General features: G+C 63.1%; 35 protein-coding genes, 3 tRNA genes, 1 pseudogene and 1 riboswitch (1 of these 40 cut by a window edge). Of the genes and pseudogenes, 11 read left to right on the top strand and 28 right to left on the bottom strand.

Going from position 1 to position 46,440, the window contains the following annotated elements; translation table 11 throughout:
• Window positions 1–85: 85 nt before the first annotated feature.
• From V3C40_RS19550 to V3C40_RS19520, 7 genes are all read right to left on the bottom strand, one after another.
• Window positions 86–160, bottom strand: a tRNA-Thr gene (locus V3C40_RS19550).
• Between the two features lie 43 nt (window positions 161–203).
• A tRNA-Gly gene (locus V3C40_RS19545) sits at window positions 204–277 on the bottom strand.
• A 62-nt stretch (window positions 278–339) separates the two neighbouring features.
• Window positions 340–424: transfer RNA gene (locus V3C40_RS19540), tRNA-Tyr, on the bottom strand.
• A 232-nt stretch (window positions 425–656) separates the two neighbouring features.
• Window positions 657–2,303: a tetratricopeptide repeat-containing response regulator gene (locus tag V3C40_RS19535; protein WP_034753121.1), complete on the bottom strand. Its 1,647-nt coding sequence runs from the start codon at window positions 2,301–2,303 to the stop codon at window positions 657–659.
• A 133-nt stretch (window positions 2,304–2,436) separates the two neighbouring features.
• Window positions 2,437–4,032 carry a DUF3369 domain-containing protein gene (locus tag V3C40_RS19530; protein ID WP_070304557.1) on the bottom strand — a complete coding sequence of 532 codons (1,596 nt, stop codon included), beginning with the start codon at window positions 4,030–4,032 and terminating at the stop codon, window positions 2,437–2,439.
• Window positions 4,033–4,095: 63 nt separating this feature from the next.
• Window positions 4,096–5,187, bottom strand: a complete 1,092-nt coding sequence (locus tag V3C40_RS19525) for a J domain-containing protein (protein ID WP_319992113.1) — start codon at window positions 5,185–5,187, stop codon at window positions 4,096–4,098.
• A 149-nt stretch (window positions 5,188–5,336) separates the two neighbouring features.
• Window positions 5,337–6,488 carry a class I SAM-dependent methyltransferase gene (locus V3C40_RS19520; RefSeq protein WP_070304553.1) on the bottom strand — a complete coding sequence of 384 codons (1,152 nt, stop codon included), beginning with the start codon at window positions 6,486–6,488 and terminating at the stop codon, window positions 5,337–5,339.
• 74 nt (window positions 6,489–6,562) lie between these two features.
• Between V3C40_RS19520 and V3C40_RS19515 the strand changes: the two genes are divergently transcribed.
• The 3 genes from V3C40_RS19515 to ttcA are packed head-to-tail and all read left to right on the top strand — an operon-like array spanning window position 6,563 to window position 8,762.
• Window positions 6,563–7,351 (top strand): SDR family oxidoreductase, encoded by a 789-nt coding sequence (locus tag V3C40_RS19515; protein ID WP_219328474.1) that lies wholly within the window; start codon window positions 6,563–6,565, stop codon window positions 7,349–7,351.
• 53 nt (window positions 7,352–7,404) lie between these two features.
• Window positions 7,405–7,803 (top strand): dihydroneopterin aldolase, encoded by a 399-nt coding sequence (locus V3C40_RS19510; RefSeq protein ID WP_070304550.1) that lies wholly within the window; start codon window positions 7,405–7,407, stop codon window positions 7,801–7,803.
• Window positions 7,804–7,808: 5 nt separating this feature from the next.
• The gene (gene ttcA, locus V3C40_RS19505) at window positions 7,809–8,762 is read left to right on the top strand and encodes a tRNA 2-thiocytidine(32) synthetase TtcA (RefSeq protein ID WP_413774559.1); all 954 of its coding nucleotides are present in this window, start codon (window positions 7,809–7,811) and stop codon (window positions 8,760–8,762) included.
• A 53-nt stretch (window positions 8,763–8,815) separates the two neighbouring features.
• Here the strand turns inward: ttcA and V3C40_RS19500 are convergent, their stop codons facing one another.
• Window positions 8,816–10,513 (bottom strand): methyl-accepting chemotaxis protein, encoded by a 1,698-nt coding sequence (locus V3C40_RS19500; protein WP_331778292.1) that lies wholly within the window; start codon window positions 10,511–10,513, stop codon window positions 8,816–8,818.
• A gap of 196 nt (window positions 10,514–10,709) precedes the next feature.
• Here V3C40_RS19500 and V3C40_RS19495 point away from each other — a divergent pair, with 196 nt between their 5' ends.
• On the top strand, window positions 10,710–12,038 hold the full coding sequence (locus tag V3C40_RS19495; RefSeq protein ID WP_331778291.1) for an amidohydrolase: 1,329 nt from the start codon (window positions 10,710–10,712) through the stop codon (window positions 12,036–12,038).
• Window positions 12,039–12,185: 147 nt separating this feature from the next.
• Window positions 12,186–14,066 carry an oligoendopeptidase F gene (pepF, locus tag V3C40_RS19490; protein ID WP_331778290.1) on the top strand — a complete coding sequence of 627 codons (1,881 nt, stop codon included), beginning with the start codon at window positions 12,186–12,188 and terminating at the stop codon, window positions 14,064–14,066.
• A gap of 56 nt (window positions 14,067–14,122) precedes the next feature.
• Here pepF and kefC read toward each other — a convergent pair whose 3' ends face one another.
• The 11 genes and pseudogenes from kefC to hppD all read right to left on the bottom strand — a co-directional run bounded on the left by kefC (window position 14,123) and on the right by hppD (window position 31,620).
• Window positions 14,123–15,949 (bottom strand): glutathione-regulated potassium-efflux system protein KefC, encoded by a 1,827-nt coding sequence (gene kefC, locus V3C40_RS19485; RefSeq protein ID WP_331778289.1) that lies wholly within the window; start codon window positions 15,947–15,949, stop codon window positions 14,123–14,125.
• Between the two features lie 84 nt (window positions 15,950–16,033).
• On the bottom strand, window positions 16,034–16,618 hold the full coding sequence (locus V3C40_RS19480; protein WP_331778288.1) for an SRPBCC family protein: 585 nt from the start codon (window positions 16,616–16,618) through the stop codon (window positions 16,034–16,036).
• Window positions 16,615–17,190 carry a dual specificity protein phosphatase family protein gene (locus V3C40_RS19475; protein WP_034753105.1) on the bottom strand — a complete coding sequence of 192 codons (576 nt, stop codon included), beginning with the start codon at window positions 17,188–17,190 and terminating at the stop codon, window positions 16,615–16,617. Before V3C40_RS19475 ends, V3C40_RS19480 begins: the two co-directional genes overlap by 4 nt.
• Window positions 17,187–17,657 carry a hypothetical protein gene (locus tag V3C40_RS19470; protein ID WP_230540300.1) on the bottom strand — a complete coding sequence of 157 codons (471 nt, stop codon included), beginning with the start codon at window positions 17,655–17,657 and terminating at the stop codon, window positions 17,187–17,189. Before V3C40_RS19470 ends, V3C40_RS19475 begins: the two co-directional genes overlap by 4 nt.
• Before the next feature lie 8 nt (window positions 17,658–17,665).
• Window positions 17,666–18,793, bottom strand: coding sequence for an MGDG synthase family glycosyltransferase (locus V3C40_RS19465; protein ID WP_331778287.1), 1,128 nt, complete (start codon window positions 18,791–18,793; stop codon window positions 17,666–17,668).
• Window positions 18,794–18,912: 119 nt separating this feature from the next.
• On the bottom strand, window positions 18,913–20,064 hold the full coding sequence (locus V3C40_RS19460) for an ankyrin repeat domain-containing protein (protein WP_331778286.1): 1,152 nt from the start codon (window positions 20,062–20,064) through the stop codon (window positions 18,913–18,915).
• Between the two features lie 61 nt (window positions 20,065–20,125).
• A pseudogene (locus tag V3C40_RS19455) lies at window positions 20,126–21,945 on the bottom strand (M14 family metallopeptidase).
• Window positions 21,946–22,072: 127 nt separating this feature from the next.
• Window positions 22,073–24,796, bottom strand: a complete 2,724-nt coding sequence (locus V3C40_RS19450; RefSeq protein ID WP_070304539.1) for a TonB-dependent receptor plug domain-containing protein — start codon at window positions 24,794–24,796, stop codon at window positions 22,073–22,075.
• Between the two features lie 162 nt (window positions 24,797–24,958).
• Window positions 24,959–26,473 carry a S41 family peptidase gene (locus V3C40_RS19445; protein ID WP_331778285.1) on the bottom strand — a complete coding sequence of 505 codons (1,515 nt, stop codon included), beginning with the start codon at window positions 26,471–26,473 and terminating at the stop codon, window positions 24,959–24,961.
• A 123-nt stretch (window positions 26,474–26,596) separates the two neighbouring features.
• On the bottom strand, window positions 26,597–30,193 hold the full coding sequence (locus V3C40_RS19440; protein WP_331778284.1) for an indolepyruvate ferredoxin oxidoreductase family protein: 3,597 nt from the start codon (window positions 30,191–30,193) through the stop codon (window positions 26,597–26,599).
• 299 nt (window positions 30,194–30,492) lie between these two features.
• A complete protein-coding gene (hppD, locus tag V3C40_RS19435) occupies window positions 30,493–31,620 on the bottom strand; it encodes a 4-hydroxyphenylpyruvate dioxygenase (protein ID WP_331778283.1) in 1,128 nt (375 codons plus the stop codon).
• Window positions 31,621–31,745: 125 nt separating this feature from the next.
• Between hppD and V3C40_RS19430 the strand changes: the two genes are divergently transcribed.
• Entirely contained in the window at window positions 31,746–32,270 is a 525-nt protein-coding gene (locus V3C40_RS19430) for an Lrp/AsnC family transcriptional regulator (protein ID WP_034753092.1), read from the top strand.
• Here the strand turns inward: V3C40_RS19430 and V3C40_RS19425 are convergent.
• The 4 genes from V3C40_RS19425 to V3C40_RS19410 are packed head-to-tail and all read right to left on the bottom strand — an operon-like array spanning window position 32,262 to window position 36,814.
• On the bottom strand, window positions 32,262–32,975 hold the full coding sequence (locus V3C40_RS19425) for a GNAT family N-acetyltransferase (protein WP_331778282.1): 714 nt from the start codon (window positions 32,973–32,975) through the stop codon (window positions 32,262–32,264). The genes V3C40_RS19430 and V3C40_RS19425 overlap by 9 nt on opposite strands.
• Complete coding sequence (locus V3C40_RS19420; RefSeq protein WP_331778281.1) at window positions 32,972–34,084, bottom strand: multifunctional CCA tRNA nucleotidyl transferase/2'3'-cyclic phosphodiesterase/2'nucleotidase/phosphatase; 1,113 nt, start codon at window positions 34,082–34,084, stop codon at window positions 32,972–32,974. Before V3C40_RS19420 ends, V3C40_RS19425 begins: the two co-directional genes overlap by 4 nt.
• Window positions 34,085–34,096: 12 nt before the next feature.
• On the bottom strand, window positions 34,097–34,813 hold the full coding sequence (locus V3C40_RS19415) for a glutathione S-transferase family protein (RefSeq protein ID WP_331778280.1): 717 nt from the start codon (window positions 34,811–34,813) through the stop codon (window positions 34,097–34,099).
• A 12-nt stretch (window positions 34,814–34,825) separates the two neighbouring features.
• Window positions 34,826–36,814: a lytic transglycosylase domain-containing protein gene (locus V3C40_RS19410; RefSeq protein WP_331778279.1), complete on the bottom strand. Its 1,989-nt coding sequence runs from the start codon at window positions 36,812–36,814 to the stop codon at window positions 34,826–34,828.
• A 104-nt stretch (window positions 36,815–36,918) separates the two neighbouring features.
• Here V3C40_RS19410 and V3C40_RS19405 point away from each other — a divergent pair, with 104 nt between their 5' ends.
• A complete protein-coding gene (locus tag V3C40_RS19405; RefSeq protein WP_331778278.1) occupies window positions 36,919–37,446 on the top strand; it encodes a 5-formyltetrahydrofolate cyclo-ligase in 528 nt (175 codons plus the stop codon).
• A gap of 14 nt (window positions 37,447–37,460) precedes the next feature.
• On the opposite strand, the gene metF is transcribed toward V3C40_RS19405, so the two are convergent.
• The 4 genes from metF to metK all read right to left on the bottom strand — a co-directional run bounded on the left by metF (window position 37,461) and on the right by metK (window position 41,630).
• Window positions 37,461–38,291, bottom strand: a complete 831-nt coding sequence (metF, locus tag V3C40_RS19400; RefSeq protein WP_034753084.1) for a methylenetetrahydrofolate reductase [NAD(P)H] — start codon at window positions 38,289–38,291, stop codon at window positions 37,461–37,463.
• Window positions 38,278–38,634: a phage holin family protein gene (locus V3C40_RS19395; RefSeq protein ID WP_034753082.1), complete on the bottom strand. Its 357-nt coding sequence runs from the start codon at window positions 38,632–38,634 to the stop codon at window positions 38,278–38,280. The genes metF and V3C40_RS19395 overlap by 14 nt, the downstream gene beginning before the upstream one ends.
• A gap of 188 nt (window positions 38,635–38,822) precedes the next feature.
• Window positions 38,823–40,247 carry an adenosylhomocysteinase gene (ahcY, locus tag V3C40_RS19390; RefSeq protein WP_092713571.1) on the bottom strand — a complete coding sequence of 475 codons (1,425 nt, stop codon included), beginning with the start codon at window positions 40,245–40,247 and terminating at the stop codon, window positions 38,823–38,825.
• A 24-nt stretch (window positions 40,248–40,271) separates the two neighbouring features.
• Window positions 40,272–40,340: riboswitch (S-adenosyl-L-homocysteine riboswitch) on the bottom strand.
• 123 nt (window positions 40,341–40,463) lie between these two features.
• A complete protein-coding gene (gene metK / locus V3C40_RS19385; protein ID WP_034783537.1) occupies window positions 40,464–41,630 on the bottom strand; it encodes a methionine adenosyltransferase in 1,167 nt (388 codons plus the stop codon).
• Between the two features lie 188 nt (window positions 41,631–41,818).
• Here metK and V3C40_RS19380 point away from each other — a divergent pair, with 188 nt between their 5' ends.
• From V3C40_RS19380 to dapF, 3 genes are read left to right on the top strand one after another with little or no spacing between them, the layout of a single operon-like run.
• Entirely contained in the window at window positions 41,819–42,688 is an 870-nt protein-coding gene (locus V3C40_RS19380; RefSeq protein ID WP_034753077.1) for a lysophospholipid acyltransferase family protein, read from the top strand.
• Window positions 42,685–43,560 carry an LpxL/LpxP family acyltransferase gene (locus tag V3C40_RS19375; protein ID WP_034753075.1) on the top strand — a complete coding sequence of 292 codons (876 nt, stop codon included), beginning with the start codon at window positions 42,685–42,687 and terminating at the stop codon, window positions 43,558–43,560. The genes V3C40_RS19380 and V3C40_RS19375 overlap by 4 nt, the downstream gene beginning before the upstream one ends.
• A gap of 11 nt (window positions 43,561–43,571) precedes the next feature.
• On the top strand, window positions 43,572–44,435 hold the full coding sequence (dapF, locus tag V3C40_RS19370; protein WP_331778277.1) for a diaminopimelate epimerase: 864 nt from the start codon (window positions 43,572–43,574) through the stop codon (window positions 44,433–44,435).
• A gap of 11 nt (window positions 44,436–44,446) precedes the next feature.
• On the opposite strand, the gene V3C40_RS19365 is transcribed toward dapF, so the two are convergent.
• Entirely contained in the window at window positions 44,447–45,949 is a 1,503-nt protein-coding gene (locus V3C40_RS19365; RefSeq protein WP_331778276.1) for a tetratricopeptide repeat protein, read from the bottom strand.
• 415 nt (window positions 45,950–46,364) lie between these two features.
• Here V3C40_RS19365 and V3C40_RS19360 point away from each other — a divergent pair, with 415 nt between their 5' ends.
• Window positions 46,365–46,440: the 5' end (the start) of a porin gene (locus V3C40_RS19360; protein WP_331778275.1), read on the top strand. The gene runs 995 nt beyond the window's last position; 76 of the gene's 1,071 nt are visible here — the first part of the coding sequence; its start codon is at window positions 46,365–46,367; its stop codon lies off the right edge, out of view.

The raw sequence follows: 46,440 nt of genomic DNA, 5'->3' as shown, positions 1-46,440 counted from the left end.
GAACTCCTAATGATTTGATTAGATTGCTCAGGCACACGCCCGACGGTCTGGTTTGAATTGCTTCTGTGCTGCCTGCTGCGAATTCTGGTGCCCTTGACGTGGATCGAACACGTGGCCTCTCCCTTACCAAGGGAGTGCTCTACCACTGAGCTACAAGGGCTGTAATTTGTTGCATGCGATGCATCAAGCACCTGAACGGAAACTGGAGCGGGTGAAGGGAATCGAACCCTCGTCGTAAGCTTGGAAGGCTTCTGCTCTACCATTGAGCTACACCCGCGAGGTATCGTTCACTTTTCTTCACTTGCTTTTTGCTACTACCCAGTTTTCCTTGCAAAAACTTGGTGGAGGGGGCTGGATTCGAACCAGCGTACTCATAGAGAACAGATTTACAGTCTGTCGCCTTTAACCACTCGGCCACCCCTCCGCGGGAACCGCAGAGTATGAAGCATCTACTCACAACTGTCAACCTTATTTACTGATGCCTGACTGCTGCATTTGCGTATAAAGAAGAAGTTGGCTGCTTCGGGGCGTGATTATAAGCTCCCGATTTGAGAATGTGCAAGGGTTGGCGCGAAAAAGTCGACTTTTTTCGCATTTTTTTTATCCATCCTACCTGTAAGCCGCATTTTCCCGTCATTCGCCCCGCATTTTCCTGTTTATCTGGCGTCAGGCGGATGCATCCAGGAGTTGCCTAGCGGCTTATATTTACGCAACAACTGCTGATGCAGCCCCGACAGCACGGGCAATTTGGGGTTGCGCGGGTCCAAACGGCGCACGCCGGCGATAAATGTCAGCGCCTGCTGCCCCATGCGCTCATCCCAGCCCTCGTGCTCCAGGCATTTCAGCACGGCCACGGCCGCATTGAAGACTACTTGCGGATTATCGGGCAGGCGCGTGACGGCCTCGCCCATCAGGTCGACGGCGCCGCGGAAATCGCCCTCTCCCGCCCGGGCGGCGCCGGCCGCCACCATGTCGGCCACTTCCTGGCGGCTTTGCCGCGCCAGCGCCTTGGCCAGCTCTTCGCGTCCCGCCTGTTCGAACACGGCCATGGCGCGCGTCATGGCGGCGCTGTCGGGCGCGTTGCGCATGACTTCGCGCATCACCTCGGCCGCGCCATCCTCGCGCCCATGCGCCAGGCAGTGGCGCGCCAGTTCGGTTTTCAGCATGTTCGAGCCGCCCACGCTGTGACGGTTGGCGGCCAGCGCCGCGTCCAGCGATTGCTGCAGGCGCTCTTCGTTGCCCGTATGCGCATGCAGCATGGCGCTGCACAGGGCGCTGCACAGTTCCGCATTCTTTTGCCCGCCCATTGACTTGTCGAGGTCGCGGATCACGGCGCCCGCCTGCAGCGGGTCGCCCTTGCGCACCAGGGTCTGCACCAGGCGCACATGGTCTTCCGGATCGCGGAATTCCGAATACTTGGCCTTGCTGACCACTAACTTGAGGGATTTTTCCGCCATCTCGATATCGTCGGCCGCCAGGGCCGCCTCGCCCAGGCGGCGCAAGCGACGCACGGCGTGCGGCGACAGGGCCACCGCTTCGCTCAGGGCCGCCTGCGCCAGTTCCGGCTTGCCTTGCGCCAGGTGCGTGCGCGCCAGCCAGTCATAGGCGTCGAGAAAACGCTTGTTGTTTTCCAGCAGTCCCTCCAGGGTGCCCTGCGCCGCTTCGTATTCGCCCAACAGAAACTGCGTCTTGGCCTGTCCCAGGCGCGCCCAGCCGATGGACTTGCTCTCGTACAAGGCTGCGTAGATCGGTTCGGCGTCGGCCGCCTCGCCCAGCAGCAAATGCAATTCCGCGCGCAGGCGCAGGAAATCCGTGGCGTAGCGCGGATACAGGCTGGCGCCCTCGGCGCAGGCGGCGATCGCCGCGCGCTCGTTGCCCACGTCGATCAGTTCATACACGGGCACGAAGGCATTGCGTTTGTCCAGCGCGCGGCCGATGCGCTCGAGCATGTTGTCAGCGGTGAATGGCTTGAGGATGTAATCGGTGGGCAACAGCTCGACGGCACTGACCACCTTGGCAAAGCTGCCTTCGCCCGTGACCATGAAGAACATGGTCGATGCGTGCATCAACTTGTGGTGGCGCAAGTCTTCCAGCATCTGCTGGCCATCCTGCCCGCCATCGAGGTCGTATTCGCACAGGATCAGATCATACGATTTGCTGCCCAGCATGCGGATCGCCTGACCCGAGCTGGCCGCGTCGTCGATCTTCGCCAGGCCGCACAGGTTGAGCATATTGTGCAGGCTGGCGCGCATGCCCGGATGCGGTTCGATAATCAGTGCGCTGAGGCCCTTGAGTTCTTTCATGTCGTGATGTCCGAAAACTCCGCGGCGCGCCACACTGGTGCGTGGCGCCGGCCAGCATGAGGCTGCCGAGTATATGACGGCGTTGCGCGCAAGGGAATGGCGGCGGGCCGAAAAGCGCCAACGAAGTTGCTGCTCAAGCCGTGGCGTGCTCCGGATGCCACAGTTGCGGCTCGTTGTCGATCAGGTCCAGCAGTGCCGCCACTACTTCCGGATCGAACTGGCTGCCGCTGCGCTGTTCGATGTATTCGCGCACCTGCGGATACGGCCACGGCTCCTTGTAGGGCCGCTCATGCAGCAAGGCATCGAAGACGTCGACCACGGCAACGATGCGCGCGGCCACGGGGATGTCGCGCCCTTTCAGGCCATTCGGGTAGCCGGCGCCATCGAAGTGTTCGTGGTGGCCGCCAGCGATCTGCGCGCCATAGGTCAGGTAGCTGACGCCGTCGACCATGTTGGCGGCCCGCTCGAGGATGGTGCGCCCGACGCTGGCATGCAGCTGCATCTGCGTGCGCTCCTCGTCCGTATGCTTGCCTGGTTTCAATAGCACGGCGTCCGGCGTGGCCACCTTGCCCACGTCGTGCAGGATGCTGGCCAGGCCGATCATGTCGAGCAGCTGCGGGCTGAGCTCGTCGGCATACGCGCCGCGCTGCTGCATGCGCTGGGCGATGGCGTCGGACAAGAGCTGCACGCGCCGCACGTGGCCGCCCGTGTCGCTGTCGCGGAACTCGGCCAGGTCGGCCAGCGCCACGACGGTCGCTTCCTGCGCCTTGCGCAGCTGGCCGAACATGTACAGGTTGTCGAAGGCGGCGGCGATGCGCTGGCAAAACACTTCCAGCAGATCGCGCTGGATCTGCGCCAGCGGCCACGGCGGCGTAACGGAGATGGCCAGTTCGCGGTTGCCTTCCGTGTGAATGAACAGCACATTGGCCGGATGCTCGAACTGGCTGCGCTTTTCCGCGAACGCCTTGTCGATGGTGGGCGTGAGCGCGTGATCCGCCGGCATCGCTTCGGACTCGGCCAGCACCGCATACGTGCCCGTGGCTGCCACCACCTCGGGCCGTCCGGCGCCTCCCTGCATCAGGCACAGCACGCCATCGGCGCCCACGTCGAGGATGGCGCTGACCTGGTTGAGCACGCCGGACGCGAATTCGCGCAGCGAATGGATCTGGTACAGATTGGTGGCGCCGGCGAGGATCTTGCCCAGGCCGATGCGGCTGCGCTCGAGCATCATCAGGCTCTCGTAGGCGCGCAGGGCCGAAATGACGGTGGTAAACAGCTTTTGCGTCGTCAGTTCCGTCTTCGCCTTGTAATCGTTGATATCGTATTCGATGATGACGCGCTGCTCGGGCGCCTGGCCCGGCTGGCCCGTGCGCAGCACGACGCGCACGATGGAGTTGTTCAGGTCGGCGCGGATGCGCTTGGCAAGGATCAGGCCCGCGTCATCCGTTTCCATCACCACGTCGAGCAGTACCAGCGCGATATCGGGCGTGTCGCGCAGGATCTCGTATCCTTCGCGGCCGCTGTAGGCGGAAAACAGTTCCAGTTCGCGGCCCTTGAAACTGACATTGCGCAGCGCCAGCCGCGTGACCGCATGCACATCGACGTCGTCATCGACGATCAGCACACGCCACAGGCGCTGGTCGGGCGCGGCCAGCCCGGAGGGACTGGCCACCGGCTCATCTTCGTCGAGCAGCCAGTTATCATCTGCATCGGCTTTGAGGTCGGTCATGAATACTCCTAAGGGATAAGTTCGATGTGGACGCTGCGTTGACGCATATCAAGCATAATCAGATTAGATGCTGCTTACAACAGGATTCTGCGTACCGCCCTCTCCCGCGGCAGGCGCTGGCGCCGGTATCGAAGCGCCGCTGCGCGGGGCGCCGCCGCAGTTGTCCTGGCCTGGCCCGACGGCCTGGTAGCGCACTTCGTACTTGCCCGCGCTGAGCTGCTCCACCGTCAGCTTGTCATTGCCCAGGATGTACAGGTAGCGCACATTCGAGCGCCGCTCCTGGTCATACAGCTTGACGAAGACGGGCGCCGTGTTGCCGCTGTTATCGATGGTCAAACTCAGTTCGTCGCCCTTGTTACCGATCGGGAAGCCATCGACATAGCCGGACCGCGCCGGCCAAGGCTCGCCATTCGGCGCCACCAGTGTTGCCGACTCGGCCTGGCTGGCACCATCGCAGACGGGCCGGCTGGCTTTCAGGCTCAGCTGCGCCACGGCCAGCACGCGGATCTCGGGCGCCTTCGCTTGCGCGGGCTCGGCCGCATACGGCTTGCCTACCGCCCAGCTATCGATGGCCACGGCTTCGTTTTTTGCCGGCGGCGTGGCAACGCTATCCGCCGTTGCCGTGTCCGGGTGCGCCTTGCCGCCATCGCGGGCCAGGCCGCTCCAGGCCGAGGCCAGCGCGGCAGGCACGGGCTGCGAGGTATCGAGCATCAGCAAGGCGCCCAGCCAGCCCAGCAGCAGGCAAACAAGCAAACTCAGCCACCAGCGCCAGTTGCGCCAGATGGGCTGCAGGCCGCGCTGCGCCTTGCCCTTTGGCGGCGGCACATCCTGCGCCCAGGCGTGCTCATGCGATTGCGCATGGCCTTTCGCGCGGCCATCGCGGGTCTTGCCTTCTTCGTGGTGGGTGCTTTCCAGCCATTCGATTTCCCACTCCTCGGCGGCGATCCACTCGTCGTGTTCCTTGCGGCGTTGTGGATCGGACAAGGTGCCATAGGCGCTGTTGAGGATCGCCATGATGCGGGCGGCCTTCTCGTCGCCGGGATTCTTGTCTGGATGGTATTTCTGGCTGAGGGCTTTGTACGCGGCACGTATGACTTCCTGCGGCGCCAGGCGCGCCACTTTCAGGTTGTCATAGTGTGTATGTATCTTTCCCATCGTTCTATCTTGAAATCGGTGCGCGGCGACGGGTTCTTGCAGGATGGAACCGTGCTGTGTCGGTCATCATATACGATATGACAAGATAATAATCATCGGCGGACAGGAAATTGCAGGGCGGTACGGCCCTGCCTTGATATTGCCGGCGCTTACAGGCGGTGACTGCGGTCACTGGACAACAGCGCTTCCGGCAACTCCACGCGATGCCCCACCACCAGCACCTTGAACAATTCTCCCATCTCGGCCGGCGACACCAGCTTTTGTACGGCGCTGGCCTGCGGCAAGTACGTCTTGACCTGCTCGGGATCGGTGCGCAGCAGCAAGTCGCCGATACCAGAGCCCAGCAGGAAGGATGCCTGGTTCATGTAGGCGAGCACGTCGAGGCCCGCATCCTGCGCCGCCACCGCCATGGCCGTAAAATCCACGTGGGCCGTGATGTCCTGCAAGCCGGGCAGATAAAACGGTTCAGCATGGGCGTGATGGCGGTAATGGCACATCAAGGTGCCCGTGGCGCGCAAGTCCAGGTAATACTCGTGTGCAGGAAAACCGTAATCGAACAGCACGGCCGCGCCGCCCTGGCCATTCGTCAGCATCTGCGCCAGCGAGCGCATGAAGCCGCAGGCGACGCCATGAATCTCGCTGACATAGCCAACGGGCAAATCATCGGCGCCGGGTACCTGGGCGGCGATCTGCGCGGCCACGTCGGCGCCGGCCGGGCGCTCGACAAACACGAACTGGCCATCGGCAATGCTGACGTCGAGTTCGCACCAGCCGGCCGGTGTCTTGCTGATCAGGTTGACGGGCATGGCGTCGAGCACTTCATTGCCGAACACGGCGCCGTCGAAACTTTCGGGAAAGCCGTCGAGCCACACCACTTGCGGGAAGGCGGCCAGCGCCAACTCCTGGCGCGCGCGCAATTCGCCGGACAATTCGACGATCGCATACTGTTCGATCGCGATGCCGGCCTGCGCCGCTTCCGTCAGGATATCGAAGGCCAGCTTGCCCGTGCCGGCGCCGAATTCGAGGATGCGCGGGGCCGTTTGCGCCATAATAGCGGCTGCCACATGGGCCAGGGTGGCGCCGAACAGGGGCGAAATCTCCGGTGCGGTTGTAAAATCGCCATCTTTACCCAGCTTGGCGGCGCCGCCGCTGTAATAGCCGAGGTCAGGCGCATACAGCGCCAGCTCCATGAAGCGGACAAAGGGAATGGCGCCGTCATTGCGCGCGATTTCGGCGGCAATCTGGTGCTGCAAGGCATGGGACGCGGCCAGCGCGTCGCTATCGGGTGCGGGAAGAGACATTCCCGCATTGTAGCGAATCGGCGGCGCATGCCGCCAGTGTGGCGTCCACCGAATATCTCAACCATAGCAAAGACATGACAGAAGCAACGACAACGCCCTTCGACAGCACTCCCCGCGTCGCCCTCGTCACGGGCGCGGCGCGCCGCATCGGCCGCGCCATCGCGCTGGGCCTGGCGCGCGACGGCTGGGATATCGCCGTCCATTACCGCGACTCGCGCGAGGAAGCGCAGAGCCTGGTGGCGGAAATCACGGCGCTGGGCCGCCGCGCGCAAGCGTTCCCCTGCGACCTGGCGCAGGAAGAGGCCGTGCGCCAGCTGTTGCCGCAGGCACAGGCGGCGCTGGGGCCAGTGACTTGCGTGGTCAACAACGCATCGTTGTTTGAATACGACAATGCGGGCGATTTTTCCTTCACCGCGCTCGACGCCCACATGCACGCCAACCTGGCCGCTCCCATCCTGCTGGCGCAAGCGCTGTACCAGGCCACCCCGGCAGGCGGGCAAGCCGTGGTCATCAACTTGCTGGATCAAAAACTGTACAATCTCAATCCTGATTTTTTGTCGTACACCCTGTCCAAGGCGGCGCTGCTGTCGGCGACCACCATGCTGGCCCAGGCGCTGGCGCCGAAAGTGCGCGTGGTGGGCATCGCCCCCGGCATCACCATGGTCTCCGGCGAGCAGACGGAAGCGAACTTTGCCAAGGCGCATGAAAACACGCCGCTGGGCCGCTCCAGCACGCCCGAGGATGTGGCCGACTGCGTCTGTTACGTGGCCGGCGCGCGCGCGCTGACGGGCACGACCCTGCTGGTCGATGGCGGCCAGCATCTGATCGGTTTGCCGCGCGACGTCATGTTTTTGACCAAATAATCAGCAGCCCTGCCAAACAACCAGCATTCCAGCATCCCCAAAAAGGTAAAACTATGTCGTCCGCCCTGTACCACCCTCGCCTGGCCGATTGCCGCCGGCTGTTCCTGCGCAATTACGAAGTCCTCATCAACATCGGCGTCTACGACTTCGAAAAAAAGGGCGAGCAGCGCGTCCTCATCAACGTCGACCTGTACATTCCCCTGGCCCTGTCGACGCCCAAGGATGACCAACTGGAAGAGGTGGTCGATTACGACTTCATGCGCGAAACCATCGCCAAGCGCATGGCGCAAGGCCACGTGCAGCTGCAGGAAAGCCTGGTCGACGACGTGCTCGCCGCCATGCTGGCGCACCCGCGCGTGCGCGCCGCGCGCGTGTCGAGCATGAAACCGGACGTGTATCCCGACTGCGAAGGCGTGGGCGTGGAAGTATTCAAAATCAAGGATGAAGTATGAGCAACATGAACGACACCGCAGTCATGGAAACCGCCGTGGAAATTCCGGCCAACGTGGAAGCGCAGAAACTGGCGCGCAAGAAGGCGGAAAAGATCGCCCTGGAAAACAACAAGCTGCACAAGCGCCTGTGCCGCCTGGTGGGGCAAGCCATCGGCGACTTCAACATGATCGAAGACGGCGACAAGGTGATGGTCTGCCTGTCGGGCGGCAAGGATAGCTATGCGCTGCTGGACATTTTGATGACCTTGCGCGAACGCGCGCCGATCCACTTCGATATCGTCGCCGTCAACCTGGATCAAAAGCAGCCGAACTTCCCGCCGGAAATCCTGCCCGCCTACCTGACGGAACTGGGCGTGGCTTTCCATATCGAAAACCAGGATACCTACAGCATCGTCAAGCGTTTGATCCCGGAAGGCAAGACGACGTGTTCGCTGTGCTCGCGCCTGCGCCGCGGCATCCTGTACCGTGTGGCCGACGAGCTGGGCGCCAACAAGATCGCCCTGGGCCACCACCGCGACGACATCCTGGAAACGTTCTTCCTGAATATGTTCTTCGGCGGCAAACTGAAAGGCATGCCGGCCAAGCTGCAATCGGACGACGGCAAGCACATCGTCATCCGCCCGATGGCGTATGTGAAGGAAGAAGACACGCAGCGCTATGCGGAAGTCAAGGGTTTCCCCATCATTCCGTGCGACCTGTGCGGTTCGCAGGAAAACCTGCAGCGCAAGCAGATCAAGGGCTTGATGCGCGAATGGGACAAGAAGTTCCCCGGCCGCGTGGAAAGCATCTTCTCGGCCCTGTCGAACGTGGCGCCATCGCATTTGATGGACCCGAAACTGTTCGGCTTCAAGGACTTGAAGGCGGACGGCGTGGCCAACCCGATGGGCGACATCGCGTTTGACGAAGAGCCGTGCTCGACGCCGACGACGTTCGGCACGATCCCGCTGCAGCAAGGCTGACCCTGACGCACGGCGCCATCATGACGATGGCGCCGTTTCTGTATTAACCTGCCTTAAAACTCTTCCCAGTCGTCGCCGGCCAGCGCTTTCGCGGGAGCCGGCGGCTTCGCCTTGACGGCAATACTGCGCGCGGCAACACGCGGCGCCGGCGCAGGACGCGCGGCTGCCGGCTGTGGCGCCGGGCGGCGCAGCAAGCCTGGCTGCTCGCGCAACTTGAACACGCTGACCACTTGCGCCAGGCCATGCGCCTGCTCCTGCAGCGAACCGGCCGCCGCCGCCGCCTCTTCCACCAGCGCCGCATTTTGCTGCGTCACCTGGTCCATCTGGGTAATCGCCTGGTTGACTTGCCCGATGCCGTGCGTCTGCTCCTGGCTGGCGCTGGAAATCTCGCCGATGATGTCGGTCACGCGCTTGACGCTGGACACCACTTCATCCATCGTCGCGCCGGCCTGGTCGACCAGTTTGGCGCCCACGCCCACCTTGCTGACGGAATCGTCGATCAATCCCTTGATTTCCTTGGCCGCCGCCGCCGAGCGCTGCGCCAGGTTGCGTACCTCGCCGGCCACGACGGCGAAACCGCGGCCCTGCTCGCCGGCCCGCGCCGCTTCCACGGCCGCGTTGAGCGCCAGGATATTCGTCTGGAAGGCGATGCCGTCGATCACGCTGATGATGTCGACGATCTTGCGCGACGATTCGTTGATCGAACCCATCGTCTCTACCACTTCGGCCACCACCGCGCCGCCGCGGCTGGCGATACCGGCCGCCGCGATGGCCAGCTGGTTGGCCTGGCGCGCATTGTCCGCGTTCTGCCTGACGGTGCTGGTCAGTTCTTCCATCGAGGAGGCGGTTTCTTCCAGCGAACCGGCCTGCTGTTCCGTGCGCGACGACAGGTCCAGGTTGCCGGCGGCGATTTCCGACGACGCCGTGGCGATGCTGTCCGTGCCGCTGCGCACCTGGCTGACGATGCCGACCAGATTGTTGTTCATATTGCCCAGGGCCGTCAGCAGCGCCCCCGTTTCATCCTTCGCCGTCGTGGCGACGGTCTGCGTCAGGTCGCCGGCGGCCACCGTTTCGGCCAGCGCCAGCGCCTGGCGCAGGGGACGCGTGATGCCCGTCGTCAGCAGCCACGAGCACAACACGCCGAACGCCACGGCAAACAGGGTCAGCAGGCTGATGACGGTGGTGTCATGCACGGCGGAAGCGTCGATCTGCTTGGCCGTCGCATCGATGCTTTCGCGCTGCATGGTCACCAGTTCCTGCAGCAAATCCTGGTAGACCTTGGCGGCCGGGGTGAACGCGGTGTCGAGGATGTGCGCCGCGCCTTCCACGTCGCCATCGGCCTTGGCCTTGACGGCGCCATCGCGCGAGGCGCTGTACACCTTGCGCTGTTCGAGGATCTTGGCGAACAAGGCTTTTTCTTTCTCGCCCGCGACCAGCGGCTCGATCTGCTTGAGCAATTCGGCCGCCTTCTTCACGGACGCGGCCGAGTCTTCCTTGAAATACGGTCCCAGCGCCGGGTCGCTGCTCTTGACGATGGCGGCCGTGCGGCGGATCGAGGCAAAGTTCAAGCCATACCAGTCGGTAATCAGGCGTTCCTTGGTCAGCGGTTCGGCCATCATGGCGCGCGTGGACGTCGCCACTTCATTGAGGCGCCACACGCCTACGGTAGCAATCAGAACGGTCATTGCCAGGATCAGGACAAAGCCGATGCTCAGGCGCTTGCCGATCTTGATATTTGCGATAAAGCCCATGGTGTCTTTTCTCTCAATAAGTGCATCGAAGATATATTTAATTCCATATGGAATTTTTTATCTTGCAGATTATACATTGTTGAAATATATGTAGCTGATTTATTGATTTTGAGAAATGTTTCTGTTAAGTTAAAAGTCTCCTCAGCAATCACAGGCGCGCAGTGCGTGTCCGCCCGTCTGTCTCTCAAAGAAACCTATGAAATTTTCCGCATTCCCCCTGAAACAAATCACCTTCGCCGCCGCCCTCGCCTGTGCCGCCAGCGCTCACGGCGCGGCCTTGCCGCCCGCCATCGCGGCCCAGCTGGCAGCCAACTACCCGGCCGTCGAAAGCCTGTACCTGGACTTGCACCGCCACCCGGAACTGGCGTTCCAGGAAGTCGAGACGGCAAAGAAGCTGGCCGAGAAGGTCAAGGCGCTCGGTTTTGACGTGACCACGGGCGTCGGCGGCACGGGTGTCGTCGCCATCCTGCGCAACGGTCCCGGCCCCGTCGTCATGCTGCGCACGGAGATCGACGCCCTGCCCGTGCTGGAAAAAACCGGCTTGCCGTTTGCCAGCAGCGCAGTGGCCAAGAACGCGGCCGGCGAAACCGTGCCGGTGATGCATGCCTGCGGCCACGACGTGCACATGTCGGCCTGGTATGGCAGCGCCAAGCTGATGGCCGACAACCGCCAGCACTGGAGCGGCACCCTGATGCTGGTGGGCCAGCCGGCCGAAGAGCCGCTGCTGGGCGCGGCCGCCATGCTCAAGGACGGCTTGTTTACGCGCTTCCCGAAACCGGACTACGCGCTGTCCTTCCACGATGAAGCGACGCTGCCATCGGGCACGGTGGGCTACCACGCCGGCTACTTCCGCGCCGCCGCCGACACCATCAGCATCACCGTGTACGGCCAGGGCGGCCACGGCGCGGCGCCGCACGACACGCGCGACCCCGTCGTCATGGCCGCGCGCATCGTGCTGGCATTGCAAACCCTGGTCTCGCGCGAAAACAATCCGATGGATCCCGTCGTCATCACGGTGGGCAGCATCCATGGCGGCACGCAAGCCAACATCGTGCCCGACCAGGTCACCATGCAGCTGACGGTGCGCACCTTCAAGGACGCCGTGCGCAAGCGCGTGCTGGCCAGCATCGCGCGTGAAGTCAAGGGTGAAGCGTTTGCCACCGGCGCGCCGAAAGAGCCGCTGGTGGAGATTCGCCCCGGCACGGACGCCGTCTACAACGATCCGGATCTGACCCTGCGCATGGTGTCTACCCTGCAAAAATCGCTGGGCGCGGCCAACGTGACGGAAATGCCGGCCAAGATGACGTCGGAAGACTTCGCCAACTACGGCCAGGCCGGCGTAAAAGCCGTACTGCTGCATATCGGCGCAGTGGAGCCGTCCAAGCTGGCCGCGGCCAAGGCCAGCGGCAAACCGCTGGCCGGCCCGCACTCGCCGCAATGGGCGCCCGAGTACCAGCCGACCATCAAGGCGGCGATCACGGCGGAAACGTCGATCCTGCTCGATTTGCTGGGCAAGAAGCAGTAAGCATTGAGTACGCGGGGAAGCCAGCCTTCCCCGCCTGCCTCACCTTGTCCGAAATGCTTTCCTTCATCCTCCTGCTGCAGTAAGCTCGTTGTCTGCCGCCACGCCCGTGCCGGCATCCCTTGCAACCAGACCATGAATGGATACTGTATGCCGACAACCGCGCTCAAACGCCCCGTACTGACCCTGCTGGCCCTCGGCTTTGCCCTCTCCACCGCCTTTGCCGCTCCTGCGCCCATCGACCGCCAGGCCGACCGCTGGGATTTGACGGCGCTGTATCAAAACGACGCCGCGTTCGACGCCGACGCGAAAAAACTGTCGGCCCAGCTGCAGCAGCTGGGCGCCTGCAAGGGGCAGTTGAGCACCTCGCCGGCCGGCCTGAAAAGCTGCCTGGACTTGTACGCCGAGGCGCGCAAGCGCGTCAACACGCTCACCACCTATGCGGCGCAGTATTACGACCAGGATACGGGCGACAGCAAAGGCAACCAGCTGAACCAGCGCGCCGCCCTGCTCGGTAACGACTTCAGCCAGGCGACGACCTTTTTGCAGCCGGAGATCCTCGCCCTGGGCAGCAAGCGCATCGACGCCATGCTGGCGAAGGACAAGGGCTTGCAGCTGTACCGCTTTCAATTGAGTAACATGCTGCGCAGCGCGCCGCATACGCTGGACGCGGCCGGCGAACAGCTGGTGGCGCAGTTCGGCCTGGCAACTGGCTCGGCCGCCAGCGTCTACCGCACCCTGGCCAATGCGGAAATCCCGTGGCCCACCGTGAAACTGTCGGACGGCAAGGAAGTGCGCCTCGACCAGGCGGCCTACACGAAATACCGGGGCGACGACCAGCGCGCCGACCGCAAGCTGGTGTTCGACGCCTTCTTCGGCAAATGGAAGGAATATGAACGCACGTTCGGCGAGACCCTGTACGGCCAGCTGAAGACGGACGCCGCGTATGCAAAAGTGCGCCGCTATCCCGACTCGCAAAGCGCGGCGCTCGACGCCGACAATTTGCCGCCGGCCGTCTACCAGACCCTGATCGCGCAAACCAACGCCAACCTGCCCACCTTGCACCGCTACTTCAAGCTGCGCGCGCGTATGCTGGGCGTCAAGGACCTGGCCTACTACGACATCTATGCACCGCTGCTGAAAAGCGACCGCACGTTCCCGCTGGCCGAAGGCAAGCAGATGATGCTCGACTCGGCCGCGCCGCTGGGCCCCGACTACGTCAAGGCATTGAGCGCCGCGGTGGAGGCGCGCTGGATGGATGTGTATCCGCGCCCGCGCAAGGTGGCGGGCGCCTACATGAATGGCGACGCGTACGACGTGCATCCGTTCGTGCTGCTCAATTACACGGACAACTACGAAGCCGTCAGCACCCTGACACACGAATGGGGCCACGCCATGCACTCGGTGCTGGCCAACAAGGCGCAGCCATCGATCTATGCGCCGTACAGCATCTTTGTCGCGGAAATCGCCTCGACAACGAACGAGGCACTGCTGCTCGACGCGCGCCTGAAGCAGGCCAAGGATGATGACGAGCGCCTGCTGTACCTGGGCGCGGCGCTGGAAAACCTGCGCGGCACCTTCTTCCGCCAGGCCATGTTCGCCGAATTCGAAGCGGCCATCCACGGCAAGGTAGACAAAGGCGAATCGCTGACGGGCGAAGAGATCACGGCCATCTACGCCGGCATCCTCAAGCGCTACCACGGCGAAGCGCAGGGCGTCATGACCATCGATCCCGCCTACGCGCTCGAATGGGCTTACGTGCCGCATTTTTATCACGGCTTTTATGTGTTCCAGTACGCCACCTCGATCGCGGCGGCGCAGGATTTCGCGCAGCGCATCCTCGACAAGGAACCGGGCGCCTTGGCCGCCTACCTGAAGATGCTCAGTGCGGGCGGCTCGGCCTACCCGTACGAGCTGGTGAAGGCAGCCGGCGTCGACCTGGCCTCGCCGAAACCGTACCAGGCGCTGGTGGCGCGCATGAACGGCATCATGGATCAGATCGAGGCGATTGAAGCGAAGCGGGGGAAGTAACCCGAAAAGCAAAGGCTGGGGTCAGACCCCCACGCGCGTTAGCGCAAGCCTCTGCGTTAGCGGTGTTGAGGGTCTGACCCCGGAATTTCAGCTTCCGCCGCCGCAAACGCCGCCGCATCGCTCTCGAACATGTCTTCCAGCTCCTCGCGCGCCTGGCGCGTGAGGGACATGACTTTTTGCTGGTCCTGGAAGTGCGGCGCCACTTCCAGCAAGGTCTTCAGGTTATGCCGGCCAAAGATGCCGGCCGCGCGCTGCGCCCGCTCCTCGCTGAAGCCCACCTGGCGCAAGGTCTGCTCGCCCAGCAGCAGGGCCGCGGCAAACGTCTCGCGCTCGATCAGGGTCACGCCCCGCTTCATCAATTCATAGTAATGCGTGACGTTGCGCGCGCGCGCCAGTATCGTCAGTTCGGGCAGGCGCAGGCGCACGGCGTCGACCAGGGCCAGACTGTCGTCCACATTGTCGATGGCGATCACCAGCGCCCTGGCCTTCTCGATGCCGGCCGCCACCAATAAATCCACACGCGTTGCGTCGCCATAAAACACCTTGAAGCCGAATTTGCGCAGCAGCTCGATCTGGTCCGGGTCGTGATCGAGCACCGTCACGCCGATCTTGTTCGCCGCCAGCAGGCGGCCGATGATCTGGCCGAAGCGGCCGAAGCCGGCGATGACGATGGGGTTGTCCTGCGCCTCGATATGGTCGTCGGGACGGCGCTTCTTGTCGCCCTGCAGGCGCGGCGCGACGAATTTGTCATGCGCCAGCAGCAACAAGGGCGTGGCCACCATCGACAGGGTCACCACCACGACCAGCAGCGCGGCCGTCTCCGGCGCAAACACGTGCGCGGCCTCGGCGGCGGCAAACACGACGAAGGCGAATTCGCCGCCCTGCGACAGCAGCAGCGCAAAGAACAGCTGCTGGCCGCGGGGAATATCGACAAACTTCGACAGCAGGTACAGCAAGGCGATCTTCACCACCAGCAGCCCCGCCACCAGGGCCAGGATCAGCAAGGGCTGGGCGCGCAGCACGCCGAAATCGACGGACATGCCCACGGCGATGAAGAACAGGCCCAGCAGCAGTCCCTTGAACGGTTCCAGGTCGCTGATCAGCTCATGCCGGTATTCGGAATCGGCCAGCAGCACGCCCGCCATGAAGGTGCCCAGTGCCATCGACAGGCCCACCGATTCCATCAGCACGCAGATGGCGATCACCAGCAGCAGGGAGAAGGCCGTGAAGATTTCGCGCAAATCCGTCCGGGCGATGAAGCGCAGGATGGGGTTCACGAGGAAGCGCCCGCCGATCACCAGCGCCGCCAGCACGGCGGCCAGCTTGGCCACGCGCAGCCAGCCCGGTTCGCCGCTATGCGTGACGAGGCCGCCCAGCAGCGGCACCAGCGCGATCATGGGAATGGCGGCGATATCCTGGAACAGCAGAATCGAAAAGCCGGCGGAACCGGCCGGCGTGCTCATTAATTTACGCTCACCCAGGGTGGCCAGCACGATGGCCGTCGACGACAGCGACAGCCCCAGCGCGCCGACCAGCGCCGTGCGCCAATCCACGCCAAACGCCATGGCCACGGCGCACAGCCCCGCGCTGACGACGCCCACCTGCGCCCCGCCCCAGCCGAAAATCGGCCGGCGCAGCAGCCACAATCGCTTCGGCTCGAGCTCCAGGCCGATCAGGAACAGCAGCAGCACCACGCCGAATTCGGAAAAGCTGAGGATCACCTCGACATTCTTGATCAGGCCCAGTCCCCACGGTCCGATGACGACGCCGGCCACCAGATAACCCAGCACGGCGCCCATGCCCAGGCGCTTGGCCAGCGGCACCATGATGATGGCGGCGACCAGGTAAAACAGTATGTTGATGAGAAAGCTGTGGTGTTCCATGCGGATTCCGGGCAGATGTGTGGATGAGACAACATCATGCCTGAAGTGGCGCGCCAGCGTGAAGTGGCTGCCACGCCACGCCGGCTATTTGCGCGCAGCCACCCGCGCCCGCAGGGCGTCGAACATTTTCGGGATGCTGTCACGGCTCATGCTGTCGACGATCCAGCCCAGGCCCATCGGTACCGGGCCCGGGTCCGTGTACACCTGGTACTTGACGGCGGCGCCGCCCGCGTCAAACGGATCAGGCGACAACTGCCAGTAGCCGCTGGTGTCGGCGATGGTGTCTTCCACCTTCAGGCCCTCCATCGGTACCAGCTTCCAGGCCAGGCTGCAGCTGGCGTCGAGCACCTTGGGCGTCATCTTCAGGCGGTACTGCTTGATTTTCCCCATCGGCAGCTTGAGCGTGACGTCGACCAGCGAGGCGCCGCCGCCGGCGGCCGACACCTTGATCTTGTCCACGTTGGGCATGAACTGCGGATAGGCGGCGAAATCCTGGATGGCCGCGCAGACGGTGGCCACGCTGGCCGGCATGCTGGTCGCGGCGGCAAAAGTCTTGCCGGGCATGCCAGCCTTGCTGACGTCGCGCACCTCGAGCGCCGGCGCGGCCGCCAGGGTGGCCAGCGGATAACAGGCGCAGCAGGCGGCCAGGGCGAACAGCAAGGTCTTCATGGTTTTTCCTGCTCGATCTGCGCGCGCAGTGCCGCCACGTCGACGCGTTTGAGGTAGCTTTCGATATTTTTCCACACGGCGTGGTAGCCGTAACCGCCGTTTTTCAGCTCGTCGATCGCCTTCTCGCGCGGCCAGCCCTGGTACAGCATGCGGTACATGGCGGCCATCATGCCCGTGCGGTCGGCGCCGTGCAGGCAATGCAGCAGCACGGGTCCCTGCTGCTCTGCGGCGCGGATACTGCGCATGGTCTCGACCACGTGCTTGTCGCGGATGGCCCAGGTATTGATGGGGATGCGCACGGCGCGGATGCCGCTGCCTTCGAGCACCTGCGTATCGGAGTGGAAGGAGCGCAGGCTGATCACCGTCTTCACGCCCAGCGCCTGCAGCTGGGCCACGTCGCTGCTATCGAGCTTGGCGCTGCGGTACAGGACGGGCGTGACCTGGTGCAGGTTCGACACCTGCGGCAGCGGCGTGGCCCACTCGGTATTGCGCTCGGGCGGCAAGGGCGCCTGCGCGCCGGCGGAACCGGCCGCCAGGGCCAGGGACAACAGCAGGAGATACGGCAAGGTCATGACTTCCTCTTGTATGAAAACCACAGCAGTACGCCAGCCAGCAGCAGCGATACCCAGTAGTCGGTCGGTGCCCACCACAGCCAGTGCTTGTGCCAGGCGATATGGGCCGGATTGAAGTGCGCCACGCCATACGCGGGGTTGAGCACGAACCACAGATAATCCTCGATGATCCAGAACAGCATGATGCAGCCGATGGCGCGGCATTCGAGGCGCAGCGACCATTGCGCCAGGAAGATCATGGGAAAATGGAAAAACAGGGCGATGAAGGGAAAGACCCAGGCATGGTAGCCGGTCATCGGCCGCCCACCCCAGAAGATATCGAGCAGCCAATGGCTTTCGATACGCCAGGTGGGCAGGTTCGCGGCCCAGCCGGCAGCCCCTTCGATCTGGATTTCCACCTGCGCGAAAAATAATCCCAGCAAGGCCACCCAGGCCAGGGTCAGAGCGATCTGCCAGGGTTTTGCCACGGCGCCCGTCAAGCCAGCACCTGCGCCAGTACCTCCAGGGCGGCGCGCGGACGGCCCAGGGCCAGCGCTTTCGCGCGCATGGCTTGCAGCTGTTCGGGATGGTCGAGCAACAGGCGCACGCGGTATTCCAGGGTGACGGCGTCGAATGCCTTCAGGGCCACGCCCTGCTCCAGCAGATAGTCGGCATTGCGCTCTTCCTGTCCGGGAATCGGCGAGTTGACGATCATGGGCAAGCCCAGCGCCAGGCATTCGGACGTGGTCAGGCCGCCCGGCTTGGTGATCACCAGGTCGGCGCACGCCATCAGGCGCTCGACTTCGCTGGTAAAGCCTTGCGCCAGCAGGCGCCCCGGATATTGGCCGGCCAGCGCCTGCAGCGCCGCCAGCGCGGCGGCGTTTTTCCCCGCCAATACGATCAGCTGGAAGTCGCCCGGCAAGGCCAGCAGGCGCGCGGCGACCGTTTCCAGGCTGCCCAGTCCCGCCCCGCCGCCCATCAGCAAAATCGTCGTGCGCCTAGGGTCGAGGCCAAACGCCTGTGCGCACTGGACGCGCTCGGGCAGCTGCGCGAACGCGGGCATGATGGGGATGCCCGTCACGTGGATGCGGTCGGCGGGGATGCCTTCATGGCGCATGCGGAACGCCACTTCGTCGGTGGCGGCGAAATAGCCCTGCATGTGTTCATGCACCCACATGCGGTGCAAGTCGAAATCCGTGACCTGCACCCACACGGGGCAGGACAGCTGGTGCTGGCGCAGGGCGCGCGACAGCAGTTCGGCCGGCAGGAAATGCGTGCAGATGATGGCGTCGGGCTGGAAGGCGGCGATCTGCGTCATCAGCGCGCGCGTGTTGAGGCGCTCGACGGCACGGCGCAAGCGCTGCATCGAGCTGTCGCGCGGCGCGTCGTGGGTGGCATGGTACAGATAGCCCCACAGTGCGGGCGCCTTGTTGACCAGCTTGATATAGAAATCCGTGTACAGCTTGCGGAAGGCGGGCGTGACGAAATCCATCACGTCCAGATGCAGGGCCAGCGCCGCGGGGCCGCCACCGCCATCGCGCGCCGCATACGCCTCGATGGCTTGCGCCGCGCGCATGTGGCCGGCGCCGGCCGAGACGCTCAGGAGAAGAATTTTTTTTGTCATGGAAAACCGATGCGTGAAACGGGTTGGCGCGGACGCGGAAAATTTATTGGCAGGATAACATTGCTGCAAGCGGTGCGGCTTGATCTGGCCATGCGCGCGTGCAGGCCGGCGCTAGCCAATCACGGGGTGGGCAAGGCCGACACTTTCCAGCTGCCTTTGAGCTTGCGCTCGATCAAGGCCGGCAAGGCGCTGGCGCCGGGCGCGCCTTTCTTCGTGTACACCACCGGCACCAGCAGATAAATGGTGACCTTGTCATCGTCGGCAATGTCGTCTTCCTCCGGCTCGGGATTCCAGCGCTTGTCGATGGCCAGCAGCGCATCGACGCCGTCCGGCCACGCCAGGTCCGCCAGGTACGGATCGTCGCGCCGCAGCAGCTCGCCCGCCGCCAGGCTGGCCTGGTCGAGCGTGCGCCGTCCCAGGCGCGCCAGCAGCGCCACGGGAAAGCGCCACGGGCTGTGCTCGGCGAAGCCGTGCACTGTCAGCGGCCAGCGGGCCGGCAGGCAGATGGCCAGTTCGGTCATCGGCGATTGCCGGAACAGGCCGGTGGTAAACAACAGCTTGAAATCGAACAGCTTGAAATCGCGCTTGCCGCCGATGCAGCTGATGCCCAGCAAAAAGCGCGCGTCGCCGCTGTCCGGGCTGAACACGGCCGGCAGCACCCAGCCGGCGCTGTTGTGCATGAAGGTGCGGATAGCTTCCTGCGGTGACACGGCAGCCTGCTGCGGCACGTCGAGTATGCTGACGCCGCCGGCGGCGGCCAGCAATTGGGCGATCGCGGGAAAGCCCCAGCCGGTGGCGATATCGACCGGCGCCTGGTTCCAGCGCGTATGCAAACGGTTCGGATTGGCGCCCCGCTGCAGCAGCAATGCGACCACGTCCTCATGGCCGCCAACGCAGGCGCTGTCCAGCGGCGACAGTATATTGTCCGGCAAGCCATCGACGGCAGCGCCCTGCTCGAGCAGCCAGCGGCAGGTATCGAGGTGGCCATGGCTTGCCGCCGCGTCCAGCGGCGTCAGGTTGCGGTAACCGGGCAGCGGCAGGTCGACGTCCATGCCCAGCGACACGAGCAGCGCGCAGACCTCGCGGCTGCCGCCGGCCGCGGCCAGGTGCAGCAGCGACTCGCCGTCATCCATGTTATAGCGGCGCAAGGTCAACAGCAGCGGCGTGGCCTCGAGCAGGCTGCGCACCTGTTCCACCTGATTCTCGCCGACGGCGTCACAGAGGCGAAAAAACGCCTCGCGGTGCTGGTTAAAGAGTGTCTTGTTGACCATGCATGTTCCCTGCTCGTGGTGGCGGCGCCATCATCGAGCGGAGAATAGCATTTTCTTTCGATTAATCTGCGCGATTTGACAACTTCGGTGTGCGCGTCGGCGGCACTGCCAGGCCGGCAGGCGCGGCATCCGTGCGCAGCACCGGATACAGGTTCAGGCGCTCATCCCAGGAAGCATGGCGGCGGGCGAAGAATTCCAGGCGCGCGGCCGGGTTCTTGGCAAACGCGGGATCGCTGGCCAGCTTCTGATGGAACTGCGCCGCCAGCGCCGGGTCGGCCGCCAGTTGCGCGCGCGCCACGTCTTCGGCCACGTATTCTTCCATGTATTCCTTGCGCTCGAAGGCCGTATTGAAACTGCCCCAGGCCAGCAGGGAATCGGGCGCGCGCGGCTCGAGCAGGGCGACGACCAGGCGCGCCTTGGCCTGGCCGACGGGCACGTACAGGTCACCGGCGCCAACCACGCGCTCCTCTTTCTGCCACTCGCCCTGCACGGCCGCAGTCTGGCGTCCCTCGAACGACTGCGCGCCGAATTTCACAGCCGTGGCGCGGAAGGTCTCGACCGGCAGCCTGCCCGGCGCGGTAGCTAATACCTGGTACGACACGCCATGCTGGCGCAGCTTGGCCGCCACCATGGCTGCCTGCGCGGCGGGCACCAGGTAGCCGGCCTTGGGCGCTGCCTGCTGCAGGTCGGGCACGATCTCGTCGCGCAGGGGCACGTTCCAGATCTGCGGCGTGGTTTCGTCGTAGCGCGTCATCAGCGCACCCGACACTTCGGATGGCGTGCGCGTGTAGGCGTAGCCGCGAAACGCGATCATGCGGCTCTTGTCCGTCGTTTTATACGTGAGCGGCAAGGTCGTGCCGGCCAGCTGCGCGGCGCGCGCGTCCGCCTCGAGCGCCGTTTGCCGCCACTGCGCGCCATGCTGCGCCACTTGCGACAGCAGCGAGACGATGGTGTTGCGCGTGATGCGCACGCGGGTCGGATAGTCCTTCCACGAATGGGTTTCCACCAGCATGCCGAAACGGTTGCGCAGCTGGAAATAGCCATGCGAGAAGCGCGGATTCGGCGCCGAATCGACAAAACCCGATTGGGGATTGTCGTTCTCGGCAAACGAAATATAGAACGGTTTCGGATCCGAGCCCTGCTTGGCCAGGTCGGCCAGGACCTGATCGCGCAAGGCCGTGCCGGCCACGCGCAGGGCCGCATCGCCCGCATGCACGGGTTCGACCTGGATCGAGATATCGGGTTCGAACTGGGCGCCGTCGGTGACGTGCAGGTCGACATACGCCAACGGATCCCAGGCGTTCACCAGCGCCAGCATGTGCTGCATCTCGGGCGTATCGGCCTTCATGTATTCGCGGTTCAGATTATAGTTTTGCGCCGTGCTGCGCCAGCCCATTTCCACGGGGCCGCGCTGGTTCGGACGATTCCACTGGCCGAAGCGCTCGTGGCCATCGACGTTAAACACGGGCACGAACAGCAGCACCTGCTTGTCGAGCGCGCCGGGTGCCGCCTTGCCCTCCAATACTTCGCGCAACGCGAGAAACCCGCATCCTTGCCATCGATTTCGCCCGCATGGATGCCGCCCTGTATCAGCAGCACGGGCAGCTTGCGGCGTGCCGCTTCGGCCGGCGTCAGGGCGCCCGTATTCGAGACGGCCAGCGCCAGCATGGGGCGGTTTTCCGGCGTACGGCCGAACTCCACGCAGCGCACCTGCTTCGGATAGCGCGATTGGAACTGGCGGCACAAGGTTTCCACTTCCGCATAGCGGCCCGTATGCAAAAAGCCCGAGCGTTCGGCCACCGTGGTCAACGGCGAGGCGGCATACGCAGGCAAGGCAAATGTGGACAACAAGGCGGCGGACAGCAGGGCGTGGCGTAGCATGGGTCAAACTCCATCGAGAGAGAACAAGCGGGCAATTATAGGGGTGGTGGCGCGTGTAAAACTGCAGCGGAAAATAAAAAAGCCGGAACAGCGTCAGCTGCTCCGGCCTTGCTCTGGCAAGCGTGAATTACGAGCCAAAATGGTAGTTGAATTCTACCCAGCCCTGGCGTCCCTGCGGGCTGTAGCTGCCCACCGGATAGTACGGCCAGCCGCCGCTGTCGTCGCGCTTGATCTTGTCGAACACGTTGTTGACGATCAGCGACAAGGTGGCGCGGTCGTTGATGCGGTACACGGTGCTGATATTGGCCAGCGCCGTCGGCGTCAGGTAGCCGGTGCCGGCGGCGTTCGGTATCTTGCTGTAGCGGCTGACCAGCAAAGTATTCGACCAGTCGCCCGCAGCCCAGTTGACGCTCAGGTTCAGCTTGTCGCGCCAATCCGTATTGTTCAGCGATTTGAGCTCGTCGATTTCTTCGTCACCGACAAATTGCTGCGATTTATTGCTCAGCACCTTGGCGTAATTGGCCTTGAAGGCAAAGCGGCCATAGTCCGCCGTGCGCAGCAAATACTTGACGCTGACGTCGATGCCGCTGCTGCTTTGCTTGGCCGCATTGATCGGATTGACGGTGATGGTCTTGATCTCGCCGGCGCGGTTTAGGGCATTGGCCGCGAAACGCTCGACGCGGCCCAGGGTATCGGCGCAGGTAGGCGAGTTGATGTCGAGCTTGCCCAGGCGGCAATCGGCTTCGTCGCGCAGTATCTTGTCGGCGCTCAAATTCGTCACCAGGTCGTCGATCTTGATGTTCCAGTAATCGACGGAGACGTCGAAATTCGAACTTGGCGACCAGACGGCACCCACGCCGAACGACTTGCCCTTCTCCGACTGCAGATCCTTGCTACCGTTCTGCACATAGTCGGCGCCCGGCGATTTATTCGCGTAGTCGCAGTCCTCGATGGCCTGTCCGGCAGCGCCGCAGCGGTAGTAATCGGTGGTGCTCGAATAGTAACCGGTGCCGCGCGCCTTGTAGATGTAGTTCATGTCCGGTGCGCGGAAGCTGGTGGCGTAATTGGCGCGGAACAGCAGCTCCGGCGCGGGACGCAGTTCCAGGCCGCCGTTGTAGGTGAACTTGCCATCGCTGCGGCCGGCAAAGTTGTAGCGGTCATAGCGGCCAGCCAGGGTACCGGTCAGCTTCTCGTGCAGCGGCAGGTTGATCTCGGCACCCAGCGCATAGCGGGTACGCGTGCCGGCCGTGATATCGGATTTGGTGGCGACGTTGAAGTAACCGTCGTTCAGGCGCGCATCGGGCACATTGCTGAAGCCCTGCTTGCCCAATTCGGCGATGGTGGCGATCTTCGCCACGCCAGCGGGCAGCTGGAACAGGTCGCCATTCGTGGCCAGGCTCAGGGTATTCGTCCAGGCCTTGTCGTCGCTGTCGGAATTGCCCGTGATGCTGTCGAATTCGGCCGCCGTCACGCGGCGCGATAGGCGCGCCGGGTCCGGTGCGTAGATCGGCACGCCGGCGGTGTCGGTACCCAGTTTCGGGCCCAGGAAGAAGCTGTCGATATTGGCCAGCGCGCGCGGCGTGTGGCTTTCGCTCTTGTACACCGAGGCGTTGTAGTTCGCTTCATACTGCCACGACGACGTGCCGGGAATGCGGCCCTTGGCGCCCAGCGAGATGGCGGTGGCCAGGTCGTCCCACTTGCGGTTGTAGCGCTCCACGCCGCCCATTTCCTCGGGCGAGATATAGCGCGTCCAGGCTTCGTAGCGATTGGTGTTCTGGTTGCGGAAATAGCTGCTGCCCGTCGACGACGACGTCCACGTCGGGCCGCGCGTATTGTTCTCGGTCGAGTTCTTGCCGATCAGGAAGTCGGCGAACAGCGTCGTTTCCGGCGACAGCTCATAGTTGGCGCTGCCGAACACGTTCTGACTGCGGTTCTTGGTTTGCGTGGTCCAGTAGGTGGGGCCGACTTTCGGGCTGGCGCAATAGCTGCCGTTCTTCGCCTGGTACTTGACGACGCTGCCGCCGAACAGGTCGCCGAACTGGTTGCAGGTGTCGCCCAGGTCCACGTAGCTGCCCGAGGTGCCCGCCTGTACCACGCGGCGCGAGGCGATATTCGTCGGCGTGCCCGAGCGCGTGGCCATGAAATCGCGCTGCAGGCTCGACAGCGGATCGCGCTGGCTCAGCTCCACGCTGAACAGGGTATGCAGCTTGTCGAAATTGCCGCCGCCCGTCAGCTGCACGCGCTGGTTGCCGGCGCCGCCGCGCGAGGTGCCGCCCGCCTTGACGTTGATATCGAAACCTTCCGTCTGCTTTTTCAGGATGACGTTGACCACGCCGGCGATCGCGTCGGAACCATAGATGGCCGAGGCGCCACCGTTGAGGATCTCGATGCGGTCGACTATGCTCGACGGGATATTCGCCAGATTGGTGAAGTTGACCGTGCCTTCGTAGGCGACGGGGAAGTCGGCCAGGCGGCGGCCATTAAGCAGGATCAAGGTGTGGTTCGGGCCCAGGCCGCGCAGGCTGATGGTATTGGCCGACGGCGTGAACGTATTGCCGAAGTCCTCGCCTTGCGTGAAGCCGCTGTTCTGTACCTGGTTGGTCAGCGCATCGAAGACGTTCTTGTACCCTTGCTTGGTGATTTCATCGCCGGTCAGGATGGTGACGGACGATGGTCCTTCCAGGCTGGCGCGGGGAATGCGCGAACCGGTGACCACGACGGCTGGCGGGGTGGCCGCCGGCTGCTGATCCGCTGCGGGCGCTTGCGTTTGCGCGTGCGCCTGCCATGCGGAACCGCCCAGGATGGCCAGTACGGCGACGGTGAGCGGTGGTAACTTGAATTGTATAGGCATCTTTGCGCTTCTCAAGGTTAGGGAGAAGGCGAAAGATATCAAAATGCCAGTAATTACAGAACGAATGGATTCATCTTTTCATATATCAAAATTGTTATATAGAAAGATTTCTGAGCAGAAAGCCCCCCTTCCTTCACCCAGGAAGGGGGGCACAATGGGACTTTAGCGTTTCAATACAGCAATTTCCTTGTAGGCAGGACGCAGCAGCCGTGTGGCCGTGTCGGCCGGGTTCTCCATCGAACTCAACAGCCTGAGCGCGCCTGTGGCCGGACTACAGCTGCCGCTGCTGCGGTAGCGCAGCGCCGCCGCCAGCATGCCTTCGGCAGGGTCGCCCAGCTGGTTCTGGTAATCGTCGGCCACGTCGCAGGTCGGCGCCATGCCATCGGCGAAGTCGCCAAAGCCCTTGGCGTTGACGCCCTGGAACTGCACGGCGAAATACGTGGTGCCGCAATTGGGCGTGGGATAGAAACCGTAGGGCTTGCCGCACGTCGTGCCGCCGATCAGGTTGACCTGCACGTCCACGCCGCGCAAGCCGTTGATGATGGCTTCGCTGGCCGAGCAGGTATTGCCCGTCGTTAGCAAAGTCACGCGCTTGAGGCCCAGCGAGGGCAGCGGCGTGCCCTTGGGCAGAGGGTTCGGCCCGGCAAAGCCCAGGCTTTGCGCATGGAATGGCACGGGCGCCGCCGGCCGCGTCTTGTCATTGGCCAGCACCTGCTCGAAGGTCTTGCCGGTGGTGACTTGCGGGCCGGCAATCATGTAGGCAAGCTCGCTGGCGACATCGAGGTAGCCGCCGCCGTTGTAGCGCACGTCGAGCACCAGGTCGCTGATGCCGGCCGCCTGGAAGCGGCCCATGGTCTCGGCCAGTTGGCGCTCGGACACGTTGTTGTGGGTGTTGAAGGTCAGGTAGCCCACCTTGCCCGTGGGCGTGTCGATGATGCGCTCGTTTTGCACGGAACTCGTGCTGACATCCACCGCCTGCAGGCTCGCGGAGATGGGCGCGCCGTTGCGGCTGAACGCCAGCGTGTGCGTGCCTTGCGCCGAAGGGAACAGGCCCGCGTTAATGATACCCACGCTGGCAGTGTCGGGGGCATTGACGAAATCGACGCCATCGACGGTTTGCAGCGCATCGCCGCGCCGCAAGCCCGCCAGTGCCGCCGGCGAGCCTGGCTCGACGATCGTGACCACGGCCTTGCGCGGCGGCGTGGTGCGCGTCAGCGCCAGCAGCATGCCGTAGCCCAGTTCGACGCCATTGAGCGAGGCTTCCCATTCGGCCGTCGTATACGTGAAATGGAACTGGTCCTTCGGCTTGCCGGACGCCGTCGTGGCCGTCGTTTTGAGCACATCGAAATACGCCTTCGCCGTGGCAAAGCTTTGCGGCAGGTAGGTGGTCGGCACTTCGCGGTACCACAGATACGTTTCATCGATCCAGCTGCGCACCCATGTCTGCTCATCGTGCAAGGTGCCCGGCTTGTCGATGCTGCTGCCGCTGCGCGGTGCCTCGCAACGGTTCGCCACCGTGGAGGAAGCGACCAGCGCCGTCGGCCCGGTCGGCCCGGTTGGCGTCACGGGCGGCACGACGGGCGCGCTGTCGCTGCTGCCGCCTCCTCCACCGCCGCCGCAGGCACTCAACACGAATCCGAGGGAAACAACGAGGCAACGCAGGCGCAGGGAATGCATGAGAAACTTTCCAAGAAGAAATTGTCGAAAAATTATAATGCGTTTTGCCAGCAAGCGTTGTTTTCTTTAACACAAAAAAATGGCGCCCGCAGGCGCCATTGCTACAAGATCATGCGCAAACCGTTACGCCACGGTGGCCGCCACGGGTGCTGCCACGACGGGCGGCAGCGGCGTCGGCGCGTTGAAGGCGATCAGCAGACTCGCTTCCTTCTCTTTCGCCGCCTTCAAATGACGCTCCTTCACGTGGCCATAGCCGCGGATGTCTTCCGGGATGCTGGCGATGGCCACGGCTTGCGCCAGCTTGGCCGTCGTCAGTTTCGGCAGCAAGCCGCCCACCGTCGCACGGTACTCAAGAATCAGCGCGCGCTCCATCTTGCGCTCGGCCGTGTGGCCGAAGATGTCAAACGCCGTGCCGCGCAAGCCCTTGAACTTGGCCAGCACACCGAACGCCTTCATCATCCACGGGCCGAATTCCTTCTTCACCAGATGACCCTGGGCATCCGTTTTCGCCATGATCGGCGGCGCCAGGTGGAACTTGAGCTTGATGTCGCCTTCGAACATGGACGCGATCTTTGCCTGGAAGGCGCCGTCCGTGTACAGGCGCGCCACTTCGTACTCGTCCTTGTACGCCATCAGCTTGTAGAAGTAGCGGGCCACGGCTTCCGTCAGGCGCAGGTGCGGGCCATTCAGGGCGCTTTCGGCGGCGCGTACCTGGCCGACGAAATCGATGTACTGCTGCGCATAGGCGCGGTCCTGGTAGGCCGTCAGCAGGGCCACGCGCTTTTCGATGATGTCGTCGAGCGTGTCGATGCGCTTGAATTCCACCACCTTGGCCGGTGTTGTCATGCGTACCAGGCTGGCCGCGTCATGCGCACCGGCGCGGCCCCAGTTGAAGGCCGCCTTGTTGAACGCCACCGAGACGTTGTTCAAGTCGATGGCCTTCATGATGGCAGCTTCCGACAGCGGCACTTTGCCCTTTTGCCAGGCGTAGCCGAGCATGAACATGTTCGTGGCGATCGAGTCGCCCATCAGCGCCGTGGCGATCTGGCCCGCGTCGATGAAGTCCACGTGGTCGCTGCCGCACGCCTTTTCGATTTCCATGCGCGCCGAAGCGCCCGGGAATTGCCAGTCCGGGTTCTTCACGAAGGCGGCCGTCGACGAGCTGGTCGAGTTGATCATGGCCCAGCTGCGGCCTTCCCCCATGCGAGACAGGGCGTCGCGGCTGGCCGTGACGATCAGGTCGCAGCCGATCACCAGGTCAGCCGCACCCGTGCCGACGCGCGTCGAGTGGATATCTTCCTGGCGGTCCGCCAGGCGCACGTGCGACATGACAGGGCCGCCCTTTTGCGCCAGGCCGCTCATGTCCAGCACGGAACAGCCCTTGCCTTCCACGTGCGCCGCCATGGCCAGGATCTGGCCGACGGTGACGACGCCCGTGCCGCCGATGCCGGTGACCAGGATGCCGAACGGCTCGGCCGTCGAAGGAATCTGCGGTGTCGGCAAGGCCGGCGCGGCTGGCGCATCCTTGTCGGCGGCAGCTGCCTTCTTCGGCTTTTTCAAGCCGCCGCCTTCCACCGTCACGAAACTGGGGCAGAAACCCGTCGTGCACGAGAAATCCTTGTTGCAGGACGACTGGTTGATCTGGCGCTTGCGCCCCAGTTCCGTTTCCAGCGGTTCCACCGACAGGCAGTTCGATTGCACGGAGCAGTCGCCGCAGCCTTCGCACACGGCTTCGTTGATGACGGCGCGCTTGGCCGGGTCCGGGTATTCATTGCGTTTCCGGCGGCGGCGTTTTTCCGAGGCGCAGGTCTGATCGTAGATCATGGCCGACACACCGGGCATGTCGCGCAGTTCGCGCTGCACGTCCATCAGTTCCGAACGGTGGCGCACGGTGACGCCTTCCGCCCAGGCGTAATCGTCCGGGTATTTTTCCGGTTCGTCCGTGACGACGATGATGGGACCGACGCCTTCGGCGGCGATCTGGCGAGAGATAATGGCTGGCGATAGCGGACCGTCGAATTCCTGGCCGCCCGTCATGGCCACCGCATCGTTGAACAGAATTTTATACGTGATGTTCACCTTGGCCGAGACGGCCGCGCGGATCGCCAGGATGCCCGAGTGGAAATACGTGCCGTCGCCGAGGTTGGTAAACACGTGCTTCTCGTTCGTGAACGGCGCCTGCCCCACCCAAGTCACGCCTTCGGCGCCCATGTGGGTAAACGTCGACGTTTCGCGGTCCATCCATAGCACCATGTAATGGCAGCCGATGCCGGCCAGCGCGCGCGAGCCTTCCGGCACTTTCGTGGAACTGTTGTGCGGGCAGCCGGAGCAGAAGAACGGCGTGCGGTCCTTCTGCGGATCGGGTTTCACGCTGATCGCTTTGAGCACATTCTCTTTGGCTTCCAGGTAGGCGATGCGTTCCTTCACGCGCTGCTCGACCGGGTGGCCCGCGTAGTAGCGCGAAATGCGGCTGGCAATGGCGCGGGCGATCATGGCCGGGTTCAGCTCATACGTGGCCGGCAGCAGCCAGTCGCCGTGACCGGTGCCCTTCTGGTTGCTCCATTCGCCCGTATCGTCGAACTTGCCGACCACGCGCGGACGCTCGCCATCCTTCAGGTTGTACAGTTCTTCCTTCAGCGCGTATTCGAGGATTTGCCGCTTTTCTTCCACCACGAGGATTTCATCGAGGCCCTTGGCGAATTCGTGCACGCCATCGGCTTCCAGCGGCCAGGTCATACCGATCTTGTACAGGCGGATGCCGATGTCGGACGCGGTCTGCTCGTCGATGCCGAGGTCCGCCAGCGCCTGGCGCGTATCCAGATACGATTTGCCGGCCGTGATGATGCCGATGCGCGCCTTCGGGCTGTCCCAGATGATCTTATTGAGCTTGTTGGCACGCGCATACGCCAGCGCCGCATACCATTTGTAGCTGTTCATGCGCACTTCTTGTTCCAGCACCGTGTCGGGCCAGCGGATGTTCAGGCCACCGGCCGGCATCTCGAAGTCGGTCGGCAAGGTGATCTGCACGCGGTCCGGGTCGAAATCGACGGCGGCGCCCGACTCGATGATGTCGGTCACGCATTTCATCGACACCCACAGACCCGTGTAGCGGCTCATGGCCCACGCGTGCAAGCCGTAGTCGATGTATTCCTGCACCGACGACGGGTACAGCACGGGAATGCCGCAGGCGTTCAGGATATGGTCGGACTGGTGCGCGGTGGACGAGGATTTGGCCGCATGGTCGTCGCCGGCCAGCACCAGCACGCCGCCGTGCTTGGCGGAACCGGCGTTGTTCGCGTGCTTGAAAACGTCGCCGCAGCGGTCGACGCCGGGGCCCTTGCCGTACCACATGCCAAACACGCCATCGTATTTCGCGTCTTCGAACAGATTCGTTTGCTGCGTGCCCCAGACGGCCGTGGCGGCCAGATCTTCGTTCAGGCCCGGGTGGAATTTGACGTGGTGTTCATCGAGATATTTTTTGGCCTTGATCGCCGTCATGTCGACGGAGGTCACAGGCGAACCGCGGTAACCGGTGATGTAGCCGGCCGTATTCAGGCCAGCCTTCAGGTCGCGCTCGCGCTGCAGCATGGGCAGGCGGATCAGCGCTTGCGTGCCCGTCATGAAGGCGCGGCCACGCTCGAGCGTGTATTTGTCGTTCAGGGAAATCTCGGACGCGTGCGCGCCCGGCTCAAGACTCGAGCCCTTGATTGGTGCATTCATTACTTGTCTCCATTATTCTCTGTGCTACGCGTGCAAAGTCGGTTGAACTCACACGTACCGGCCGCGCTTTGTGAGCAATGCCGGTGCGGAAAAATGACTTGTTTGTCGTAGACTACCACAGGAAGGCGCACAGTTCTTTTGCTGCACTGCACTCCTGCGTTCGTACCTTTTGCTGCTTTTTAGTGCTTCTTTTTGCGGGCATGTCGGGTTACGCCAACCTGGCTAACCCGACCTACATTACTGGCCCCAGCCGTAGGTCGGCTTAGCCGGAACGGCGTAAGCCGACAAACACCACCAGCTTACGCCGCGCTCGTATCTTTCAGCACGCCGCGCTTGATCTGGTCCAGCTCGATCGATTCGAACAGGGCGCGGAAGTTGCCTTCGCCAAAGCCCTGGTCGCCCTTGCGCTGGATGATCTCGAAGAAGATCGGGCCGATCACCGTCTGCGTGAAGATTTGCAGCAGCAGTTCGCGTTCGGTTTCCGTGCTGTGGCCATCGATCAGGATGCGCAAACGGCGCAGTTCTTCCAGCTGCTCGCCATGGTTCGGCAGGCGGCGGTTGACCAGCTCATAGTACGTTTCAATCGTATCCTGGAAATCGATACCCGTATCGCGCATGCCTTGCACGGAGCCATAGATATCATCGGTACCCAGCGCGATATGCTGGATGCCTTCGCCGTGGTACTGATCCAGGTATTCGGCGATCTGCGACTTGTCGTCCGACGATTCATTGATCGGGATGCGGATCTTGCCGCACGGCGAAGTCATGGCTTTCGACTTCAGACCAGTATGCTTGCCTTCGATGTCGAAGTAGCGCACTTCGCGGAAGTTGAACAGGCTTTCATAGAAATTCGCCCATTCCTTCATGCGGCCACGATGCACATTGTGCGTCAGGTGGTCGATATAGGTCAGGCCATGGCCAACCGGGTTGGCGACGGCGCCGGGAATGGCGACGAAGTCGACGTCATAGATGCTGATGTCGCCAATGCCGCCCGGAGCGGCCGCGTCCGGCTTGTCGGCGCCCTTGCCGCGCCAGCGGTCGACGAAGTACAGCAGGGAATCGCCGACGCCCTTGATGGCGGGGATATTCAGTTCCATCGGACCTGTTTTATTGTCGAAACCCCAGGCGCCCAGTTCCAGCGCGCGGCGGTACACGAAGGCTGCGTCGTCGACGCGGATGGCGATGGCGCACACGGACGGGCCGTGATGGCGGGCAAAACGCTGCGCGAACGAATCTTGTTCGGCATTGATGATGAAATTGATGTCGCCCTGACGGTACAGGGTCACATCCTTGTGGCGGTGGCGCGCGATGGCCGTGAATCCCATGTTCTCGAACAGCTTGCCCAATGCTTTTGGGTCTGGTGCTGCATACTCGACGAACTCGAAACCATCGGTACCCATCGGGTTATCCCAAGGCTGAAATTGCATGATGTCTCCTCCAAGAAGTAGCGCACAGTATAGGCGTGGGTCACGGGCATTAAATGCCAAAGATCTCCCGAACAATCATGATTTGCGCAATAATATTGCGTGAAACACGAACCACCGGAGGAAGCATGAGCAAAATTACGCTGGATAAAACGGACCGCAAGATCCTCGCCGTCCTGCAGGCCGATGGCCGCCTGTCGAATCAGGACGTGGCCGAGCAAGTCAGCCTGTCGCCGTCGCCATGCTTGCGCCGCGTCAAACGGCTGGAAGAAGCGGGCGTGATCCGCCAGTACGTGGCTTTGCTGGACCCGGAAAAGATCGGCCTGGGGCTATTGGCTTATGTCAACGTGCGGCTGGAAAAGCACAGCGACGCCACGGCCCACAGCACGGCAAGAGTGCTGGCGCCGAATCTGGTGACGAACACGTCGCCGCGCGCCGACTTTGCCGTGGCGGTGGCGCAATGGCCGGAAGTGGTGGCCTGCTATGCGATGACGGGCGAAATGGATTACCTGCTGCGCGTGCACGTGGAAGACATGGAGCACTTTTCGCGCTTCATGATGGCGACCCTGCTGCGCCACCCGGCCGTGCTGGACGTGAAGTCGAGCTTTGCCTTGCAGCGCATCAAGGATACGACGGCCCTGCCCTTATTGTGACGGCGGTGACGGCGGCCCGGGCTTCTTCTTGCGCCCTGGCAAGCGGTCCCACAACTTGAACGCGGCGCGCGCGTTGGCCTTGAACGTGTAGTCGAACATGGCGAATTGCTCCTGCACGGCTTCCTGCAGCATGCTGCTCGGATTCGGCGGCAACAGTTTCAGATAGGCATCGGCTTCGCCATAGTCGCGCTGGATTTCCATGCCCGCCTTCTTGGCGATATGCATCATCGTCTTGTTTGACGACAAACAATGCATGTACAGGGTATCGACATCGTTGTTGCGGCAGTGAATTGCCGCCCGCTCGAACAGTTTCGACCCCACGCCCATGCCGCGCATGGATTTCGATACGGACACGCCAAACTCGGCCACCTGCTCCTTGTCCGTCACGACGCTTTTCGCCGGCGACGTGTCCTTCGGCGCGAACGCCAGATGCCCCACGCCCACCAGCTTGAACAGGCTGTTGTAGACGCCGTAGACCATGTCGCGCGAGAAATCCATCTTTTGCACGTACTGGGCGACGAGCTCATCGGGCAAGGCGCTGCCGAAGCGCAGCAGGCGGTCGCTTTTCTCCAGATTCAGGAAATGCTTCATCATGCGGCGCCGGTCGCGCTCATGCAATTGCTTGACGAGCACGGTCGGACGCCCGCCGCCGCTGCGGCTGAGCCAGCGGCGAAACGGGTTCTGGAACAATTTGGGCAGGCTCATGGCAGCTCCGTGCCGCTGATCGCGTTCGTGACGGCCTCGACCCGCGCCGCATGGATGACTTCGGGAATGCGCTTCGGTTCCTGTGCGCAAGCTTGTGCCAGCGCACCCGCATCGACGCCGCGCACGGCCGCCAGCATGGCTTGCAGCCAAGCCGACTGTGGGAACGCATGACCCTGGGCCTGCACGTCGCAGCCGATGGCGTCCAGCATCTGCACGAAGCGCTGCGGCTTGCGCAAGCCGTCGCAGCGTTCGCACAGGCTGACGATGGCTTCGGCGCTCAAATCCAGCGCACCGGCAACGACAGCCTGCTCGCGCGCCGCCATCACGGCCAGCTCGCGGCAATCGTTGGGCACGCGCAGGCGCTCGCTGAGCACATTGATCTGCTCAAGCGGCACGGCCAGCATCAGCACGGCAAAGCGCACGCACAGTGCGTGGCCCGCGCCCGCCGCCCTGTCGATCACGCGCAGCAGATGGTCGTTGATTGCCAATTCCGGCAGGATGCGCGCCAGGGCGCCGCACTCGTGCAACACCGTCAGCATGCGCGACGGCCGCGCTTCCATCAACCCTTTCGCCACTTCCTGCCACACGCGCTCGGCCACCAGGGCGTCGACTTCGCCGTCCAGCACCATCTGGCGCATGAGGGCCATGGTGGCGGGCGCCACCGTAAAAGTATCGAAACGGGCGGCAAAGCGGGCCAGGCGCAAGATGCGCACGGGGTCTTCGCCGAACGCGTCGGAGACGTGGCGGAACACTTTGTTTTGAATATCGTCAATGCCGCCGAACGGGTCGGTCAGGCTGCCGTCCTCGGCCTGCGCGATGGCGTTGATGGTCAGATCACGGCGCACCAGGTCGTCTTCCAGGGTGACGTCGGGCGCGGTGTGGAAGACAAAACCCCGGTAACCGGGGGCAGTCTTGCGTTCCGTGCGGGCCAGCGCGTACTCTTCCTGCGTCTTCGGATGCAGGAAGACGGGGAAATCCTTGCCCACGGGCCGGAAGCCCCGGCGCAGCATGTCGTCCGGCGTGGCGCCGACGACGACGTGGTCGTGGTCTTTCACGGGCAAGCCCAGCAGTTGGTCGCGCACCGCGCCACCGACCGTGTAAATCTTCATGATAAACGTCTCTTAATCAGGCAGTTCCGCGTCGTGCTTGGGCGCCGTTTCCGTCTCCGCCAGCGCTTCCGTAATCCAGCGGGCCACGGCCGGGTGCGCCTGCACGCGCTCGCAATACGCGTTCAGCGCCGGCGCCAGGCTGACGCCATACGTGCGGAAACGCATGACGACGGGAGCAAAGTACGCATCGGCGATGGAAAAGTCGCCGAACAGGAACTGGTGGTGGCCAAAACGCGATAAACACTCTTCCCATATTTCGCTGATGCGGCCGATGTCGGCCTGCGCGGCGGCCGTGCGGCCCCGTCCCGGCAACTTGGCCTTGATATTCATCGACATGTCCGTACGCAAGCCGGTGAAGCCCGAGTGCATTTCCGCGCAGACACAGCGCGCCATGGCGCGCGCGGCCACGTCTTGCGGCCACATGTGTTTATCTGGAAACTGCTCGGCCAGGTATTCGCAGATAGCCAAGCTGTCCCAGATCGTGATCTCGCCCGCCAGCAGCACGGGAACCCGGCCGCAGGCCGAATACTCGGCGATTTTGGTGGCCGTGTCATTCTGGTCGAGCAGCACGCGCACTTCCTGGAATGGGATGCCGAACGCCGTCATGGCCACCCACGGGCGCATCGACCACGATGAGTAATTCTTGTTGCCGATGATGAGGGTCAGGCCCGGCTCGCGCGCGGCGGCCAGGGTTTGCGTCAGGCTGGGATCAAGGATGGTCGTCTGCATGGTCGGGTATCTTTAGTTGGATGAGGGCAAGTCGGCCGCGATGGCGCTGTTTTTTGGGCCGACGGTGCCCAGGCGCGCCTTCAGCGATTGCGGGCTCTTCTCGAACAGGGCCGCGTAATACGTGGCGTTGGCCATCACGTTTTTCACGTAGCCGCGCGTTTCCGTGTACGGAATGATCTCGGCGAAGACGGCGCCTTCCAGCGGACGCGTCATGGTGGCGCGCCAGATGCGCAAGCGCCCCGGTCCCGCATTGTAGGCGGCGCTGGCCAGCACTTGCGAACCGTCCAAGCCGCCAAGCACCATGTTCAGGTAATTCGTGCCCAGCAAGACGTTGGTGCGCACGTCGCTCAAGGTTTCCGTGACGAAATCCGTCAAACCGATTTTCTTGGCCACATAGCGGGCCGTCGACGGCATCACCTGCATCAGGCCGGATGCGCCCACGTGCGACTGCGCATCCATGATGAAGCGCGATTCCTGGCGGATCAGGCCATACACCCACGCTTTGTCGAGACCCAGGGTTTGCGTGGCCGGGTGCATGACGTCGTCGTGCGGCGTCGGATAGCGCTGCGTATAGTCCACTTCCAGGCGCGTGCGGTCCGAGGTGTTGACCATGCGGTCGAGCACATTGTTCTGGCGCGCAAATTCCGCAGCCGCCAGATGCTGGCGGTCCGTCATCGAACGCAATTCCCAGTTCCACTCGCGCGTGCCTTCGAAGCGCAAGCGCATGTTGAAAAATTTCAAGGCGCGCTGCAAACCCGGATTGGCGGCCATGGCGGCGATTTCCGCCGGCGTAATGGGCTGGCCCGGCGGCGGCAGCACCAGATGGTTGCCCAGTTCCTCATTGGCCAGCAAGCCATAGAAATTCGATTGTTCACTGATCGTGCGGTACAGGGCATCCGCTTGCGCGTTCGGGCGGCCCGGCGTTTCCGCCTGCTGCGCGCGCGCCAGCCAGTAGACCCAGGTCGGATCGGCGCGCAGGGACGCCGGCATGGCCTGGATGGACGACTTCACCACAGGCCAATTGCCTTCACGCAAGGCGATACGCGCCTTCCACTGCATCTGTTCCAGGGTCAATGGCGCGCCATTGGTTTTTTGCCAATATTCAAATGCTTCCGGCGCCAGCGAATACGACGCTTGCAGGGCCAGGCTGGCCCAGCCGATGGCCTGTTCCTGCGCCGTCAGCTGCGCACTCGCCTTTTGCAGGGCGACGACGCCCAGCTTCAAGGTGCTTTTCGCCATGCGGCCGACAGCCACCAGATACATCTCGTGGTCGGCGCGACTTAGACCCGCGCCCTTGGCCAGCACCAGCGCCGGCAAGTCGATCGCTTGCGCCATCTTCGCGTCGGACGCGCCCAGCAGCAGCGCGATGCGGCGCGCCGGGCCCGTGGCGTTGGTCTGGCCCGCCAGGCGGATCTGCGCCCACAGGTCGTTCGTGTCGAACTGGCCGTTTTGCGCCAATGCCGCGATCAGGCTGCCGCACGCTTCGCCATAGCCGGGCGGCGAGACGAGCAGGTTGCGCGCCTCGGCCGCCACGTTCTGGCCCTTGGCCGCGCGCGACATCAGCGCGTAGCACTTGAGCTGGGTGTCGTCGTCGAGGGCGAATTGCGGGTATTGTTCATCGAACACGACCCAGTCGCGCTTGCGGCCCAGCTCCAGCAGCCAGTCGTTGCGGAAACGGTCGGCGATGGCGCTGCCCTTGTAGCGGTTCAGGTAATCGCGAAATTGCGCCTCGGTCAGCAGTTTGATGCGCGGTTTCAGCCGATAATAGTCAACATACGATGGAATCTGGTAATTCGTCAGGCGCCCCGCATAAAAGTCGGCTTTTTCGACGTCATCCTTGCGCGCGGCGTCGCGCAGCAAGAGGAAGGCATCGTCCTCGCTGCGCGTGTCGGGGGCGGCTGGGGATACGGTGGTGGAAACCTGGGCCAGGGCGGCCAGGGGAGACAAGGCCGATGCAACACACAGCATCGTGCCGGCAATCCATTTCAGTGGGGAAATCAATGTACGACTCTCAATCTTAACTTGATGGTGATATGAATAGCGACCCTAGAATAACATGCGATCCGGCTACACGGCCACCCATTGCGCCACAGGAAAAAGCCGGCTTGCGCAAAGCCTTGCTGGCGGCCCGGCGCGCCCTGCCCGACGCCACGCGCGCGGGGTGGGATGCGGCCATCGCGCTGCGCCTGCTCAACTGGTGCGCACAGGAAAACGTCAAGGAACTGGGCGTGTACTGGCCCCTGCATGGCGAGCCGGACTTGCACGGCGCGTACGCGCAGCTGGCCGCGCGCGGCGTGCAATTAAGCTTGCCGGTAGTGCTGGAAAAACATGCGCCGCTGGCCTTTTCCGCCTGGACGCCGGGCGAGCCCATGGTCAAGGATGGCATGGGCGTGGCCGTGCCGGCCCGGCTGCGCCTGCGCCCGGCGCCCGCCACCCTGCTTGTGCCCTGCCTGGGTTTTAATGAGCAACGGTACCGGCTCGGCTATGGCGGCGGCTACTACGACCGCACCCTGGCGGCCACGCCGCGTCCGCGCACGCTCGGTATCGCCTATGCCTGCCTGGCGGCCAGCTTTCCCAACGGCGAATACGACATCGCCCTCGATCACATCGTGACCGAGGGCGATCTGTACTGACGAGTCAGGACGGTTTATTTCACCAGGCGCTGCCACAGTGCGGTCGTGGGCGCCGCCTGGTTCATGCTATAGAAATGCAAGCCTGGTGCGCCGCCTTCCAGCAAACGTTCGCACAAGCCCGTCACCACGTCCAGGCCGAAGGCCTTGATGGATGCGCTGTCGTCGCCGAAGCTGGCCAGTTTCAGACGCACCCAGCGTGGAATTTCCGCACCGCACATGTCCGAAAAGCGCATCAGCTGCGTGTAGTTCGTGATCGGCATGATGCCGGCCACGATGGGCACGTTGATGCCCATCTTCTGTGTCTGCTCGACAAACTGGAAATACGCGTCGGCATTGTAGAAGTACTGGGTGATGGCCGCATTCGCGCCGGCCTGTACCTTGCGCGCGAACGCGTTCAAGTCGTCCTGCGGCGAACGGGCTTGCGGGTGCACTTCCGGATAGGCGGCCACTTCGATATGGAAATGGTCGCCCGTCTCGGCGCGGATGAATTCCACCAGCTCGTTGGCGTAGCGGAACTCGCCCGAAGCGCCATAGCCGCTGGGCAAATCGCCGCGCAAAGCCACGATACGCTTCACGCCAGCCGCCTTGAAGTCGGCCAGTACGGCGCGGATCGATTCGCGCGAACCACCGACGCAAGACAGGTGCGGTGCGGCCTGTTCGCCGGCCGCCAGGATCTCGCGCACGGTGTCCAGAGTACCCTGCTGCGTTGTACCGCCGGCGCCAAACGTCACCGAGAAATACTTCGGATGCAATTCAGACAACTTGACCCGCGTGGCGCGCAGCTTTTCCGCCCCTTCCGGGGTTTTCGGCGGGAAAAACTCGATACTGAAATTATGCTTTTCCATCGTCATTACTCAAAAGTAAGGTCGACAGGGCCCAGGAAATGACGCTGTACAGCAATGCACCACCCACGGCCGACCAGAAACTGGCGACATGGAAACCATCGATCACCTGCGCCACCAGCCAGAACATGAAGCCGTTGATGATGAAAATGAACAGGCCCAGCGACAAGAACGTCACGGGCAGGGTCAGCAGGATCAGCAAAGGACGGATCAGCGCATTGACCAGCCCCAGCACGGCAGCGGCCAGCAGCGCAGTCCAGCCGCTGCTCATCGTCACCGAGTGCATCAAATAAGGGACGGCAAACAGGGCTGCCGCATTGATAAACCAAATCAGTAGCAAGCGCATTTCTCTAGCCTGTCAAAGAAAGTCAGGCCGGCAATAGCCGGCACAAAAGATATACCGATCAGTCTTGTTGCCTCAGGAACCGTAGCGAGCGGATGCGCGGCGTGGCCGAGAAGCGCAACTGTGCTTTAGCACAGTGAGCATCGCCGGCCGCGCCCCGCGCCGCGCCGTAGGTTCCCGAGGCAACCATCTTAATAGCGGTAGTGCTCTGGCTTGTAGGGGCCTTCCGTGCGCACGCCAATGTAGTCGGCTTGCTCTTGCGTCAGTTCCGTCAGCTGCGCATTCAACTTTTTGAGTTGCAGGCGGGCGACTTTTTCGTCCAGGTGTTTTGGCAGGGTGTACACGCCGACCGGGTAGTTGGCCGTGTTTGCGTACAGTTCGATCTGGGCGATCGTCTGGTTGGCGAACGACGAGCTCATCACGTACGACGGGTGGCCCGTGCCGCAACCGAGGTTGACCAGGCGGCCTTCGGCCAGCAGGATGATGCGGCGGCCCGACGGGAAGATGATGTGGTCGACTTGCGGCTTGATGTTTTCCCACTCGTATTGCTTCAGCGAAGCGACGTCGATTTCATTGTCGAAGTGACCAATGTTGCAGACGATGGCCTGGTCTTTCATGCGCGTCAGGTGATCGTGCGTGAGGATGTGATAGTTGCCCGTGCAAGTGACAAAGATGTCGCCGTGTTCGCAGGCGTAATCCATGGTCACGACGCGGTAGCCTTCCATCGCCGCCTGCAGTGCGCAGATCGGATCGACTTCCGTCACCCATACTTGCGCCGACAGGGCGCGCATGGCTTGGGCCGAACCCTTGCCGACATCACCGTAACCGGCGATAACGGCCACTTTGCCGGCGATCATCACGTCGGTGGCGCGCTTGATGCCGTCGACCAGGGACTCGCGGCAGCCATACAGGTTGTCGAATTTCGATTTCGTGACAGAATCGTTCACGTTGATCGCAGGGAAAGCCAGCTTGCCTTCCTTGTGCATCTGATACAGACGGTGCACGCCGGTCGTCGTTTCTTCCGTCACGCCGAGGATTTCCGGCAGACGCTTCGAATACCAGGTCGGGTCGGCCAGCAAGTGCTTCTTGATCGAGTTGAACAGGCAGATTTCTTCGTCCGAACCGGGGTTGGCCAGCACCGACAGGTCGGTTTCCGCGCGCACGCCCAGGTGCAGCAGCAGGGTGGCATCGCCGCCATCGTCGAGGATCATGTTCGAGTAGACCGCCTTGCCGTCCACGTTCGGCCATTCGAAGATGCGGTGCGTGTATTCCCAGTAGTCGTCGAGCGACTCGCCCTTGACGGCGAACACAGGCGTGCCGGCGGCAGCGATGGCGGCAGCGGCGTGGTCTTGTGTCGAGTAAATGTTGCACGATGCCCAACGCACTTGCGCGCCCAGTGCTTCCAGGGTCTGGATCAGCACGGCGGTCTGGATGGTCATGTGGATGGAACCGGTGATGCGCGCGCCTTTCAAAGGCTGCGCTGCCGCGAATTCTTCGCGGATGGCCATCAGGCCAGGCATTTCCGTTTCAGCAATCTTGATTTCTTTGTCGCCCCATGCGGCCAAGGTGATATCGGCGATGGTGTAGTCGTGTTGCGATTTGAGTACGGCGTTCATCACGCCCTCCTTTCAGTTGAAAAAGGTACGTGAGCGCAGTTGCAGGATATTCCGAGCCTGGCGAATTTCTTCGTCGCAACGCTCCTCGGACGGGGGATTTTAACATTGTCAAGGCCGGTACGCCAGCTTGTTCGCCATACATTGCCATGTAACAACACATAAAAAAAGCGCCCACGGCCAGATGGCCGGGGCGCTTTTCTTGCAAGTCGAACTAGATTACTTCAGGCCGGCGGCGTCGCGCAGCAGGGCGACCTTGTCCGTGCGCTCCCACGTGAATTCCGGCTCTTCGCGGCCGAAATGGCCGTAGGCGGCGCTCTTCTGGTAGATCGGGCGCAGCAGGTCGAGCATTTGCACGATGCCTTTTGGACGCAAATCAAAGTGCGCCAGCACCAGCTTGGCGATTTCCGCGTCTGGAATCACGCCCGTGCCTTCCGTGTAGACGGTGATGTTGATCGGCTTGGCCACGCCGATGGCGTAGCTGACCTGCACCTGGCATTGGCGCGCCAGGCCGGCTGCGACGATGTTTTTCGCCACGTAACGGGCCGCATAGGCTGCCGAACGGTCGACTTTGGATGGATCCTTGCCCGAGAACGCGCCGCCGCCGTGCGGGGCTGCGCCACCGTAGGTGTCGACGATGATCTTGCGGCCGGTCAAGCCGCAATCGCCTTGCGGACCGCCGATGACGAAACGGCCCGTCGGGTTGACGAGGAATTTGGTCTCCGTCAGCCATTCACGCGGCAGGATCGGCTTGATGATTTCTTCGATGACGGCTTCTTCGATCTGCTTGTGCGAGATTTCCGGCGCATGCTGGGTCGACAGCACGACCGTGTGCACGCCGACGGGGCGGCCATCGACGTAGCGCAGGGTCACTTGCGATTTCGCATCCGGACGCAGCCATGGCAAACGGCCATCCTTGCGCAGCTGCGACTGGCGCTCGACCAGGCGGTGCGCGTAGTGGATGGCGGCAGGCATCAGCTCGGCCGTTTCATCGCAAGCGTAGCCGAACATCAGGCCCTGATCGCCAGCGCCTTGATCCAGGTCAATGCCCGCACCTTCATCGACGCCTTGCGCGATGTCGGGCGACTGCTTGTCATAGGCCACCAGCACGGCGCAGCCCTTGTAGTCGATGCCGTATTCCGTGTTGTCGTAGCCGATGCGTTTGATGGTTTCGCGCGCAACTTGAATATAATCCACATTGGCGTGCGTGGTAATCTCGCCAGCCAGCACCACCAGGCCCGTGTTGCACAGGGTTTCGGCAGCCACGCGGGCGGCTGGATCCTGGGTCAGGATGGCGTCAAGGATGGCGTCGGAAATTTGATCGGCAACCTTGTCGGGATGGCCTTCCGAAACGGATTCGGAAGTGAAGAGATAGTCGTTTGACATTGCAAGCTCCTGTTTACTATGTGAATGTTCTGTCGCAGTAAAGAGGATTTTGCCTGCGACGCTTTAGCGATATTTATATTCCGCTTCGCAAGTTGTCTATTAACTCAGCGGTTACTGCATACGTGGTATTTTACGCTTCTTAAAAAATTTTGGCACAGCAACACGCCATTCCTGGAAACCGCTTATACATGTTAGTCCCAATTTTTCGCTTCTTGTCCGTCTTTCCCCTGCCCGTCCTGCATGGCCTGGGCGCTGCGCTCGGCTGGGTGATTTACGCCATTTCGCCGTCCTACCGCCGCCGCATGCGCGAGAACATGCAGGGTGCGGGGTTTTCGCAACACTTGCACACGGCCGTGGCCGAAGCGGGCAAGAGCGTGCTGGAATTACCGTTCATCTGGTGCGCACCGGCCGAGCGCGTGGCGCGCCATGCAACAGTGGAAAACTGGGAACTGGTGGAAAAAGCGCTGCAGCACGGGCGCGGCATCGTCTTCCTGACACCGCACCTGGGCTGCTTTGAAATCGTCGCCCAGCAAATCGCGCTGCGCACGCCGCTCACCGTGATGTACCGCCCGCCCAAGCGCGCCGCATTGAAACCGCTGATCGAAGGGGCCCGCGCGCGCGAAAACCTCATGCTGGCGCCAGCCAATATGTCGGGCGTGCGCATCTTTGCCAAATGCCTGAAGAAGGGGCAACCGATCGGCCTGCTGCCCGACCAGGTGCCGCAGGAGGGAGAAGGCGTGTGGGCCGATTTCTTCGGCCGCCCTGCCTACACCATGACCCTGCCGGCCAAGCTGGCGCAGATGGGCGGCGCCGAAGTCATCATCACCTACGCGGAACGCCTGCCGGGCGGGCGCGGCTATGTCGTGCATTTCGTGCCGTTTACCGAATCGCTAGCCAGCACCTCGGCCGAGCAGGCCCGCACCATCAATGCGGCCATGGAGCAATTGATCGCGCGCAGCCCGGCGCAATACCTGTGGAGCTACAACCGCTATAAAGTGCCGCGCGGCGCACCGCCGCCCACGCCGGCCACGTCCGATGCCGCCGGGGAGCAGGCATGAGATTGCTGATCGCCTTCATGTGGCTGCTGCACTGGCTGCCTTTACCCATCCTCGGCCGCTTCGGCGTGGCCGTCGGCAGCGTGCTGTTCATCGCCATGCCCACGCGGCGCAAGATCGCCCTGACGAATCTGCGCCTGTGCATGCCGGAATTGACGGAACAACAGCGCGTGGCGCTGGCGCGCCAGCATTTCCAGGCCTATTCGCGCAGCGTGTGGGAACGCAGCATCCTGTGGTGGTCGTCGGAAGCGCGCCTGAACCGTCTGATCAAGAAGGTGCCCGCCTTCCCGGGCCAGCAGATCGCGGCCAAGCCCACCATCCTGCTGTGTCCGCACTTCGTCTGCCTCGACGTGGCCGGCGCCGCCACGGCCATGGAAATTTCCGCCTCGTCGATGTATGTGCAGCAAAAGAACGCCGCCTTCGACCAGGCCTTGCGCAACGGCCGCTCGCGCTTCAAGCCGCCCAAGCTGTTTACGCGCCAGGACGGCATCAAGACGATTTTGCGCGCGCTGCGCGACGGCTTGCCGTATTTCATGCTGCCGGACATGGATTTCGGCGAAAAGGATGCGGAATTCGTGCCCTTCTTCGGCGTGCCCGCCGCCACCCTGACGGCCACGGCGCGCCTGGCGCTGGCCGCCAAGGCGCAGGTCATTCCCGTCATCGCCACCTTCCTGCCCAACTACCAGGGCTGGCAAGTGACCTACTATCCGGCCTGGGACGACTATCCGGGCGATGACATCACGGCCGCCACGCGCCGCATGAACGAATTCATCGAGGAGCGCGTGCGCGAAGCGCCGGCCGAGTATTTCTGGACGCATAAACGCTTCAAGACGCGCCCGGAAGGCGAAGCGTCGTTCTATAACCAGCACAAGTGATACGGCAGACCATGAAACTCCACTTTACCAAGATGCATGGCGCCGGCAATGACTTCATCGTCATCGACGCCATCAACCAGGACATAGCCTTCACGCCGGCCCAGTGGCAGCGTTTGGCCGACCGCCGTTTCGGCATCGGCGCCGACCAGATTCTCGTCGTGGAAAAGCCGCGCCTGCCCGGCTGCGACTTCCGCTATCGCATCTATAACAACGATGGCGGCGAAGTCGAGCAATGCGGCAACGGCGCGCGCGCCTTCGTCAAGTTCGTCAGCGAAAAAGGGTTATCGAACAAGGCCAGCATCCGCGTGGAAACCATGGCCGGCGTCATCGCGCCGCGCCTGGAACTCGACGGCAGCATCACGGTCGACATGGGCGCGCCCGTACTCGAGCCCGCGCTGGTGCCGTTCGATGCGGCTGGCTTGACGGGCGTGGCCGAAGGCACCGATCTGCTGTGGCCGCTAGACCTGGCTTTGCCGGGCCAAACCTCTCCTGTGCTGGTGTCCGTCGTCTCGATGGGCAACCCGCATGCCGTGCAAGTGGTCGACGATGTCGACGCCCAAGACCTGGAAGTGACAGGGCCGCGCATCGAGCATCATCCGCGCTTTCCCCGCAGGGTCAACGCCGGCTACATGCAGGTCGTCAACCGCCAGCACGTGAAACTGCGCGTGTTCGAGCGGGGCGCCGGTGAAACACTGGCGTGCGGCACGGGCGCCTGCGCGGCCGCCGTGGCCGGCATCCGCCGCGGCTTGCTCGATTCCCCCGTGCGCATCAGCGCGCGCGGCGGCGAACTGTCGATCGCTTGGCAAGGCCCCGGCCATCCCGTCCTGATGACGGGCCCGGCCGTAACCGTGTTCGAAGGCACGATCGAGCTGTAATCAACGCTGCATCATGCCGCCAGGAACTGCTGTTCCTGCGTGGCATCGAGCTCGGCCAGGTAGCACTTCAGGCGGTACAGACGCTGCCGGTAATTGCCTTCCGGCCCCGCCACGCTGCAATCGACGCGCTCGAACAGCCGCACCACCTGGTCGAGCAGCTGGCGTTCCTGCGCCGTGCGGATCAGCACGAGGCGCCGCTTGCCGCGCCCATGCGTGGCACTGATATCGATCAACAGGCAATGCCCTTGGTCGGCCGCATGGATATCGAGCAGCAGCGCCTCGGCACGCGACAGATGAAAGCAGCGTGCCAGCGCCAGGCGCGCCGCCAGCAGGGGGTGGCTCTGGCCCAGCTGGCGCAAATGTTCATCGGCGTGCATGGCGGCGCACTGGCCCCAGTCCCCGGGCTCGCCTTGCGGCGCGATTTTCGCCAGCGCCGCCTCCGCTTCACTGCTGCCTTGCGCCTGCGCCTGCAGCAGCCAATACGCGGCACGCACATCGTTGTTGACGCTGTCGCGGCGGTTACGCCACGCATGCATGCCGCACTCGAGCTGCGCCGGGCCATGCCCCAGGTCGGCAGCACGCTCCAGGCAGAAATGGGCTTCGACCACATTGCGCTGGGAAAATTCCGGTTTCGTGTAGATGCGCGACAGCACGAACCAGGCTTCGGCCAGTCCCTGCTCGCCCGCCTGCGTCAGCCAGCGCACGGCACGCTTGAAATTGGCCGCGCCATTGCGCGTGCCCAGGCGCCGGCCATGCGCATCCATGCGCGCATAGCCGAGCCCCAGCTCCAGCTGCGCCGTGCGGTCGCCGCCATGCGCGGCCAGCTCGCAGCACTGCCAGCCCTCGGCATCGCCGCCAGGCGCCAATGCCTGGGCGCAACGCGACAGCAACAACACCTGTTGCGCGTCGAGGGCGATCGTGCGCGTACCGGCCGCCGCCTGACGCTGCAGCAGCTCGCGCGCCAGCGGCAAGCCTTGCGACAGGAAGCCCGCATGGTTGCCCTGGCTCCACGCCTGCTCCAGCCAGGCGTGCAGCGGCGCGTCGCCATCGATGGCTTGCTCGCCAGCGGCGCTGGTGTCCTGTCCGGGCGCCGCCGATGATCTTTCTTGCAGGGATAGCAGCCATTGTGCATCGGGCAAGCCGGCGCGTACGGCGGCGTCCAGCGCCACGCGGGCCTTGGCGCGCAAGGCTTCACTGCTGCTGGCGGCGTTGCCCAGCACCAGTTGCGCCAGCACCAGGCCCGCCTGTACCAGACCCGCATCGAACGCTTGCGCGTAATACGGGATCAGCGCCTTGGCTGCCGGTTGCGCCACTTCGAAAGGCACGTGCGTACCGATCAGCAAGCACGCTTCCTGGCTATCTTCCTGGGCCGCCCGCGCCAGCCAGTGCAAGGCGGTCGGCAAGCTTTGCGGCACTCCCTGCCCAAACAGGTACACCCGTCCCAACGCCAGCTGGCAAGCCACATCGCCAGCACGTGCGCCCTTGATCAATCCTAATGTTTCGCGATTTGCCATCGATTCTCGATATTGAGTCAATGATTCTAATAATAGTGAGCCATCTCCAGACCCATCCTTGCAGGCCATCCCTTAGTGTAACGTCCTTGTGTCGTAAATCCGCCAAAGCGGCCTCAAGAACTTGATTCAACGCAACAATGTCCTGTTCCCAACATGCCAAGATGACACGGCGCCGCGACGGTGGCGATGGGAAAACGCCGGCCATCGGCGCAGGACTGGCAGAAACCGCGCGTTACAAAAATACAACAGGGGTATGCAGTTATGCCGCTTTTCACCAATCTTTTCACGCATATTTGACCAATCCCGCACGTCTTGCGCGCCGACGAATTAAGGTTCATTCATCGAAACGCGACAGTTAGCGCATTTCAATCTGCTCGGATCTCGGACGGAACTCACTTTTAATAGGGAATAAGACATGAAAAAATCACTCGTTGCCCTCGCACTCTTCGGCGCCTTTGCCGCAACCGCACAAGCGCAGTCGTCCGTCCAAA

Origin of the sequence: Janthinobacterium sp. LS2A, from assembly GCF_036543145.1 — a bacterium.
GTDB classification, from domain to species: domain Bacteria; phylum Pseudomonadota; class Gammaproteobacteria; order Burkholderiales; family Burkholderiaceae_D; genus Janthinobacterium; species Janthinobacterium aestuarii.
The sequence above is the reverse complement of the archived record's forward strand: the minus strand, read 5'-3'. Positions and strand labels throughout refer to the sequence as shown.

Excerpts from the sequence above, each read along its gene's own strand:
- V3C40_RS19535 (WP_034753121.1), bottom strand. The coding sequence starts at position 2,303 with ATGAAAGAACTCAAGGGCCTCAGCGCACTGATTATCGAACCGCATCCG.
- dapF (WP_331778277.1), top strand. The coding sequence starts at position 43,572 with ATGAAACTCCACTTTACCAAGATGCATGGCGCCGGCAATGACTTCATC.
- V3C40_RS19450 (WP_070304539.1), bottom strand. The coding sequence starts at position 24,796 with ATGCCTATACAATTCAAGTTACCACCGCTCACCGTCGCCGTACTGGCC.
- V3C40_RS19510 (WP_070304550.1), top strand. The coding sequence starts at position 7,405 with ATGTCGTCCGCCCTGTACCACCCTCGCCTGGCCGATTGCCGCCGGCTG.
- V3C40_RS19415 (WP_331778280.1), bottom strand. The coding sequence starts at position 34,813 with ATGCAGACGACCATCCTTGATCCCAGCCTGACGCAAACCCTGGCCGCC.
- V3C40_RS19495 (WP_331778291.1), top strand. The coding sequence starts at position 10,710 with ATGAAATTTTCCGCATTCCCCCTGAAACAAATCACCTTCGCCGCCGCC.
- V3C40_RS19430 (WP_034753092.1), top strand. The coding sequence starts at position 31,746 with ATGAGCAAAATTACGCTGGATAAAACGGACCGCAAGATCCTCGCCGTC.
- kefC (WP_331778289.1), bottom strand. The coding sequence starts at position 15,949 with ATGGAACACCACAGCTTTCTCATCAACATACTGTTTTACCTGGTCGCC.
- ahcY (WP_092713571.1), bottom strand. The coding sequence starts at position 40,247 with ATGAACGCCGTACTCAAATCGCAACACGACTACACCATCGCCGATATC.
- V3C40_RS19515 (WP_219328474.1), top strand. The coding sequence starts at position 6,563 with ATGACAGAAGCAACGACAACGCCCTTCGACAGCACTCCCCGCGTCGCC.
- pepF (WP_331778290.1), top strand. The coding sequence starts at position 12,186 with ATGCCGACAACCGCGCTCAAACGCCCCGTACTGACCCTGCTGGCCCTC.
- V3C40_RS19420 (WP_331778281.1), bottom strand. The coding sequence starts at position 34,084 with ATGAAGATTTACACGGTCGGTGGCGCGGTGCGCGACCAACTGCTGGGC.
- hppD (WP_331778283.1), bottom strand. The coding sequence starts at position 31,620 with ATGCAATTTCAGCCTTGGGATAACCCGATGGGTACCGATGGTTTCGAG.
- V3C40_RS19425 (WP_331778282.1), bottom strand. The coding sequence starts at position 32,975 with ATGAGCCTGCCCAAATTGTTCCAGAACCCGTTTCGCCGCTGGCTCAGC.
- V3C40_RS19475 (WP_034753105.1), bottom strand. The coding sequence starts at position 17,190 with ATGACCTTGCCGTATCTCCTGCTGTTGTCCCTGGCCCTGGCGGCCGGT.
- V3C40_RS19440 (WP_331778284.1), bottom strand. The coding sequence starts at position 30,193 with ATGAATGCACCAATCAAGGGCTCGAGTCTTGAGCCGGGCGCGCACGCG.
- V3C40_RS19500 (WP_331778292.1), bottom strand. The coding sequence starts at position 10,513 with ATGGGCTTTATCGCAAATATCAAGATCGGCAAGCGCCTGAGCATCGGC.
- V3C40_RS19375 (WP_034753075.1), top strand. The coding sequence starts at position 42,685 with ATGAGATTGCTGATCGCCTTCATGTGGCTGCTGCACTGGCTGCCTTTA.
- V3C40_RS19525 (WP_319992113.1), bottom strand. The coding sequence starts at position 5,187 with ATGGGAAAGATACATACACACTATGACAACCTGAAAGTGGCGCGCCTG.
- V3C40_RS19480 (WP_331778288.1), bottom strand. The coding sequence starts at position 16,618 with ATGAAGACCTTGCTGTTCGCCCTGGCCGCCTGCTGCGCCTGTTATCCG.
- ttcA (WP_413774559.1), top strand. The coding sequence starts at position 7,809 with ATGAACGACACCGCAGTCATGGAAACCGCCGTGGAAATTCCGGCCAAC.
- V3C40_RS19445 (WP_331778285.1), bottom strand. The coding sequence starts at position 26,473 with ATGCATTCCCTGCGCCTGCGTTGCCTCGTTGTTTCCCTCGGATTCGTG.
- V3C40_RS19530 (WP_070304557.1), bottom strand. The coding sequence starts at position 4,032 with ATGACCGACCTCAAAGCCGATGCAGATGATAACTGGCTGCTCGACGAA.
- metK (WP_034783537.1), bottom strand. The coding sequence starts at position 41,630 with ATGTCAAACGACTATCTCTTCACTTCCGAATCCGTTTCGGAAGGCCAT.
- V3C40_RS19520 (WP_070304553.1), bottom strand. The coding sequence starts at position 6,488 with ATGTCTCTTCCCGCACCCGATAGCGACGCGCTGGCCGCGTCCCATGCC.
- V3C40_RS19365 (WP_331778276.1), bottom strand. The coding sequence starts at position 45,949 with ATGGCAAATCGCGAAACATTAGGATTGATCAAGGGCGCACGTGCTGGC.
- V3C40_RS19460 (WP_331778286.1), bottom strand. The coding sequence starts at position 20,064 with ATGGTCAACAAGACACTCTTTAACCAGCACCGCGAGGCGTTTTTTCGC.
- metF (WP_034753084.1), bottom strand. The coding sequence starts at position 38,291 with ATGGAAAAGCATAATTTCAGTATCGAGTTTTTCCCGCCGAAAACCCCG.
- V3C40_RS19380 (WP_034753077.1), top strand. The coding sequence starts at position 41,819 with ATGTTAGTCCCAATTTTTCGCTTCTTGTCCGTCTTTCCCCTGCCCGTC.
- V3C40_RS19465 (WP_331778287.1), bottom strand. The coding sequence starts at position 18,793 with ATGACAAAAAAAATTCTTCTCCTGAGCGTCTCGGCCGGCGCCGGCCAC.
- V3C40_RS19395 (WP_034753082.1), bottom strand. The coding sequence starts at position 38,634 with ATGCGCTTGCTACTGATTTGGTTTATCAATGCGGCAGCCCTGTTTGCC.